This window comes from Streptomyces eurythermus, assembly GCF_014649115.1.
Lineage (GTDB): Bacteria > Actinomycetota > Actinomycetes > Streptomycetales > Streptomycetaceae > Streptomyces > Streptomyces eurythermus.
In genome coordinates this window covers 276,934-334,604 of record NZ_BMSK01000009.1, presented here as the reverse complement: position 1 = coordinate 334,604, position 57,671 = coordinate 276,934, and the positions used below count along the sequence as shown (strand labels likewise).

The 57,671-nt window shown below is 73.1% G+C and carries 42 protein-coding genes and 1 other RNA gene (2 of these 43 only partly in view); 24 read left to right on the top strand and 19 right to left on the bottom strand.

The features are described 5' to 3' along the window. A protein-coding gene (gene secA / locus IE251_RS19720) for a preprotein translocase subunit SecA (RefSeq protein WP_189754288.1) crosses the window boundary here: on the top strand, window positions 1-2,359 show its 3' portion. It extends 455 nt beyond the left edge of the window; only the last 2,359 of its 2,814 coding nucleotides appear in the window; its start codon lies off the left edge, out of view; its stop codon occupies window positions 2,357-2,359. Window positions 2,360-2,513: 154 nt separating this feature from the next. Here secA and IE251_RS19715 read toward each other — a convergent pair whose 3' ends face one another. Continuing rightward, window positions 2,514-3,002: an Rv3235 family protein gene (locus IE251_RS19715; RefSeq protein ID WP_189754287.1), complete on the bottom strand. Its 489-nt coding sequence runs from the start codon at window positions 3,000-3,002 to the stop codon at window positions 2,514-2,516. A gap of 326 nt (window positions 3,003-3,328) precedes the next feature. Between IE251_RS19715 and IE251_RS19710 the strand changes: the two genes are divergently transcribed. Together IE251_RS19710 and IE251_RS19705 are read left to right on the top strand one after the other, a co-directional pair. Beyond that, a complete protein-coding gene (locus IE251_RS19710; RefSeq protein ID WP_030782933.1) occupies window positions 3,329-3,841 on the top strand; it encodes a DUF6912 family protein in 513 nt (170 codons plus the stop codon). A 48-nt stretch (window positions 3,842-3,889) separates the two neighbouring features. Next, entirely contained in the window at window positions 3,890-4,558 is a 669-nt protein-coding gene (locus IE251_RS19705) for an HAD family hydrolase (RefSeq protein ID WP_189754286.1), read from the top strand. A gap of 128 nt (window positions 4,559-4,686) precedes the next feature. Here the strand turns inward: IE251_RS19705 and IE251_RS19700 are convergent, their stop codons facing one another. Then, on the bottom strand, window positions 4,687-5,253 hold the full coding sequence (locus IE251_RS19700; RefSeq protein ID WP_189754285.1) for a DJ-1/PfpI family protein: 567 nt from the start codon (window positions 5,251-5,253) through the stop codon (window positions 4,687-4,689). Window positions 5,254-5,905: 652 nt separating this feature from the next. Here IE251_RS19700 and IE251_RS19695 point away from each other — a divergent pair. Continuing rightward, window positions 5,906-10,852 (top strand): NAD-glutamate dehydrogenase, encoded by a 4,947-nt coding sequence (locus tag IE251_RS19695; protein ID WP_189754284.1) that lies wholly within the window; start codon window positions 5,906-5,908, stop codon window positions 10,850-10,852. A gap of 99 nt (window positions 10,853-10,951) precedes the next feature. Then, a complete protein-coding gene (locus IE251_RS19690) occupies window positions 10,952-12,463 on the top strand; it encodes a hypothetical protein (protein ID WP_229896852.1) in 1,512 nt (503 codons plus the stop codon). A 114-nt stretch (window positions 12,464-12,577) separates the two neighbouring features. Here the strand turns inward: IE251_RS19690 and IE251_RS19685 are convergent, their stop codons facing one another. The 4 genes from IE251_RS19685 to IE251_RS19670 form a co-directional block, all read right to left on the bottom strand. After that, complete coding sequence (locus tag IE251_RS19685; protein ID WP_189754283.1) at window positions 12,578-14,224, bottom strand: glycosyltransferase family 2 protein; 1,647 nt, start codon at window positions 14,222-14,224, stop codon at window positions 12,578-12,580. Further along, window positions 14,221-16,428: a CDP-glycerol glycerophosphotransferase family protein gene (locus IE251_RS19680; protein ID WP_189754282.1), complete on the bottom strand. Its 2,208-nt coding sequence runs from the start codon at window positions 16,426-16,428 to the stop codon at window positions 14,221-14,223. The genes IE251_RS19685 and IE251_RS19680 overlap by 4 nt, the downstream gene beginning before the upstream one ends. A 108-nt stretch (window positions 16,429-16,536) precedes the next feature. Continuing rightward, the gene (locus IE251_RS19675) at window positions 16,537-17,343 is read right to left on the bottom strand and encodes an ABC transporter ATP-binding protein (protein WP_189754281.1); all 807 of its coding nucleotides are present in this window, start codon (window positions 17,341-17,343) and stop codon (window positions 16,537-16,539) included. Beyond that, the gene (locus tag IE251_RS19670) at window positions 17,336-18,250 is read right to left on the bottom strand and encodes an ABC transporter permease (protein ID WP_189754280.1); all 915 of its coding nucleotides are present in this window, start codon (window positions 18,248-18,250) and stop codon (window positions 17,336-17,338) included. The genes IE251_RS19675 and IE251_RS19670 overlap by 8 nt, the downstream gene beginning before the upstream one ends. 199 nt (window positions 18,251-18,449) lie before the next feature. Between IE251_RS19670 and IE251_RS19665 the strand changes: the two genes are divergently transcribed. Next, window positions 18,450-19,085 carry a TetR/AcrR family transcriptional regulator gene (locus IE251_RS19665; protein ID WP_189754279.1) on the top strand — a complete coding sequence of 212 codons (636 nt, stop codon included), beginning with the start codon at window positions 18,450-18,452 and terminating at the stop codon, window positions 19,083-19,085. Window positions 19,086-19,187: 102 nt separating this feature from the next. Here the strand turns inward: IE251_RS19665 and IE251_RS19660 are convergent, their stop codons facing one another. The 3 genes from IE251_RS19660 to IE251_RS19650 form a co-directional block, all read right to left on the bottom strand. Next, the gene (locus tag IE251_RS19660; protein ID WP_189754278.1) at window positions 19,188-19,607 is read right to left on the bottom strand and encodes an SRPBCC family protein; all 420 of its coding nucleotides are present in this window, start codon (window positions 19,605-19,607) and stop codon (window positions 19,188-19,190) included. 47 nt (window positions 19,608-19,654) lie between these two features. Next, window positions 19,655-20,665 carry an aldo/keto reductase gene (locus tag IE251_RS19655; RefSeq protein ID WP_189754277.1) on the bottom strand — a complete coding sequence of 337 codons (1,011 nt, stop codon included), beginning with the start codon at window positions 20,663-20,665 and terminating at the stop codon, window positions 19,655-19,657. 163 nt (window positions 20,666-20,828) lie between these two features. After that, window positions 20,829-22,100, bottom strand: a complete 1,272-nt coding sequence (locus tag IE251_RS19650) for a glycosyltransferase 87 family protein (RefSeq protein ID WP_189754276.1) — start codon at window positions 22,098-22,100, stop codon at window positions 20,829-20,831. A 219-nt stretch (window positions 22,101-22,319) separates the two neighbouring features. On the opposite strand from IE251_RS19650, the gene IE251_RS19645 reads away from it, so the two are divergent. After that, complete coding sequence (locus IE251_RS19645; protein WP_229896851.1) at window positions 22,320-23,819, top strand: glycosyltransferase family 39 protein; 1,500 nt, start codon at window positions 22,320-22,322, stop codon at window positions 23,817-23,819. On the opposite strand, the gene IE251_RS19640 is transcribed toward IE251_RS19645, so the two are convergent. Further along, complete coding sequence (locus IE251_RS19640; protein WP_189754274.1) at window positions 23,773-24,231, bottom strand: MarR family winged helix-turn-helix transcriptional regulator; 459 nt, start codon at window positions 24,229-24,231, stop codon at window positions 23,773-23,775. The genes IE251_RS19645 and IE251_RS19640 overlap by 47 nt on opposite strands. Before the next feature lie 101 nt (window positions 24,232-24,332). Here IE251_RS19640 and IE251_RS19635 point away from each other — a divergent pair, with 101 nt between their 5' ends. Continuing rightward, window positions 24,333-24,746 (top strand): organic hydroperoxide resistance protein, encoded by a 414-nt coding sequence (locus IE251_RS19635; RefSeq protein ID WP_189754273.1) that lies wholly within the window; start codon window positions 24,333-24,335, stop codon window positions 24,744-24,746. A 22-nt stretch (window positions 24,747-24,768) separates the two neighbouring features. Here IE251_RS19635 and IE251_RS19630 read toward each other — a convergent pair whose 3' ends face one another. From IE251_RS19630 to IE251_RS19605, 6 genes are all read right to left on the bottom strand, one after another. Beyond that, window positions 24,769-26,967 (bottom strand): bifunctional glycosyltransferase/CDP-glycerol:glycerophosphate glycerophosphotransferase, encoded by a 2,199-nt coding sequence (locus tag IE251_RS19630; RefSeq protein WP_189754272.1) that lies wholly within the window; start codon window positions 26,965-26,967, stop codon window positions 24,769-24,771. A 6-nt stretch (window positions 26,968-26,973) separates the two neighbouring features. Then, window positions 26,974-29,175, bottom strand: coding sequence for a bifunctional glycosyltransferase/CDP-glycerol:glycerophosphate glycerophosphotransferase (locus IE251_RS19625; RefSeq protein WP_189754271.1), 2,202 nt, complete (start codon window positions 29,173-29,175; stop codon window positions 26,974-26,976). Between the two features lie 347 nt (window positions 29,176-29,522). Continuing rightward, window positions 29,523-30,431, bottom strand: coding sequence for a carbohydrate ABC transporter permease (locus tag IE251_RS19620; protein ID WP_189754270.1), 909 nt, complete (start codon window positions 30,429-30,431; stop codon window positions 29,523-29,525). Next, window positions 30,428-31,771, bottom strand: a complete 1,344-nt coding sequence (locus tag IE251_RS19615; protein ID WP_229896850.1) for a carbohydrate ABC transporter permease — start codon at window positions 31,769-31,771, stop codon at window positions 30,428-30,430. The genes IE251_RS19620 and IE251_RS19615 overlap by 4 nt, the downstream gene beginning before the upstream one ends. Before the next feature lie 7 nt (window positions 31,772-31,778). Continuing rightward, window positions 31,779-33,158, bottom strand: a complete 1,380-nt coding sequence (locus tag IE251_RS19610) for an ABC transporter substrate-binding protein (RefSeq protein WP_189754269.1) — start codon at window positions 33,156-33,158, stop codon at window positions 31,779-31,781. A gap of 179 nt (window positions 33,159-33,337) precedes the next feature. Next, window positions 33,338-37,045: an FtsK/SpoIIIE domain-containing protein gene (locus IE251_RS19605; protein ID WP_189754268.1), complete on the bottom strand. Its 3,708-nt coding sequence runs from the start codon at window positions 37,043-37,045 to the stop codon at window positions 33,338-33,340. 437 nt (window positions 37,046-37,482) lie between these two features. Between IE251_RS19605 and IE251_RS19600 the strand changes: the two genes are divergently transcribed. The 4 genes from IE251_RS19600 (at window position 37,483) to IE251_RS19585 (ending at window position 43,057) form a co-directional block, all read left to right on the top strand. Next, a complete protein-coding gene (locus IE251_RS19600) occupies window positions 37,483-39,210 on the top strand; it encodes a serine/threonine-protein kinase (protein WP_189754267.1) in 1,728 nt (575 codons plus the stop codon). A gap of 137 nt (window positions 39,211-39,347) precedes the next feature. Beyond that, entirely contained in the window at window positions 39,348-40,574 is a 1,227-nt protein-coding gene (locus IE251_RS19595) for a serine/threonine-protein kinase (RefSeq protein WP_189754266.1), read from the top strand. Between the two features lie 108 nt (window positions 40,575-40,682). Continuing rightward, a complete protein-coding gene (gene prfB, locus IE251_RS19590; RefSeq protein ID WP_030782864.1) occupies window positions 40,683-41,789 on the top strand; it encodes a peptide chain release factor 2 in 1,107 nt (368 codons plus the stop codon). A 302-nt stretch (window positions 41,790-42,091) separates the two neighbouring features. Continuing rightward, a complete protein-coding gene (locus tag IE251_RS19585) occupies window positions 42,092-43,057 on the top strand; it encodes a hypothetical protein (protein ID WP_189754265.1) in 966 nt (321 codons plus the stop codon). A gap of 82 nt (window positions 43,058-43,139) precedes the next feature. Here the strand turns inward: IE251_RS19585 and IE251_RS19580 are convergent, their stop codons facing one another. Further along, window positions 43,140-43,340, bottom strand: a complete 201-nt coding sequence (locus tag IE251_RS19580; protein WP_030782860.1) for a hypothetical protein — start codon at window positions 43,338-43,340, stop codon at window positions 43,140-43,142. Window positions 43,341-43,615: 275 nt separating this feature from the next. Between IE251_RS19580 and ftsE the strand changes: the two genes are divergently transcribed. From ftsE to ssrA, 5 genes are all read left to right on the top strand, one after another. Next, window positions 43,616-44,305: a cell division ATP-binding protein FtsE gene (ftsE, locus tag IE251_RS19575; protein ID WP_030610589.1), complete on the top strand. Its 690-nt coding sequence runs from the start codon at window positions 43,616-43,618 to the stop codon at window positions 44,303-44,305. A 36-nt stretch (window positions 44,306-44,341) separates the two neighbouring features. Next, window positions 44,342-45,259 (top strand): permease-like cell division protein FtsX, encoded by a 918-nt coding sequence (ftsX, locus tag IE251_RS19570; protein ID WP_030782857.1) that lies wholly within the window; start codon window positions 44,342-44,344, stop codon window positions 45,257-45,259. Between the two features lie 68 nt (window positions 45,260-45,327). Beyond that, complete coding sequence (locus tag IE251_RS19565; protein ID WP_189754264.1) at window positions 45,328-46,503, top strand: S41 family peptidase; 1,176 nt, start codon at window positions 45,328-45,330, stop codon at window positions 46,501-46,503. Between the two features lie 81 nt (window positions 46,504-46,584). After that, entirely contained in the window at window positions 46,585-47,127 is a 543-nt protein-coding gene (gene smpB, locus IE251_RS19560; RefSeq protein WP_030782854.1) for an SsrA-binding protein SmpB, read from the top strand. A 134-nt stretch (window positions 47,128-47,261) separates the two neighbouring features. Continuing rightward, window positions 47,262-47,631: a transfer-messenger RNA gene (ssrA, locus tag IE251_RS19555) on the top strand. A 40-nt stretch (window positions 47,632-47,671) separates the two neighbouring features. Here the strand turns inward: ssrA and IE251_RS19550 are convergent. After that, a complete protein-coding gene (locus tag IE251_RS19550; protein WP_189754263.1) occupies window positions 47,672-48,922 on the bottom strand; it encodes an MFS transporter in 1,251 nt (416 codons plus the stop codon). A gap of 83 nt (window positions 48,923-49,005) precedes the next feature. On the opposite strand from IE251_RS19550, the gene IE251_RS19545 reads away from it, so the two are divergent. Then, the gene (locus IE251_RS19545; RefSeq protein ID WP_189754262.1) at window positions 49,006-50,061 is read left to right on the top strand and encodes a LysR family transcriptional regulator; all 1,056 of its coding nucleotides are present in this window, start codon (window positions 49,006-49,008) and stop codon (window positions 50,059-50,061) included. On the opposite strand, the gene IE251_RS19540 is transcribed toward IE251_RS19545, so the two are convergent. Then, window positions 49,976-50,311: a hypothetical protein gene (locus tag IE251_RS19540; protein ID WP_189754261.1), complete on the bottom strand. Its 336-nt coding sequence runs from the start codon at window positions 50,309-50,311 to the stop codon at window positions 49,976-49,978. The two genes, IE251_RS19545 and IE251_RS19540, sit on opposite strands and share 86 nt — an antisense overlap. A gap of 218 nt (window positions 50,312-50,529) precedes the next feature. On the opposite strand from IE251_RS19540, the gene IE251_RS19535 reads away from it, so the two are divergent. The 6 genes from IE251_RS19535 to IE251_RS19510 all read left to right on the top strand — a co-directional run. After that, window positions 50,530-51,900 carry a nitrate/nitrite transporter gene (locus IE251_RS19535; protein ID WP_189754260.1) on the top strand — a complete coding sequence of 457 codons (1,371 nt, stop codon included), beginning with the start codon at window positions 50,530-50,532 and terminating at the stop codon, window positions 51,898-51,900. Between the two features lie 87 nt (window positions 51,901-51,987). Beyond that, window positions 51,988-53,139 (top strand): uroporphyrinogen-III synthase, encoded by a 1,152-nt coding sequence (locus tag IE251_RS19530; RefSeq protein ID WP_189754259.1) that lies wholly within the window; start codon window positions 51,988-51,990, stop codon window positions 53,137-53,139. A gap of 221 nt (window positions 53,140-53,360) precedes the next feature. Further along, window positions 53,361-53,954, top strand: coding sequence for a CGNR zinc finger domain-containing protein (locus IE251_RS19525; RefSeq protein ID WP_189754258.1), 594 nt, complete (start codon window positions 53,361-53,363; stop codon window positions 53,952-53,954). A gap of 230 nt (window positions 53,955-54,184) precedes the next feature. Beyond that, the gene (locus IE251_RS19520; RefSeq protein WP_189754257.1) at window positions 54,185-54,796 is read left to right on the top strand and encodes a sigma-70 family RNA polymerase sigma factor; all 612 of its coding nucleotides are present in this window, start codon (window positions 54,185-54,187) and stop codon (window positions 54,794-54,796) included. A 62-nt stretch (window positions 54,797-54,858) separates the two neighbouring features. Next, a complete protein-coding gene (locus IE251_RS19515; protein ID WP_229896849.1) occupies window positions 54,859-55,623 on the top strand; it encodes an anti-sigma factor family protein in 765 nt (254 codons plus the stop codon). A 91-nt stretch (window positions 55,624-55,714) separates the two neighbouring features. Next, on the top strand, window positions 55,715-57,671 hold the 5' portion of the coding sequence (locus IE251_RS19510; protein WP_189754255.1) for a HelD family protein. It continues 395 nt past the right edge of the window; the window shows 1,957 of its 2,352 coding nt (coding positions 1-1,957); its start codon is at window positions 55,715-55,717; its stop codon lies beyond the right edge, outside the window.

Genomic DNA, 57,671 nt, shown 5'->3' with positions numbered 1-57,671 from the left:
CGGCTGCATCCTCGCCAGCATGACCCCGGCCCAGCGCCGCGAGCAGTACGCGTGCGACATCACCTACGGCACGAACAACGAGTTCGGCTTCGACTACCTGCGCGACAACATGGCGTGGTCGAAGGACGAGCTGGTGCAGCGCGGCCACAACTTCGCCATCGTGGACGAGGTCGACTCCATCCTCATCGACGAGGCCCGTACGCCGCTGATCATCTCCGGCCCGGCCGACCAGGCCACCAAGTGGTACGGCGACTTCGCCAAGCTGGTCACCCGCCTCAAGCGCGGCGAGGCCGGCAACCCGCTCAAGGGCGTCGAGGAGACCGGCGACTACGACGTCGACGAGAAGAAGCGCACGGTCGCCATCCACGAGTCCGGTGTCGCCAAGGTCGAGGACTGGCTGGGCATCGACAACCTCTACGAGTCGGTGAACACCCCGCTCGTGGGTTACCTGAACAACGCCATCAAGGCCAAGGAACTGTTCAAGCGCGACAAGGACTACGTCGTCATCGACGGCGAGGTCATGATCGTCGACGAGCACACCGGCCGTATCCTCGCCGGCCGCCGCTACAACGAGGGCATGCACCAGGCGATCGAGGCGAAGGAAGGGGTGGAGATCAAGGACGAGAACCAGACGCTCGCCACGATCACCCTCCAGAACTTCTTCCGCCTCTACAACAAGCTCTCCGGCATGACCGGTACGGCGATGACCGAGGCCGCCGAGTTCCACCAGATCTACAAGCTCGGCGTGGTCCCGATCCCGACCAACCGGCCGATGGTCCGCAAGGACCAGTCGGACCTGATCTACCGCACCGAGGTGGCCAAGTTCGAGGCGGTCGTGGACGACATCGCCGAGAAGCACGAGAAGGGCCAGCCGATCCTCGTCGGCACGACCTCCGTCGAGAAGTCGGAGTACCTCTCGCAGCAGCTCAGCAAGCGCGGCATCCAGCACGAGGTGCTGAACGCCAAGCACCACGAGCGCGAGGCACAGATCGTGGCCCAGGCGGGCCGCAAGGGCGCGGTGACGGTGGCCACCAACATGGCCGGCCGTGGTACCGACATCAAGCTCGGCGGCAACCCCGAGGACCTCGCCGAGGCGGAGCTGCGCCAGCGCGGCCTCGACCCCGAGGAGCACATCGAGGAGTGGGCCGCGGCCCTGCCCGCCGCCCTGGAGAAGGCCGAGCAGGCCGTCAAGGCGGAGAAGGAGGAGGTGGAGGCGCTCGGCGGCCTCTACGTCCTCGGCACCGAGCGGCACGAGTCGCGGCGCATCGACAACCAGCTGCGCGGCCGTTCCGGCCGTCAGGGCGACCCGGGCGAGTCCCGCTTCTACCTCTCGCTGGGCGACGACCTGATGCGCCTGTTCAAGGCCCAGATGGTCGAGCGCGTGATGTCCATGGCCAACGTGCCGGACGACGTGCCGATCGAGAACAAGATGGTCACCCGCGCCATCGCGTCCGCGCAGGCCCAGGTCGAGACGCAGAACTTCGAGACCCGTAAGAACGTCCTGAAGTACGACGAGGTGCTCAACCGGCAGCGCGAGGTCATCTACGGCGAGCGCCGTCGCGTCCTGGAGGGCGAGGACCTGCACGAGCAGATCCGGCACTTCATGGACGACACGATCGAGGCGTACGTCACCGCGGAGACCTCCGAGGGCTTCCCCGAGGACTGGGACCTGGACCGGCTGTGGGGCGCCTTCCGGCAGCTGTACCCGGTGAAGGTCACCATCGAGGAACTGGAGGAGGCGGCCGGCGACCGGGCCGGTCTGACCGCCGAGTTCATCATCGAGTCCATCAAGGAGGACATCCACGAGCAGTACGAGGCCCGCGAGGCGCAGCTCGGCTCCGAGATCATGCGTGAGCTGGAGCGCCGGGTCGTGCTGTCGGTCCTGGACCGCAAGTGGCGCGAGCACCTCTACGAGATGGACTACCTCCAGGAGGGCATCGGCCTGCGCGCGATGGCCCAGAAGGACCCGCTGGTCGAGTACCAGCGCGAGGGCTTCGACATGTTCACCGCGATGATGGACGGCATCAAGGAGGAGTCCGTCGGCTACCTGTTCAACCTGGAGGTCCAGGTCGAGCAGCAGGTCGAGGAGGTCCCGGTCGAGGCGCAGCCCCAGCCGGCCGGCGAGGGCGCGCAGGACACGGTGCCGGCGCAGGCGACCGCCCGTCCCGAGATCCGTGCCAAGGGACTGGACGTTCCGCAGCGCCGGGAGCTGCACTTCTCCGCGCCGACGGTGGACGGCGAGGGCGGCATCGTGGAGCGTGACCTGGAGGACGAGGAGCCGGTGCGGTCCGAGTCCGACGGCCTGACCCGGGCGGAGCGGCGGCGGCAGGCCAAGGGCGGCCGGCGCCGCAAGAAGTAACGCGGGAAGCGACGCCGGCGCCTGAGGGGGCCGGCGGTGAGCAAGGGCCGGGTTCCTACGGGGACCCGGCCCTTGTCCGTCGCTCGGGGCCGCCGACCGGGCCGCGACGGGCGGGGAAGGGCGTCACACGGGCTCACCCGGACTCACCCGGGACTCACACGGGACCCGTTTCCACCGCTGTGCAGCGCCAGCGGAGGTCTTCGCCGCGTTCCAGGCGGAAGGCCATGGCACGCAGGCGGTCGCCGGTGGCGACCCGGGCGAAGACCTCCAGCGCGCCCTCGCCGGCGACGTAGTAGCCGATGTCCTGGACGACCGGGCGGATGCCGCGGGGACCCCGGGTGCGCAGGGGGCCGCGTTCGGCGAGGCGGGCGAGGTCGTCGTAGGCGCGGCCCGCCGTGTGGCGGAGCATCCAGTGGACGGGCCGCTGCCCGCTCAGGACGGCGAGCAGGCGGTCCGCGAAGAGGTCGGTGGGCCGGGGCCGCCCCGCGGCTGCCTGCGGGGCCGTACGGGGGCTCTGGGCGCGGATGCCCGCCGGGCGGCCGGCCGTACGGGGTGGCGCTCCGCCGGGGCGGCGGGTGTCGCGGCGGGTCGGCGGGCGGTGCCGCGGGCGGGGCTGGACGGTTCGGCTCATGACCTTGTTCATGGGGGACCCCGTTCGGCCGGCCCGGGGGTACCGGGCGGTAACAAGTGGTGGGGATCTTGTACGGGGCGCGGAAGGCGCGGGCAAGCAAGGGACGGCCGGGGGCGCGTGCGGGGAAAGCTCACCTATCAGGGTGAGACAAGGGTCCCGGGCCCCGTGGGCAAGCGGCCGGAGAGGGTGAACCGGCGGCCTGAGGCTGACCTCTCGACGGGAGTGGGCAGGGGCCCGAAAGGGGACGGACGCACGTATCCTGAAGGCCCTCCGGGGGACGCGCCAGCCGCCCTCCCCGGGGCCCCAGCGGAGCCTTTGACCAGGAAAGAGCGGCCAGTATGCGCGTCTACGTCCCCCTGACCCTCCCCGCTCTCGCCGAGGCGCACAGGACGGGTGAGCTGGGGAGCGGCCCCTTCGTCGCGTACGCCGTCACGCCCGCCCTGCGCGAGTGGTACCTCTCCGAGGACATCGAGGAGCTGGAGTACGCGGCGCTCGGCCGCGCCGCGCTGGCCTCCCTGCGGCTGCTGGCGGCGGACCCGGACGCGGTACGGCGCCGGGTCGTGGTCGCCGTGGACGTGCCCGACGGCGCGGCGAAGGCCGACCCGGACCGCGGGCTCGAACCCTCCGCCCTCGGCCAGGTGACCGTGACCGTGTCGGTGCCGCTGGCGAAGGCGGCCGCCGTGCACGTCGACGCCGAGGACGCGGAGGCCGACGTGGCCGCGGCGGCGCGGGCGCTCCCGGCCGCCGACGGCGGGGACGACGACGCCCGGTTCGTCGTGGACGGCGCGGACGACCACGAACTGCTGTGGTACGCCACGCAGGAGATCCCCAACCTGGTCGGACGGGCCTGACCTCGGCCGACGCCGTGATTGTCAGTGGCGAAGGGTACGGTCTCGGGCATGGGGACGCACAAAAGCGCGCACATCGTCTGGGACTGGAACGGGACCCTCTTCCACGACAATGAAGCGATCATAGGGGCGACGAACGCCGCCTTCGCCGAGCTGGGACTCGCACCGATCACGCTCGAGCAGTACCGCTCGCTGTACTGCGTACCGGTGCCGAAGTTCTACGAGCGGCTGCTGGGCCGGCTGCCGAGCGACGCCGAGTGGGAGCTGATGGACGGCACCTTCCACCGGCACTACGCCGAGCACCGGGTGCGGTGCGGGCTGACCGAGGGGGTCGAGGAACTGCTCGCCGGGTGGCGGTCGGACGGGCACAGCCAGTCGCTGCTGAGCATGTACGGGCACGAGGAACTGGTGCCGGTGGTGCGGGGCTTCGGCATCGAGCCGCACTTCGTACGGATCGACGGGCGTACCGGGCCGTCCGGCGGCAGCAAGGCCGAGCACATGGTGCGGCATCTGAAGGCGCTGGCGGGGGTGGCCGAGCCGGAACGGACCGTGGTGATCGGGGACGCGGCGGACGACGCGGTCGCGGCCCGGCACGTGGGGGCCCGGGCCGTGCTGTACAGCGGGGGGTCGCACAGCCGGGCGAGCCTGGAGGGGGTCGGGGTGCCGGTGGTGGATTCCCTGGCCGAGGCGGTCGCGGAGGCGCGGAGAATAGCCGCGTGACCGAGGCGCGGGGAAGCGCGGGAAACAGCGGCGTGGCCGGGGCGCGGGGAAGCGCGCGCCCCGGCCACGACGTGCCCGCCGCCCCGGCGAGGCGGCCCAGGCCCTGCGGCGGGACCGGGTACCCGGCCTCAGCTCGCCGGCGCGGCCGCCCGCAGCACCTTCAGGAACTCCCGCATCCACGCCGGGTGGTCCGGCCAGGCGCGGGAGGAGACCAGGGTGCCGTCGACCACCGCCTCGGTGTCCTGGAAGTCCGCGCCGGCCGCCTGCATGTCCGGTTCCAGGGCCGGGTAGGCCGTCACCCGGCGGCCCCGCAGGGAGTCGACCGCGGCGGTGAGCAGCGGGCCGTGGCAGATCTGGGCCACGGGCTTGTCCGCGTCGAAGAACGCCTTGAGGATCTTGCGCAGCTCGGCGTCGTTGCGCAGGTACTCGGGCGCCCGGCCGCCGGGGATCACCAGGGCCGCGTACTCGCCGGGGTCGACCTCGGCGAACGCCAGGTCGGCGGGCCAGGTGTAGCCGGGCTTCTCGGTGTACGTGTCGTAGCCGGGCTCGAAGTCGTGGACGACGAAGCGGAGCGTCTTGCGGGAGGGGGCCGCGATGTGGACCTCGTAGCCTTCCTCGCGCAGCCGCTGGTAGGGGTAGAACACCTCCAGGGACTCCGCCGCGTCGCCGGTGACGATGAGGATCTTGGTGGGCATGTCGGTTCCTCGCAGACTCCGTGCGTGAGGGTGGGACTCGGCGCTCCGCGGCGGGACGCCGGGACCCGTGGCGGACTCAAGGCACCGTGCCCCCCGCCGGGCGCGCCTGCCAAGAGGACCCGGTGGTTTTCAGAGTGCGGCGGCGGACGCGGGGACGCGACCGGATGACCCGGCGGCGGGCCGTGCGCGCCGGTGGCCGGATACGTCACCCTCCCCGCCCCTATCGCTGTGCAGAACGTCAAACTTCACCACTCGGTTTTGTACACATGCGGCTCATGACGCGCCCCGGGGCAAGAGCGATAGCCTTGTGGCGTGATCAGCGCGATATCCCGCGGGGGCGATCCTGCTCCCGCCCTGCGCCCGGGTTGCACGGCTCGTCTCCGTGACCGGGCGGCGGTCGCTGGTCTTCGCGGGCGGGACGGGGGCGCGGACGCCTCCGCGGCGCCGGAAACGGTCGGGTTCACGGCGCTGCCGAGAGCAGCGTCACACTCGTCCGGCGTCATGAAATTGGCCGGATTCTCCCCGCTCATCTCACCTCGCGGCATACCGTCGACAGAGACCGGACACCCCGGGACGTGGCGTTGTGTCGCAAGGGAAGAGACAGAACTTCCTTCTACGTCACGCAACGGCGCGCGACAGGAGCCAGAGGACAATGCAGACCAAGCTGGACGAAGCCAAGGCCGAGCTGCTCGAAAGGGCCGCCCGGGTAGCTGAGAACAGCCCGGTCGGGGGGCACCTACCGACCGGGACGACGAGCGAGGGCACCCCCGGCACCCCGGACAGCGAATCCGTGCTCGCGTTCCTCCAGCGCTACTACCTGCACACCGCCCCCGAAGACCTCGCCGACCGCGACCCGGTCGACGTCTTCGGCGCCGCGGTCTCGCACTACCGGCTCGCCGAGAACCGCCCGCAGGGCACCGCCAACGTGCGGGTGCACACCCCGACGGTGGAAGAGAACGGGTGGACGTGCAGCCACACCGTCGTGGAGGTCGTCACCGACGACATGCCCTTCCTCGTGGACTCGGTCACCAACGAGCTGACGCGGCAGGGGCGTGGCATCCACGTCGTCATCCACCCGCAGTTCGTGGTCCGCCGGGACCTGACCGGCAAGCTGCTCGAGGTGCTGCCGACCCCGCCCGTCGGCGACGACCTCCCGCACGACGCGCACGTCGAGTCCTGGATCCACGTCGAGATCGACCGGGAGACCGACCGCGCCGACCTGAAGCAGATCTCCGCAGACCTGCTCCGCGTGCTGTCCGACGTCCGCGAGGCCGTCGAGGACTGGGAGAAAATGCGGGACTCGGCGATCCGGATCGCCGACGGCCTGGAGAGCGAGCCCGCCCCCGCCGACCTGCCCCGCCCCGAGGTCGCGGAGGCCCGCGAGCTGCTGCACTGGCTGGCCGCGGACCACTTCACCTTCCTCGGCTACCGCGAGTACGAGCTGCGCGAGGACGACACGCTCGCCGCCGTGCCCGGCACCGGTCTCGGCATACTGCGCTCGGACCCGCACCACGCCAAGGAGGACCAGCACCCGGTCAGCCCCTCCTTCGAGCGCCTCCCGGCCGACGCCCGCGCCAAGGCCCGCGAGCACAAGCTGCTGGTGCTGACCAAGGCCAACAGCCGGGCCACCGTGCACCGGCCGTCGTACCTGGACTACATCGGCGTCAAGAAGTTCGACGCGGACGGCAACGTCATCGGTGAGCGCCGCTTCCTCGGCCTGTTCTCCTCCGCCGCCTACACAGAGTCCGTGCGCCGGGTGCCGGTGATCCGCCGCAAGGTGGACGAGGTGCTCGCCCGGGCCGGCTTCTCGCCGCACAGCCACGACGGCCGCGACCTGCTCCAGATCATGGAGACCTACCCGCGCGACGAGCTGTTCCAGACGCCGGTCGCCGAGCTCCAGGCCATCGTCACCAGCGTGCTCTACCTCCAGGAGCGCCGCCGGCTGCGGCTGTACCTGCGCCAGGACGAGTACGGCCGCTACTACTCGGCCCTCGTCTACCTCCCGCGCGACCGCTACACCACCGGCGTGCGCCTGCGGATCATCGACATCCTCAAGGAGGAGCTGGGCGGCACCAGCGTCGACTTCACCGCCTGGAACACCGAGTCGATCCTCTCCCGGCTGCACTTCGTGGTCCGCGTCCCGCAGGGCACCGAGCTGCCCGAGCTGTCGGACGCCGACAAGGAACGCATCGAGGCCCGTCTGGTGGAGGCGGCCCGCTCCTGGGCCGACGCGTTCGCCGAGGCGCTGACCGCCGAGTGCGGCGAGGAGCGCGCGGCCGAGGTGCTGCGCCGCTACAACCACGCCTTCCCGGAGGGCTACAAGGCCGACCACAGCCCGCGCGCGGCCGTCGCCGACCTGGTCCACCTGGAGCAGCTGAGCGAGGACAAGGCCTTCTCGCTGAGCCTGTACGAGCCGGTGGGCGCCGCGCCCGACGAGCGCCGGTTCAAGATCTACCAGAAGGGCGGCACGGTCTCGCTGTCCAAGGTGCTGCCGGTGCTGAGCCGGCTCGGCGTCGAGGTCACCGACGAGCGGCCGTACGAGATGCGCTGCGCCGACCGCACCACCGCCTGGATCTACGACTTCGGCCTGCGCATGCCGAAGTCGCTCGGCGGCGGCAACGGCGACTACCTGGGCGACGACGGCCGCGAGCGGTTCCAGGACGCGTTCGCCGCGACCTGGACCGGCAAGGCCGAGAACGACGGCTTCAACGCCCTCGTGCTCAGCGCCGGGCTGACCTGGCGGCAGGCGATGGTGCTGCGCGCCTACGCCAAGTACCTGCGGCAGGCCGGCTCGACCTTCTCGCAGGACTACATGGAGGACACCCTCCGCAACAACGTCCACACCACCCGGCTCCTGGTCTCCCTGTTCGAGGCCCGGATGTCCCCGGAGCGGCAGCAGGCCGGCGTGGAGATCACCGACGCCCTGCTGGAGGAGCTGGACGCGGCCCTGGAGCAGGTGGCCAGCCTGGACGAGGACCGCATCCTGCGGTCGTTCCTGACCGTCATCAAGGCGACCCTGCGCACCAACTTCTTCCAGGAGGGGCCGGGCGGCGAGCCGCACGACTACGTCTCCATGAAGTTCGACCCGCGGGCCATCCCGGACCTGCCCGCGCCGCGCCCGGCGTTCGAGATCTGGGTGTACTCGCCGCGGGTGGAGGGCGTGCACCTGCGCTTCGGCAAGGTCGCGCGCGGCGGTCTGCGCTGGTCGGACCGGCGCGAGGACTTCCGTACGGAGATCCTCGGCCTGGTCAAGGCGCAGATGGTGAAGAACACCGTGATCGTGCCGGTGGGCGCCAAGGGCGGCTTCGTCGCCAAGCAGCTGCCCGACCCGGGCGTGGACCGCGACGCCTGGCTGGCCGAGGGCATCGCCAGCTACAAGACGTTCATCTCGGCGCTGCTCGACATCACCGACAACATGGTGGCCGGCGAGGTCGTGCCGCCGCGGGACGTGGTCCGGCACGACGGCGACGACACCTACCTGGTGGTCGCCGCCGACAAGGGCACCGCGACCTTCTCCGACATCGCCAACGACGTCGCGAACAGCTACGACTTCTGGCTCGGCGACGCCTTCGCCTCCGGCGGCTCGGCCGGCTACGACCACAAGGGCATGGGCATCACCGCGCGCGGCGCCTGGGAGTCCGTCAAGCGGCACTTCCGCGAGCTGGGCGTGGACACGCAGACCGAGGACTTCACGGTCGTCGGCATCGGTGACATGTCCGGTGACGTGTTCGGCAACGGCATGCTGCTGTCGGAGCACATCCGCCTGGTCGCCGCGTTCGACCACCGGCACATCTTCATCGACCCGAACCCGGACGCGGCCACCTCCTACGCCGAGCGCCGCCGCCTGTTCGAGCTGCCCCGCTCCAGCTGGGCCGACTACGACACGAGCCTGCTGTCGGCGGGCGGCGGGATCTTCCCGCGCACCGCCAAGTCGATCCCGCTCAACAGCCACATCCGCGAGGCCCTCGGCATCGACGGCAAGGTCACCAAGATGACCCCGGCCGACCTGATGCGGACCATCCTCAAGGCGCCGGTGGACCTGCTGTGGAACGGCGGCATCGGCACGTACGTCAAGGCGTCGACGGAGTCCCACGCCGACGTCGGCGACAAGGCCAACGACGCCATCCGCGTGGACGGCCAGGACCTGCGGGCCAGGGTCGTCGGCGAGGGCGGCAACCTGGGCCTGACCCAGCTCGGCCGGATCGAGTTCGCCCGGCACGGCGGAAAGATCAACACCGACGCGATCGACAACAGCGCCGGCGTGGACACCTCCGACCACGAGGTGAACATCAAGATCCTGCTGAACGGCCTGGTCGCGGACGGCGACATGACCGTCAAGCAGCGCAACAAGCTGCTCGCCGAGATGACCGACGAGGTCGGCGCGCTGGTGCTGCGCAACAACTACGCGCAGAACACCGCCCTGGCCAACGCGCTGTCCCAGGCCAAGGACATGCTCCACGCCCAGCAGCGGTTCATCCGCCACCTGGTGCGCGAGGGCCACCTGGACCGGGCGCTGGAGTTCCTGCCGACCGACCGGCAGATCCGCGAGCGCCTCGCCCAGAGCCAGGGGCTGACCGGCCCGGAGACGGCCGTCGTCCTCGCGTACACCAAGATCACGGTGGCCGAGGAGCTGCTGCACACCTCGCTGCCGGACGACCCGTACCTGCGCGGTCTGCTGCACGCCTACTTCCCGACGGCCCTGCGCGAGCGGTTCGCCGACGCCATCGACAACCACCCGCTGCGCCGCGAGATCACCACCACGGTGCTGGTCAACGACACGGTCAACACGGGCGGCACGACGTATCTGCACCGGCTGCGCGAGGAGACCGGCGCCTCCCTGGAGGAGATCGTCCGCGCCCAGACCGCGGCCCGCGTGATCTTCTGCGCGGCTCCGGTGTGGGACGCCGTCGAGGCGCTGGACAACAAGGTCGACGCGGCCGTGCAGACCCGCATCCGGCTGCACTCGCGCCGCCTGGTCGAGCGCGGCACGCGCTGGCTGCTGAACAACCGGCCGCAGCCGGTCCAGCTCGCCGAGACGGTGGAGTTCTTCGCCGACCGGGTCGAGCGGGTCTGGCAGGAGCTGCCGAAGCTGCTGCGCGGCGCGGACCTGGAGTGGTACCAGCACGTGTACGACGAGCTGTCCGCGGCCGGCGTCCCGGACGAGCTGGCGACCCGCGTGGCCGGCTTCTCCTCCGCCTTCCCGGCGCTCGACATCGTGTCGGTGGCCGATCGCATGGGCAAGGAGCCGCTGGACGTCGCCGAGGTGTACTACGACCTCGCCGACCGGCTGGACATCACCCAGCTCATGGACCGCATCATCGAGCTGCCCCGCACCGACCGCTGGCAGTCGATGGCCCGCGCCTCCATCCGCGAGGACCTGTACGCGGCGCACGCGGCCCTCACCGCGGACATCCTCGCGGTGGGCAACGGCACCTCGACGCCGCAGCAGCGGTTCGAGGCGTGGGAGGAGAAGAACGCGGCGCTGCTGGGCCGGGCCCGCACCACGCTGGACGAGATCCGCGGTTCGGACTCGTTCGACCTCGCCAACCTGTCGGTGGCGATGCGCACGATGCGGACGCTGCTGCGCACGCACTCGTAGTCCGCACGGTGTGAAAGGCGCCCGGGGCCCGCGGCGGCCCCGGGCGTCTTTCGTCTGTCCGGGTGACGCGGACACGGACGGCGGTAGGGTCGGTGGATCATGCAGACCACGACATCCGACACCGAACCGGAGCAGCGTACGGCGGCGCCGCGCCACCCGGTGGCCCGCGCCGGACGGATCTCGGCGCAGGGCGCCGCCGCACTGGTCCTGGTGCTGCTGCTCCTGGTCGTCGTCCGGCTGCCGTGGGCGGGCGACCTGGGCATGCACGCGGCCACGGTCGAGCGGCTGCGGCACAGCCTCGTGCATCCCGGCAACCCGCTGATCGACGCCGACACGCCGAGCCCGTACTACTCGCCGTGGACGCTGCTGCTCGGCATCGTCGCCAAGCTGACCGGCCTGTCCGTCTTCGTGGTCCTGCGCCTGGCCGCGCTCGCCGGACTGGCGCTGCTGGTGACGGGCGTCCACCGCTACGTCCGCACCCTCACCGCACACCGCGCCGCCCCCGCCCTGGCCCTGCTGAGCCTGCTGTTCCTGTGGGGCCCGGACCTGTTCGCCTGGAGCGGCTTCCTCGGGCTGAACTCCCTGGCCCTGACGGTGTCGTACCCCAGCGTGTTCGCGCTCGGGCTCACCTTCCACTTCTGGGCCCTGCTGACCCGGGCGGCGCGCGGACCGGCCGGGTGGGGCGCGGGGGCCGCGCTGGGGGTGCTGTGGGCGGGGATCCTGCTGTGCCACCAGTTCACCGGGGTGGTGGCGACGCTGGGCGGACTGGCCATGGTGGCCGGGGCCCGTCCGGCGCGCGCGACGCTGCTCCGCCTCGGGACCGGAGTGCTCACCGGTCTGCTGGTGCTGTGGCTGTGGCCGTACTACGACTTCTTCGCGCTGTTCTCCGCCGGCGGGGACCTGGAGGCGGTCCACCGGTCGCTGTACCGGGACCTGGCCGGGCGGTTCGGGTATGTGCTGCCCGGGGTGGTGGCGCTGGGATTCCGGCTGCGCCGGGACCGCCGGGATCCGCTGGCCCTGTTCTTCGTCCTCGGTGTCCTGATGGTGGCGGCGGGCGGGCTGAGCGGCCACTACTCCTGGGGCCGCGCGCTGCCCGCCGCGCTGGTCCCGGCCCAGCTCGCCGCCGCGCTCCAGGCGGTGTCGGCGGGGCGGTGGGCGGTGCGCCGGGGGTGGGCGTGCGTGCTGCTCGTCGCGCTGGTGGCGGGGGCGTGGACGCAGGCCGGGACGCTCGGGTACGTGGTGCGCCGGGACGCGCTGCCCAAGGCGGTCGCGGAGAAGTACCGGCAGCCGTGGGCGGGGTATGAGTGGATCATGCGGGCCGGGGTGCGGTACGGCGATGTGGTGATGGCCCGCCGGTTCCCGGCCCGGCAGATCCCCGCGTACGGGCCGTACACCGTGGCGCCCGGCTATCCGGACGTGTTCCTGCCGGACGCGGCGCGTCGGGAGGCGGCGATGCAACGGTACTTCTCGGCGGGGGCCGGGGTGGAGGAGCGGCGGGGGATCCTGCGCGAGTACGGGGTGCGCTGGGTGGTCGGGGGCGCCCCGGCCCCGTGGCTCCACGAAACGGCCGTGGGGCCCCGGGGACAGGTGCTGTACCGCGTGGTGCCCTGAACCGGTACCGACCGGCGGCAGCGCCTCCGAAGGGGCGCGGGGAACCGCGCGGCCGGCCACGACGGAGCCGCGGCCGGCCGGGGAGAGACGCCACGACGGCGCCTCGCGCGCCCCTTACTTCAGTACGCTCGCCGCCAGTCGCGCGGCGTTCCGCAGGCGCGGGTTGGTGACCCGGCGGGCCATCGGGCGCAGGACCCGGGCCGTCGTCCCCACCGGCCGCCAGCGGATCTGCAGCCGGCCGGGGTTGCGGGGTTCCGGTTCGACGGTGACGGTGTGGTGCGGGACGCGGGCCGTGCGCGCCGGGAAGTCCAGCGGAGCGAGCAGCACGGACGAGTTGGCGAGGCCCTGCTGTTCCAGGCGGATCACGGGGTGGCGCAGGCCGTCGAAGCCCTGGACGGGGAGGGACGCCGAGGCGAGGTGGAGGCGGACCGTGCCGGTGAAGAGGCCGGGGCGCACCGGGTCCAGGCGGAACGGGACCGTCATCCGGCGCTTGCCGGGGGTGAGCAGGAGCGAGGCGCGCTGGGGGCCGACGGGCAGGCGCAGGCCCGGGTCGTAGGTGCGGACCGTCAGGGTGAGGACCGCGCCGGGGTCGTACGTCAGGTCCGTGATCTCGTGGCGGAACCGCGCCGTCGGGAACGGGCGGCTGTCCAGCTCCAGTTCGGACAGGTCCAGCTCGCGGCGGGCCCGCTCCGTCGCCGGCGGCGTCTCGCCCCAGTACGGGCCACCCGCGCCGTCGGTCGTCACCCGCCGCGGCGCCACCTGGTGCCCCAGGCCGCGCGCCGCGAGCCGTACCTCGGCCGTGCGTTCCTGCCGCAGCAGCTCCAGCACCACCCGTTCGTCCCGCGGCAGCCTGTCGTACGCCTCGGGGGACAGCGTGTCCAGGTACGGGTTCATGATCTCGGCGAAGGAGGCCAGCCACGCGTCGTCCCGGTAGGGCAGGTCGCCGGCGTACATGCGGAAGTCGTGCTTGAGGAACTTGAAGTCCTTGTCCGCCCGCAGCCCCTCGTGCCCGCTGCCGAGCAGGAAGTCGTCGATCAGCCGCTGGACGCCCACCCGGTCGCGGACGTTGGATATCCGGTCCCGCTGGTTGGATATGGACGCGGCGGCCGCGGCGGCGAACGGCTCGATGTACCAGACGTACACCGGGTCCGGGACGATGGTGAACGCCTTCGCCAGGCAGTACGCCTGCGCCGAGAAGAGCTGGTCCTCGTAGTGGATGCCCTCGGGGAAGCGCAGCCGGTGGCGGTCCAGGAAGTCGCGCCGGTACATCTTGCTCGTCGCCAGGTGCTCGAAGAGCAGCCGGGGGTCCTCCTCGATGCCCTCCAGGGTGCGGCGCTCGGCGACCAGGTGGGGCATCCAGGTGGAGCGGCGTCCGTTGTCGACCCGGACCCGGCGCACCGCGCCCATGGCGAAGTCGACCTCGCGCTCCTGGTGCGCGGCGAGCAGCACCTCCACGGCGCGCGGCGGGAGTTCGTCGTCGCTGTCGAGGAACATCAGGTACGGCGCCCGGGAGATCTCGATGGCCCGGTTGCGCGGGGCGCTGCACCCGCCGCTGTTCTCGGGCAGCCGGATGACGCGGATGCGGTCGTCCTCGGCGGCGAGCCGCCGGGCCACCTCGGGGGTGTCGTCGGTGGAGTGGTCGTCGCTGATGACGATCTCGATGCCGGCGTGGGTCTGCGCGCGCACGGAGGCGACCGCGCGGGGCAGCCGGGCCGCGTCGTTGTGGACGATGATCGTGACCGTGACGTCGGGGCTGGTCATGCGGTGGCCTCCTCGGGCGTCGGGGCAGGGGTGCGCCGCTCGACGGGCAGGACCGGGGGCAGCGCCTCCTCCGGCTCGCCGAGGAACACCCGCCGTACGACCCGTTCGGCGGCGCGTCCGTCGTCGTACTCGCAGAACCGCCGGCGGAACGCGGCCCGCGCCTTGGCCGCGCACTCGTCGCGCCAGGCGCCGGAGCGGAAGATCTCCGTCAGCTCCTCCTGGGTGCGCGCGACCTGCCCGGGGTGGTCGGCCATCAGGTCGAAGTAGACACCGCGGGTGGTGCGGTAGGTCTCCCAGTCGTCGGCGTAGACCACGATCGGCCGGTCCAGGTTGGCGTAGTCGAACATGATCGACGAGTAGTCGGTGACCAGGGCGTCGGCGGCCAGGCACAGCTCCTCGACGGGGTCGTAGACGGAGACGTCGATGATCCGGCCGGAGCGGCGCAGCGCGGTCGGCTGGGCGGCGGCGCCGTAGAAGTAGTGGGCGCGGACGAGCAGGACGGTGTTCTCGCCGAGGCGGTCGGCGAGGGCGGCCAGGTCGAGGCGGGGGGTGAAGCCGGCCTCGTAGTCGCGGTGCGTGGGCGCGTACAGCACGGCCGTCTGCCCGGGGGCGATGCCGAGGCGCTCGCGGGCGGCGCGGACGTCGGCGGCGGTGGCCGTGTAGTAGACGTCGTTGCGCGGATAGCCGTAGTCCAGCGAGGTGTAGCGGGACGGGTAGGCGCGCTCCCACATGCGGGTGCTGTGGCTGTTGGCGCTGAGGCTGTAGTCCCAGCGGTCGACGCGGGCCATCAGCGCGGCGAAGTCCAGGCCCTGGGCGGCGGCCGGGTAGTCCCGCTGGTCCATGCCCATCCGCTTGAGCGGGGTGCCGTGGTGGGTCTGGAGGTGGATCGCGTCGGGGCGCTTGACCACCGCGTTGGGGAAGTTGACGTTGTTCGTCAGGTACTTGGCGGTGGCCATGGTCTCCCAGTAGCGGCGGGAGCCGGGGATCACATGGTCGGTGCCGGGCGGCAGCAGGGCCGCGTTCTTCTTGCTCACCGTCCACACGGGGCGTATGTGCGGGGCGAGTTCGCCGAGCTTGGCGGCGATCGCGGCCGGGTTGCAGGCCACCCCGCGGTTCCAGTAGGCGGCGAACACGGCGAGGTCGGGGTTGACCGGGCGGCTCAGCGCGCGCCGGTACTGCTGGTCGCGGACCTTGGTGCCCAGCTGCCGCTTGCGGGTGCGCAGGGTCGCGCGGGCGGCGCGGCGGGTGCGGTTGGCGGCCTGGAGCGCGCGGTACCGGGTGTAGGCGCCCTCTTCCAGCAGCGCGTGCCGTATGCCGTCCAGGCCGGCCGGGCGCTGGTGGTGCTCGGGGCGCCGGCGGACCGCGGCCAGCGAGGCACGGCGGAAGAACTCGCGGGCCACCTGATCGGGCAGGTCCTCGCGGGCGAAGGTGGTGACCAGGTCACGCACCATCAGGTCGTACAGCACCGCGTGGGTGGCGCGGCGGTCCCCGGCGAGCGGGAACAGCGACTCGTACCGGTCGATGAGCGCGAACCGGTCCTCGGGGGCGCGGGGCGGCAGGCTCTGCGGGCGCGGCAGGCGGTGTTCGTACGCGACCTGGGTCAGGCAGGCGACCCGGCCGGCGGCCAGCAGGGCGGCGTGGGCGGCGCGCGGCTCGTCGGCGTCGGTGTGCAGCTCCTCGTGGGCCCGCCAGAAGGCGGTGCGCAGGGCGCGGTTGCCGAGCAGCGGGGTGAGCCGCAGCAGGTCGGCGGCCTCGTCCAGGGGGCGGGGGGCCCGGCCGGCGGCGGCCAGTCGGCGGCCGTCGGCGGAGGGTCTGCCGGCGCCCTGCCAGTCCGTGCTCACGTGGTCGAACAGGAGCACGTCGACGGGGGCCGTGCCGTCCGGGGTGTCCAGTTCGGCGGTGCGCTCGGCGATCAGCCGGGGCCCGCCGGCCGGGAGGCCGTCCTTGGCGTGGACGAAGTGCAGCCAGTGGCCGGAGGCCCGGGCGGCACCGGCGGCGCGCGCCTCCGCGTCACCCGTGCCGTCCGGCAGCGGTACGACGATCACCCCGGGCGCGTGGCCCTCGGCCGTCTCCCGCGCCCAGTCGCCGACGGCGGCGACGACCACCTCGGTGCCGGGCGGCGGATGGGCCGTCAAAGAGTCCAGAAGTTCGGTGAGATGCCCCTGGGCGTTCGACCCATAGACGATCACGCTCAACTGGGGCATCGCGGTGGACTCCTTAGGCTGGGTATGTCCGGCACATCTTTCACAACGTCATATAAAGGTCCTATAAAACGGTTCATGCCGGTGCCGTGTCCGCCGGGAGGCCGCGACCTACGCCTTCGCCGCCGGTTTCCTCTCGCCGGTGAAGGCCTCGTACTCCTTCATGACCTCCTCCGTCGGTCCGTCCATGCGCAGTTCACCGCGCTCCAGCCAGAGGACCCGCTCGCAGGTGTCGCGGATCGACTTGTTGTTGTGGCTGACCAGGAAGACCGTGCCGGCGCGCTTGCGCAGTTCGCGGATCCGCTCCTCCGAACGCCGCTGGAAGGAACGGTCACCGGTGGCCAGCGCCTCGTCGATGAGCAGCACGTCGTGGTCCTTGGCGGCCGCGATGGAGAAGCGCAGCCGTGCGGCCATGCCGGAAGAGTACGTGCGCATGGGCAGGGTGATGAAGTCGCCCTTCTCGTTGATGCCGGAGAAGTCGACGATGTCCTGGTAGCGCTCCTTGATCTGCTCCCGGGACATGCCCATGGCCAGGCCGCCGAGGTACACGTTCCGCTCGCCGGTGAGGTCGTTCATCAGGGCCGCGTTCACGCCCAGCAGGGACGGCTGGCCGTCGGTGTGGATGTGCCCGCTCTCCACCGGGAGCAGGCCCGCGACCGCCTTCAACAGGGTCGATTTCCCGGAGCCGTTGGTGCCGATGAGCCCGATCGCCTCGCCCTTGTAGGCGACGAACGACACCTTCTTCACCGCGTGCACCCGGCGCACGCCGGCCGCCTTCTCGGCCTGCCCCCGGCGCAGGATGCGGTTGAGGGCGGCGGTGGCGGAACCGCGGCCCGCGCCGGTGCCGTTGACCCGGTAGACGATGTCGACGCGGTCGGCGACGACGGTGGGGACCTTCTCGGTGGTGTGCTCAGCCACGGCCGTACGTCTCCTCAGCCTTCCAGAAGTAGATGAAGCCGCCGACGCCGGCGAGCAGGGCCCAGCCGACCGCCGCCGCCCAGACGTGCGGGGGAAGTTGGTGCGCCTGGAAGCTGTCGATCAGCGCGAACCGCATCAGGTCGATGTAGACGGCGGCCGGGTTGATCTGTAGCAGAACCGTGACGAGACGCGGCAGATCGTCGTGCTCGGCGATCTTGTCGATGCTCCACATCACGCCGGACACGTACATCCAGGTGCGCAGCACGAAGGGCATCAGCTGGGCGATGTCCGGGGTCTTGGCGCCCAGCCGCGCCATGATCATGGAGACGCCCGCGTTGAAGGTGAACTGCAGGACGAGCGCGGGGACGGCCAGCAGCCAGGAGGCGGCGACCGGCACGCCGAAGCAGAGCAGGATGACGGCCAGCGCGCACATCGAGAACAGCAGCTGCTGGAGCTGCTGGAGGGCGAAGGAGATCGGCAGGGCGGCGCGCGGGAAGTGCAGGGCCCGCACCAGGCCGAGGTTGCCGGAGATCGCCCGGGTGCCCGCCATGATCGAGCTTTGTGTGAACGTCCACACGAAGATGCCGGTGACCAGGAACGGCACGTAGTCCGCGACGTTCTGCTTGGTGCCGAGCAGCACGCCGAAGATGAAGTAGTAGACCGCCGCGTTCAGCAGCGGGGTCATGACCTGCCAGACCTGGCCGAGCTTCGCCTGGCTGTACTGCGCGGTGAGCTTGGCGGTGGCGAAGGCGCTGATGAAGTGGCGGCGGGCCCACAGCTGGCGGACGTACTGCGGCAGGGAGGGGCGGGCGCCGCTGACCGACAGGCCGTGCCGGGCCGCGAGCGCCGCGAGATCGCCGTCGGCCGGGGCCCGGGTGGGGGGCGGTGTGTCGAGGACCTGACTCACATCCGCTGCTTTCGCTCGGGGGAGGGGATGCCGCGCCCGGCTCGCGCCGGGAGCGCCGCGGTGCCCGTCGGCCGGCGTTTCCTTACGTTTCTCTTCACGTGCTCTTACGTCGGGACGGGACCGTATCGTCGCAACGTGAGCGTAGGGCAGCGCACGTCGGAACGCAACCGTTTCGTCGTCACGGCCTATGCTGTGCGGTATGACGACGAACGCCGCCTCCGCCGACGAGCCGCCGGCGCGTCCGCGCCGCCGCGCGCCCGCCGGGGCCGCCGTGCTCCGGGAGGACGTGACCGAGGCCATCCGGACGGCGGTCTTCGAGGAGCTGGCCGCCGTCGGCTACGCCCGCGTGTCCATCGAGGGCATCGCCCGCCGGGCCGGCGTCGGCAAGACGGCGGTGTACCGGCGCTGGCGTTCCAAGCTCCACCTGGTCCTGGACGTGGTCTCCGCGATGGCGGTGACCGGCTTCCCGGTGCCCGACACCGGCTCCCTGGAGGGCGACCTGCGCCTGCTGTACGAGGTCACGTCCCGCGCCCTGCGCCACCCGGTCGCGTCCCAGGTCATCCCCGACCTCCAGGCCGAGGCGGCCCGCAACCCCGATCTCGCCCAGGCCTTCCAGAAGGCCCTGCGGGACGGTCAGGAGGGCGTGGCCAGCCGGATCGTGGCGGCGGCGGAACAGCGGGGCGAACTGCGCGCCGGGGTGGACCCGGAACTGGCCCTCGACCTGATCTCCGGCCCGCTGTACTGGCGCTCGGTGGTGATCCGCGCCCCGAAGCCGCCGAAGGGCTACCTGGAGAAGCTGGCCCGGGCCACGGCGGCGGCCCTCAGGGCGCTGTGACGGACGGCCGCCGGTGAGCGGGCCGGACCGGCCTCCGGGCCCGGGCACACCGCGGCCCCGGCACGCGGGTGCGCGTCCGGGGCGGTGCGGTCCGGCCTGGGGTCAGGCGGCGAGGGTCTTGTGGAGGGCCTCGAGGCCGTCGCGGTAGATGCCGGTGAAGAGGTCGACGACCTCGTCCTCGGTGGCGCCGTCGGGGTTGAAGCGGCCGGACCACTGGACCTCGGCGGCGTCCTCCTGACCCGGGATCGCGTGGACGCGGAGGGTGGAGACGTAGCCGTTGACGGGGAACGGGGCCTGGAGGATGGCGTAGCTGTAGTGCCGCTCCGCCTCGTTGAAGTCCACGAGGCGCTCGATGATGACCTCGCCCTCGGGGTTCTTCAGCCGGCGTACCCGGCCGCCTTCGAGCGCGGTGCTCTCGGGGATGTAGGGGAGCCAGTCGGGCAGGGCGTCGAAGCCGCCTATGAGGCTCCAGACCTTCTCGGGCGAGGCGGGGACGGTGCGGCTGACGGAAGTCGAAGCCATGGTCTTGCTCCTGGGTCTTGCCGTGTGGGGGGTGGGTGTGTGCGTGATCAGGCGGCGTCGGGCAGCGGCGCGGCGGGGCTGACCAGGCCGGCGGCGCGCAGGTCGTGCCAGAACGCGGCCGGGACGGTCTCGTTCAGGGCGGAGAGGTCCTCGGCGATCCGGCTGGGGCGGGTGGCCCCGGGGATGACCGCGGCGGACACCGGGTGGGCGAGGGAGAACTGCAGGGCGGCGGCCTTGATGCTGACGCCGTGCTTGTCGGCGAGGGCCTTGATGCGGGAGACCTTCTCGATGATCTCCGGCGGGGCCTGCTGGTACTCGAAGTGGCTGCCGCCGGCGAGGATGCCGGAGCTGTAGGGGCCGCCGACGACCATCTCCACGCCCTGCTCCTGGGCCATGGGCAGCAGGCGCTGGAGGGCGTGCTCGTGGTCGAGGAGGGTGTAGCGGCCGGCGAGGAGGAAACCGTCGGGCCGCGGCTCGTCCAGCGCGAGGGTCAGCTCGATGGGCTCGGTCTTGTTGACGCCCAGGCCCCATGCCTTGATGACGCCCTCGTCACGCAGGCGGGACAGGACGCGGAAGGCGCCGGTGCGGGCCTCTTCGAACTTCTGGATCCAGGCGTCGCCGTGGAAGTCCTGGGCGATGTCGTGGACCCAGACGATGTCGAGCCGGTCGACGCCCAGACGCTTGAGGCTGCCCTCGATGGAGCGCTCGGTGGCGTCGGCGGTCCACTCGTGGAGGATCTTGTTGGGGTTGCCGTGCTCGAAGAGGCCGCCCTTCTCGCCGAAGTCGGGGACGTCGGTCTCGATCTCGTCGAGGATGACGCGGCCGACCTTGGTGGACAGGACGTACTCGTCGCGGGGCTTGGTCGACAGGACCTGGCCGAGGCGTTCCTCGGCGAGGCCGGCGCCGTAGAAGGGGGCGGTGTCGTAGTAGCGGATGCCCTGGTCCCAGGCGGCCTCGACGGTGGCGCGGGCCTCGTCGTCGGGGATCGCGCGGAACATGTTGCCCAGCGGGGCGGTGCCGAAGCCGAGACGGCCGGGAAGGAGGTCCTTCAGTGACATGGGGGGTGCCTTTTCGATCGATTTCTCCACGCCCGGGCCGCAACGGCACTCGGGTGGAGTGACGAGCGACCCTTTGATTGCGGGCGCTTTTAACTGTCGTCGACAATAATTGCAGACGCGGGGTAATGCAAGTGAGGTCCCCTGAGGCCCCTTGGGTTCCCCGCTACGACGCGCTCAGTGCCCGGTCCGGGAGGCGGTCGGAGTCGGGCCGGGGCCGCGTCGTGGGCCCGGCCGCGCCGGCCGGCGGGCGCGCGGACCGCCACAGCCGTACGAAGGACAGCACGGCGGCGGCCGTCAGCAGCCCGTTGCGGGCCAGCATCAGCAGACAGCCCGCCCAGGTGCCGTCGATCACCTCGCGGTAGTAGATGGGGAACGCCACCGTGCTCAGCGCGGACGCCGCCAGCACGAGCACCGCCACCGGCCGCTGACCGGTGTGCCGCGAGGTCAGGCAGACGGCGGCCAGCCCGATCAGCCAGATCATGTACTGCGGGCTGATGACCCGGCTGGTGACCGTGAACAGCAGCACCGCGCTCAGCGCCGCGTCGAACGGTGTCGCCTCGCTCCAGTACCGGGCCCGCACCCGCCACAGCACCAGCAGCCCGAAGGAGAGCACCGTCAGCGTGAGGGAGGCGACGGCGACCGCGCGCACATGCGGGCCGACCAGCTCCACCGCGCCGTACTGGTAGCGGGACCGGCCGGACCAGCCGAGACGCCGGGCCAGATTGAGCGCCGTACCGCCGAGCGACTCGATCTGCACGCCCCGGCCGCCCTGCTCCCGCAGGAAGGACAGCGGGTGGGTGAAGAACACCGCGAGCACGGCCAGGCACCCGGCCCCGGTCCAGGCCGCCGACAGCCACGCCCCGCGCGCCGGCCGGCCCCGGGGCGTGCCCAGCAGCACCAGCGCCGGCCACACCTTCACCAGCGCGCCCAGCGCCGCGAGCGCGCCGCCCGCGCGCGGGGAGCGGGCCATGGCCAGCAGGGAGAGCACGGCCAGGGCGGTGACCTGGACGTCGTAGCGGGCCAGCGGCAGGTGCAGCAGCAGCGGCAGGCCGCCGGTCCACAGGGCCGCGCCGCGCAGACTGCGGCCGGGCCGGCTGCCCGCGCGCAGCAGCGCCGCCGCGGTCAGCGCGTCCACGGCCAGGGTGAGCAGCACGAACGCCTGGAAGTAGGTCAGGCCCGGCAGCAGCCCCGGCGCCAGCAGCACCGCGCCCGCGCCCGGCGGGTACTGCCACAGGGTGTCGTGCGCCGGGAAGGAGCCGTGCGCGAGCACGCCGTACCAGTGGTGGTACAGCCGCCACACCTCCCGGGTCACCGCGTTCCCGCCCGGCAGCCAGGCGCCGCTGTACGCGGTCAGCCACAGCATCAGGGCGCGGGTGGCGAGCCACAGGGCGGTGAGGGTGACGATCGGTCCGGGGGTGACACGGAGACGGTTCATCACATGGGAGCCTAAGCGGTGCGGATGGTGTATCCCTGCTGATACGCCGTCAAGCTCCGCAAATATTGGCTAATCGCAAGAGATCGGGCCATGGTGAACGTCGGGCTTCCTGTCACACCGCGATCGCGTCGAGCGGCCGCCGCGCCCACGGGCGCACCGGCCGGTACAACGAGCCGGCCACCCGCCTGGGAACGGCTGCGGCGGGCCGCCGTCCCGGGCGTGCCCGCGCTGGTGATGCTGGTCCTCGGGCTGTGGCGGCTGGACCGGGGCGGCATGTGGCGCGACGAGGCCGTCAGCTTCCAGGTGGGGCGCCGTACGGTGCCGCAGATCTGGCACCTGCTGCACGACGTGGACGCGGTGCACGGCCTGTACTACCTGCTGCTGCACGCCGTCTTGGCCGTCCACCCCGGCGAGGTCGCGCTGCGGCTGCCGTCGGTGTGCGCGGCGGCCGTCACGGCGGCCCTGGTGGCCGAGCTCGGCCGCCGGCTGGTCCGGCCGCGGGCCGGGCTGTGGGCCGGACTGCTCTACGCCGTCACGCCGATGGCCGGGCACTACGCGCAGGAGGGCCGCTCCTACGCCCTGGTCGCGGCCGGCGCCACCGCGGCGACGCTGCTGTTCGTGCGGGCCGTGCGCGGCGGTGCGTGGCGGGCCTACGGCGTGGTCCTCTCCCTCACCTGCTGGCTGCACGAGTTCGCCGTGCTGCTGCTCCTCGCCCACGCGGTGTCGCTGGCGCTGGCCCGGGCCGGGCGGCGGGTGTGGCGGGGCTGGGGGTGCGCGGCGGCGGCGGTCGTGCTCGCGCTGCTGCCGATGGTGCTGGTGTCGCGGGGCCAGTCGGCGCAGCTGGCGTGGCTGCGGCCGCCCACGGCGGAGACGGCCGGGGGGCTGCTGCGCAGGTTCCTGGGGCCGGCCGACTCGGTGTACTGGGTGTGTCTCGCGCTGGGCTGCCTGGGGCTGCTGCGACTGGTCGGACGGCGGGGGGAGCCGACATGCGCGGGGGTGGGGCTGCCGGTGACGGTGGTGCCGCCGCTGGTGCTGATGCTGGTGTCCCAGGCGTCACCGTTGTACGTCGACCGGTACGTGCTCTACGCCCTGTCGGGGGCGCCGTTGCTGGTGGCGTGCGGGGCGGAGCGGGTGGCGGAGTCGGTGGAGCGGCTGTGGCGGCGCGGCCGGCCGGCCTGGCGCCGTCCGGCGAGTTCCCCGGCCCTCGCCCTCCTCGGTGTCGCCGCCGTCGGGCTCTCGGTGGTCCACCAGTTCCCCCTGCTCCGCGACGACCGCGCGCCCGGGGCCCGGGCGGACGACCTGGGGGCCGTCTCCCGGGCCGCCGGGCGGGAGCTGGCGGACGGGGACGCCGTGCTGTTCGTGCCGGCGGCCCTGCGGAACGTGGCGCTCACCTATCCCCGGCCGTTCCGCGGCACCCGGGACGTGCTGCGGGTGGCGGGGGCGGCGGAGTCCGGGACGCTGTACGGGCGCGAGGCCGGCGTGGCCGAGCTGCGCCGCAGGCTGGCGGGGCTGGACCGGGTGTGGGTGGTCGGGGACCGCCGGCTGCTCGGCGCCCGCTGGGTGCCGCGCAACCCGGTGGAACGGGCGAAGGTGACCACGCTCTGGCAGCAGTTCACCGGCCGGGAGGAAGCGGTGCGGGGCGTGGTCACCGTACGGCTCTACGTCCGCCCGGTCAGCGCGCGGCCTCCGTCCGCGCCGCCTCGTCCAGGGCCGCGGTGAGCCGGTCGAGGCGCTCACGCAGCTCGCCGATCTCCGACAGGTCGAAGCCGGTCGCCGACATGATCCGGCGCGGCACCTCCAGCGCCCGCTCGCGCAGCGCCGCGCCCTCCCCGGTGAGCCGCACGAGGACCGACCGCTCGTCCTCGGCGCTGCGCTCGCGCCGTACCAGACCGGCCGCCTCCAGCCGCTTGACCAGCGGGGACAGCGTGCCGGAGTCCAGCCGCAGCTGCTCGCCGAGCTTCTTGACGGGCAGCTCGCCCTGTTCCCACAGCACCAGCATCACCAGGTATTGGGGGTAGGTGAGCCCGAGGTCCCTGAGGAGGACGCGGTAGACGCCGTTGAAGGCGCGGGACGCGGCGTGCAGGGAGAAGCAGATCTGGCGGTCCAGGCGGAGCCACTCCGGTTCGGTCATGGCTCCAGGGTAGCCCTGCCCGGCATTTAGTTGTGCACAACTTAGTTGTGTGCTCTACTTGCGGTCGTAACGAACCCCGCACCCCGAGAGGGATGGTCTCCATGGACGCGCTCTACACCGCCGTCGCCACCGCGACCCACGGCCGCGAGGGCCGCGCCGTCTCCTCCGACGGCCGGATCGACCTCGCCCTGGCCATGCCGGTCGAGCTGGGCGGCGACGGCCAGGGCAGCAACCCCGAGCAGCTCTTCGCCGCCGGGTACGCCGCCTGCTTCGGCAGCGCCCTCGGCCTGGTCGGCCGCCAGGCGAAGGTCGACGTCAGCGACGCCGCCGTGACCGCCGAGGTGGGCATAGGCAAGCAGGGCGAGGGCTTCGGCCTGAAGGTCACCCTGCGCGTCGAACTGCCCGACACGGTGGACCGGGCCACCGGCCGCAAGCTGGTCGAGACCGCCCACCAGGTCTGCCCGTACTCCAACGCCACCCGCGGCAACATCGACGTCGACCTCGTCATCGAGTAACCGACGAGCGGACGGACGGCCCCTACGCCGGCGACAGCGCGTCCCGGGACCCGGACTGGCCCGGGATCCGGGACGCCGGGCCGGACAGCGGCTCGCCCAGCAGCAGGGTCCGCACCACCCGCTCGGCGGCCCGCCCGTCCTCGAACTCGCAGAACCGGGCGCGGAACGCGGCCCGCAGCCGCGCCGACTCCCCGTCCCGCCAGCCGCCCGAGCCGAACAGCCCGGACAGCTCCCCGAAGCTGCGGGTGACATGGCCCGGCGGCTCGGCGGTGATGTCGAGATAGGCGCCCCGGCTCGCGGTGAACGCGGGCCAGTCGTCGGCGTGGACCACGATCGGCCGGTCCAGGACGGCGTAGTCGAACATCACGGACGAGTAGTCGGTGACCAGGACGTCCGCCGCGAGCAGCACGTCCGACAGGTGCGGCTCACCGGTCGCGTCCACCACGATCCGGCGCCGGGCCAGCTCCGCCAGGCCCATGCCCCGCGCCGGGCCGTCCGCCAGCGACGGGTGCAGCCGGACCACGAGCGTGTGCCCCTCGCCGAGACCGGCCGCGAACCCGGCCAGGTCGATCCGCTCCACGTACCCGCCGCGGCGGTAGTCCCGGCGGGTCGGCGCGTACAGCACCACCGTGTGGTCCGCCGGGATGCCGTGCCGCTCCCGGAAACCGCCGGGCCCGCCGCGCACCAGCACGTCGTTGCGCGGGCTGCCGGTGCGCACCGAGGTGAAGTGACAGGGGTAGGCCCGCTCCCACACCAGCTCCGCGTGACGGCTCGCGACCAGGCTGTAGTCCCAGCGATCGGCCCGGCGCAGCATCTGCGGCACGTCGAAGCCGAGCCGCGCGCCGGGCTTGTCCCGCAGATCGGCGCCCAGGTACTTCAGCGGGGTGCCCTGGTGGGTGTGGATGTGCACGCTGCCGGGGCGCTTGGCCAGGGTGCCGGGCCAGTTGACGTCGTTGACGAAGAACTTCGCGCGCGCGGTGACCTCCAGATAGCGCCGCGAGCCGACGGTCACGTGCTCCACGCCGTCCGGCAGCCCCGCCGCCGTCTCCTCGTCCCGCACCACCCACACCCCGCGCAGCTCCGGCGCGATCTCGCGGGCCGCGTGGTAGATCGCCGCCGGGTCGCCGAGCACGCCCCGGTGCGAGGACGCCGAGTACACCACCAGGCTCTCGTCCAGCGGGCGGCGGGCGTGCAGCGCGGCCCAGCCGGCGCCGGCCCGCGCGACGGCGGCCCGGCGCGCCCGGCCCGCCCGCCGGGCCGCCTCCCGCCCGGCCCGCGCCGACTGCCGCCGCAGCCGGTACCCGGTCCAGGAGCCGGTCAGCACGGCGACCTCGCCGTCCACCCGGACGCCCTCGGGCCGGTGGGCGCGGAACATCCGGGCCGTGCGCCGGAAGAACTCGGCCTTGTCGGCGGGCGGCAGCCGGTCCGGCTTGGCCAGGATGTCCAGGCAGTGCTCGCCCATCTTGCGGTGCAGATACGGCCGCCAGGACGCCAGCTCCGGCCGCCCGGCCAGGAACGCGAAGACCCGCTCGTACTGGTCGTGGATGTCGAAGTGCTTGCGGCTGGTGGTGGACAGGATGTTGCCCTGCCGGCGCTGCCGGTAGTACAGGCAGATCCGGTCCAGGGCGGCGATCCGGCGGGCGCTGAGCATGACCGGGAACGTCCAGGGGGTGTCCTCGTAGTAGCCCGGCGGGAAGGCGAAGCCGTTCTCCGTGACGAAGTCCCGGCGGTAGGCCTTGTTCCAGACCACCATCAGCAGGTCCAGGATCCCCGGGTACTCCTCGGCGGTGAACACCTCCTCCTTGGCGAGGAGGTGCGCGAGGACGTTGCGCCGGGTGCCGCCCCACCAGTAGGTGCGCGCGTAGTCGAAGACCAGCACGTCCGGGTCGGCGGTCTCGGCGAGCCGGTCGGCCACGGCCCGCAGCGCGCCCGGGGTGAGGGTGTCGTCGCTGTCCAGGAAGAGCAGGTAGTCGCCGGTGGCGTGCGGGAGCCCGGCGTTGCGGGCCATGCCGAGGCCCACGTTCTCCGGCAGGTGCAGCACCTTCACCCGCGCATCGCGCCGGGCGTACTCGTCCAGGATCGCGCCGCAGTCGTCCGGGGAGCGGTCGTCCACGGCGATCAGCTCGAAGTCCCCGAAGGACTGCCCGAGCACCGAGTCCAGGCACTCGGGCAGAAAGCCCTGCACCCGGTAACAGGGCACGATCACACTGAAGCGGGGCACGGCGGATCAGCTCCTCACGAGGGTCGCGGCGGCGGGGGCGGGGACGCGCTCGGCGAGCGGGAGCACGGGCGGCAGCGCCTGGGGCGGCTCGCCGAGCAGCACCCGGCGCACCACCCGCTCGGCGGCCCGCCCGTCGTCGAACTCGCAGAACCGCTCCCGGAACGCGGCCCGCAGCGCCCGGGCCCGGGGACCGGCGTAGGAGCCGTCGCGGAACGCGGCGGCCAGCTCCCCGGGGGTCCGGGCGACCAGGCCCGGCGGCTCGGCCATCAGGTCGAAGCAGACGCCCCGGGTCTCCCGGTACACCTCCCAGTCGTCGGCGTAGATCACGATCGGCCGGTCCAGGTTGGCGTAGTCGAACATGATGGACGAGTAGTCGGTGATCAGCGCGTCCGCCGCCAGGCACACGTCCTCCGCCGAGCGGTGCGCGGTGACGTCGATGATCCGGCCAGAGCCGCGCGGGCCGCCCCGGTCGTAGAAGTAGTGGGCGCGCAGCAGCACGACGACGTTCTCCCCGGCCGCCCGGCAGAACGCCTCCAGGTCCAGGCCGGGCTCGAAGCCGGAGTGGTGGTCGCGGTGGGTCGGCGCGTACAGCACGGCCGTCCGGCCCTCCGGGACGCCCAGCTCACGGCGGATCCGGGCCACGTCACGGGCGGTCGCCGTGTAGTAGACGTCGTTGCGCGGATAGCCGTACTCCAGCTGTTCGTAGGAGCCCGGGAAGGCGCGTTCCCACATCCGGGTGGAGTGGCGGTTGGAGGACAGGTTGAAGTCCCAGCGGTCGACCCGGCCCAGCAGCTTGGTGAAGCTGCCGGACCGGGCCGCCACCACCGGGTACACCGACTGGTCCACGCCCATCGTCTTCAGCGGGGTGCCGTGCTGGGTCTGCAGGTGCACGCTGCCCGGCCGCTTGACCACGCCCTCGGCGAAGTTGGCGTTGTTGATCAGGTACGCGGCCCGGGCCAGCACCTCCCAGGCGCGGCGCGACCCGAGCACCGCGTACTCGACGCCGTCCGGCATGGTGTGTTCCTGGCCGGCCTCGACCAGGAACACCGACCGGATGTGCGGGGCCAGCTCCCGGGCCTTGGCGTGGATCGCCGCCGGGTTGCAGGCGTACCCCCGGCCCCAGTACGCGCAGTACACGGCGAGGTCCGTTTCGAGCGGGCGGCGCAGGTCGCGGGCGTAGCGCAGCCGGGTGCGGGCCAGGCGCGGGCGCGGCAGCCGGGCGACGGCGCCGCCGGCCGCCCGGTTGGCGCCGCGCAGGGCGCGGAACGCGCCGTACGCGCCCGCCGCCAGCAACCGGTGCTGCACCCCGAGGCTGCCGTCCGGCACCCGGTGGCCGGCCGGCCGGTGCAGCCGGTAGAGCCGGGCCGCGCGGCGGAAGAACGCCCGGTGCCCCGAGGGCAGCCGCTCCGGCCGGGCCGCCGTCTTCAGCACCATCGCGAACGCCTGGTCGAACAGCGGCCCGGTCCGCTCGGGAGGCAGCCCCGCCTCGGCCGCCCGGGCCAGCACCCGCTCCACCTGGTCCAGCAGGGTGTGCTGGTGCGGGCCGGGCAGATTCAGCCGGCTGCCCTGGCGGCGGGACCGGTGGCGTACGACGGCCCGGCGCAGCACCGCGATCCGCCCGGCCGCGACGGTCACCAGCCCGCCCCAGCCCAGGTCGGTGAAGTGCCCCTCGGGGAAGGAGAGTTCCCGCTCGGTGAGGAAGGCCCTGCGGTACACGGCGCTCCACGCGGGCAGCTGGACGCCGGTCAGCCCGGGCAGCTCGGCGGGGGCGAAGGCGCCGCGCGGGGCCTTCGCCGGCAGCGGCCCGGCCGGGAGCGCCGGCTCGCCCTCCCACCAGGGGGCACGCTCGTGCTCGCAGTACAGCACGTCCACCCCGGCGACCTCGGACAGCCGGGCGTCCACCACCGCCAGCGCCCCCGGCAGCAGCAGGTCGTCCCCGTCCAGGAACAGCACATAGGCGCCGGTCGCCGCCCGCAGCCCGGCGTTGCGCGCCCCGCTCAGCCCCGCGGACGGCGGGGAGTGGACGACGGTCACCCGGGAGTCCCGCTCCGCGTACCCGGCGGCGACCTCGGCCGCCGGGGCGTCGGGGGCGTCGCAGACCGGGATCAGCTGGAGGTCGCCGAAGGACTGGCCGAGGACCGAGTCCAGCGCCTGGGACAGCCGTCCGGCGACCCCATGGGACGGGACGATGATGCTGAAGCGGGGCATTCTGTTCTCTCTGTCGTCGTGCGGACGCGGCCGGGCCGTCCCGCCGGACGCCAGGTGGACGGCCGGCTCGGAGCGGGCCGCGTCGAGCCGAGGGGCATGGGAACTCCCGGGAGGAACAACGGCGTTCAGCGGCTCCCGGTGACGGGGAAGGAACCGGGAGGTTGCGGCACGGTGACACTGAACCGGGGCACGGGACATCCCTGGGTCGCTCGGCGCGGGTGTGGTGGTCCGGGAACGGCCGATGGAGTGAATTGGTTACGGCGGGTACGGCATTCGGGCGACACCGGCCCGACGCGAAGGGGGCGGGCCGCGACCGGCCCGCCCCCTGAAGTGACCTTCTCGTGCGGTTACTTGACCGCGCCCGCCATCACGCCGGACACGAACTGCCGCTGGAACGCGAAGAACACGGCCAGCGGGATCACCATGGAGAGGAACGCGCCGGGCGCCAGGACGTCGATGTTGTTGCCGAACTGCCGTACCTGTGTCTGCAGGGCGACCGTGATCGGCTGGGTGCCCGACTTGGTGAACACCAGCGCGACCAGCATGTCGTTCCACACCCACAGGAACTGGAAGATGCCGAGGCTGGCGATCGCCGGTCCGCCCAGCGGCATCACCACCCGCGCGAACAGCCTCAGTTCACCGGCGCCGTCCAGGCGGGCCGCCTCCAGCAGCTCGCGCGGGATCTCCGCGAAGAAGTTCCGCAGCAGGAACACCGCGAACGGCAGCCCGTACCCGGTGTGGAACAGGATCACCCCGAGGATCGACCCGAACAGCCCGATCTCGCCGAAGAGTTCGGCGATCGGGATCAGCGCCACCTGCACGGGCACCACCAGCAGGCTCACCACGCCCAGGAACCACCAGTCCCGGCCCGGGAACTCCATCCACGCGAACGCGTAGCCGGCCAGCGCCCCGATCACCACGACCAGGACCGTCGCCGGGACCGTGATCAGCACGGTGTTCAGCAGCGAGTTCGTGATGTCGGAGTTCTCCAGCAGCTTCTGGTAGCTGTCCACGGTGAGCCGGGACGGCTCGGAGAACACCGTCCACCAGCCGCTCCCGCTCATGTCCTGCGGCGAGCGCAGCGAGGACACCAGCAGGCCGATGGTCGGCACCAGCCAGAACAGGCCCACCACGATCAGCACCACGCGGACCAGTCCGCCGCCCAGCTTCTCCACGATCCGGGCACCGACCGGCCGCCGGGCGGGAGCCGCCCGGACCGCGTCGGTCTTCCGGACGCCTTCGGCGGTCACCGTCATCGCCGCACCTCCCGCCTGAGCCGACGGATGTTGAACAGCATCACCGGGACCACCAGCAGCAGCAGGAACACCGAGATCGCGCTCGCGACGCCCGGCTGCCCCTCCGAGAAGCCCTTGCGGTACAGCTCCAGCGCCAGCACGTTCGCGTCGTCCTGGGAGGAGCCGGGCGCGATGATGAACACCAGGTCGAACACCTTCAGCACGTTGATCATCAGCGTGACGACGACGACCGCCAGCACCGGCGCCAGCAGCGGCACGGTGACCTTGCGGAACACCTGCCACTCGGAGGCGCCGTCCACCCGGGCCGCCTCCAGCAGCTCCCGGGGCACGCCCGCGAGCCCGGCCGCGATCAGCACCATCGCGAAGCCCGCCCACATCCACACGTACGCCCCGATGATCGCCGGGGTGACCAGCGCCGGGCCGAGCCAGGAGACGCCGTTGTACGGCTCCCGGAAGTTGTCCGCCGGCAGCCGCAGCCGGGCCCCGTCCGCGGCGGCGGGCAGGGTGAACGTGCCGTCGCCGGACGCCTCGGCGGAGGCCACCACCTCGCCGTCCTTCACCGCCTCGATGCGCATTCCGGCGTACCCCACCTCGGACGGGTCCGGGGCGCCGAGCCTGCCGACGCCCTTGCCGCGGGTGAAGTCCTGCCAGGTGGTGCCGGTGACCTTGCCCGGCTCCGGCTTCGCCGCGACGGCCCGTCGCACACCGTCCGGGAGCTGGTCGGGGGCCACGCCCACCAGCGGCAGGGCGACCGGCCGGCCGGCGCGCACGGTGTCCCTGGTGACGAAGCCCCCGCCGTCCGCCACGAGCGGCGACTTGCGGCCCGGATGCGCCTTGGGGAACGCCGAGGACTGCGCGAACGTGTCGTGCACGCCCGTCCAGACCGCGTTGGCGACCCCCTTGTCCGGGTCCTGGTCGTACACCAGCCGGAAGATGATCCCGGCCGCCAGCATCGAGATCGCCATCGGCATGAAGACGACCAGCTTGAACGCCGTTCCCCAGCGCACCCGTTCGGTCAGCACCGCGAAGACCAGGCCGAGCGCGGTGGCGACCGTCGGCGCGAACACCACCCAGATGACGTTGTTCTTCAGCGCGGTCCGGATGCCGTCGTCGGTGAACAGCGTCTTGTAGTTGTCGAAGCCGGCGAAGCCGTCGCCGGAGGCGTTCGAGAAACTCCGGACGACCGAGTACCCGATCGGGTAGACCACGAGCGCGCCGAGCAGCACCAGCGCGGGCAGCAGGAACAGCGCTGCCACGGTCTTGCGGGTGCCGGTCACGCTCTTGCGACCGCGGGGCGCGGCGGGGCCCGGTGCGGCCCCGGCCGCCGCTGCCGACGCCATGGCCGGATCAGCCCCCGTTCCCGTACGCCGCCGCCGCGTCCCGCTCCAGCTTCGCCTGGGCGCCCGCGACGTCCTTCGGGTTCCTCAGGAAGTCCTGGAGGTCCTTCCACTCGCCCTTGCCGGGCGTGCCGCCGAAGGCCTGCGGGGCCTGGTCGGACATGTCGAAGCGGAAGTCGTCACCGGCCTCGACCAGCGCCTTGGCGATCTTGCGCTGCACCTCGTTCGGGTACGCCGTCAGGGGCACGTTCTTGTTAGGGGAGAGGTAACCGCCCAGCCCGGCCTGGATGCCGGCCGCGTCCGGGGAGGCGAGGAAGGTGACCAGGGCCTGTGCCGCCTTGGAGTCCTTCAGGATCACCGCCGCGTCACCGCCGGAGACCACCGGCGCGCTGTCGCCGACCGCCGGGAAGGGGAACACCTTCGCGTCCGTGCCCACCTTCGACTTGGTCTCGCCGATGTTCACCTGCACGAAGTCGCCCTCGTAGACCATGGCCGACTTCGGCTGGTCGCCGCCGGTGAAGGTCTGGGTGACCGACTGCGGGAACTCCGTCTGCAGCGCGCCCTTCTGGCCGCCCGCGAGATAGTCCTTCTTCCCCCACAGCTCGGCGAGGGTGGTCAGCGCCCGCTTGACCGAGGGATCGGTCCACTTGATCTTGTGCTGGGCCAGCTGGTCGTACTTCTCCGGGCCCGCCTGGGACAGATAGATGTTCTCGAACCAGTCGGTCAGCGGCCAGCCGTCCGCGCCGGCCACCGAGAACGGCGTGACCCCGGAGTCGTACACGGCCTGCGAGGCGGTCAGCAGCTCCTGCCAGGTCTTCGGCTCCTTCGCGCCCGCGTTCTCGAAGACCTGGGCGTTGTACCAGATCAGCGACTTGTTGGCGGCCTTGTAGTAGGCGCCGTACTGCTTGCCGTCGACCTTGCCGATGTCCTGCCAGCCCTGGGAGTAGTTCTCGGCCAGCTCCTTGAGGGCCTCCGCCTTGAGCGGCTTGGCCCAGCCTTTCTGCACGGCCTGCTTGATGGCACCGGGCTGCGGGAGCAGCGCGACGTCCGGCGGCTGGCCGCCCGCGATCTTCGAACCGAGGAAGTTGATGATCGGGTCCTGCGCGGGCACGAAGGTGACCGACGCGCCGGTGCGCTTCTCGAACTCGGCGAGGACCTTCTTGAAGTTGGCCTGCTCGCCACCGGTCCAGACGGCGGCCACCTCCAGCCTGGCGCCGTCCAGCTTCGGCAGGGTGACGGTGGAACCCGTGGTCGCGCCGGGCTTCTCCCCGGTGCCCTCCTTGTCGTCGTCACCGCTGGAGCAGGCGGAGAGCGCGAGGGCCCCCGCGAGCAGGGCGGCGACCGCGGTGACGGCCCGATGGGGCCGGAACGTGCTGCTCTTGCTGTGCATCACTTCCCCGTTCGTTCGTTCTTCGTTGAACGCGCGTTGAACGTAAGAACTCTGTCCCGTGCGGTCCGGTGTACGCCGGGCCGCTCCACCCGGGCAAGAGCACCCGGGGGCCGCACCGGCGGATCGTGATCGGCTCGTAACCGGGCACGTATGCAGGGGAGTTCGCGGGGAAGGAGGGCCTAGAGCAGGGACGGGACCACGGTCGCCGCGACCTCGCGGGCCGCTCGCTCCACCGCGCTCGCCAGCAGGGCCAGGTCGGTCGGGCCGTTGCCCAGCTCCCGCACCGGCCGGCGGGCCGGCGGGTCGCCCACGCGCGCCCAGTCCAGCGGGACCACCGTGGGCCGCTGGGTCGCGGTGCGCGGGATGCGCCCGGTCACCCGGCCGCCCTGGAAGCCCACGGCCGGCCCGTCCGCGTACGTCAGCCGTCCCCGCCCCGGCGCCGGCTGGTCCGGCCCCGGCTGCGGCGCGTCCAGGACGACCCGCAGGGCCGCCCGGCGGGCCGGCTCGGACTGGGCCGTACGGCCGTCGGACCCGGCCGCCGCGACCAGGTGCACCCCGAGCCGGTCGCCGTCCCGGGCCACCGCCTCCAGCGCCCTGATCACCGAGCCCGCGGCGGGCCGGCCCGGCGAGCCGAGCGCCGGGGAGACCAGGGCGTCCAGGTCGTCCACGACCACCACCAGCCGGGGCAGCGGCGGCGCGGCAGCCGCGCGCTGCCGGGCCGCCGCGCCCGGCCGCAGCCGCAGCGTGGAGCTGGGCGGCGCCTCTATGTCACCGGAGGCCGATCCCACGGCGGAGCCCCGCTGGGCCACCATCCGGCCGGACACCTCCCGCCCCGCGTGCCACCGGGCGAAGTCCGTCCGGCCCAGCAGCTCCGCCCGGCGCTTCAGCTCGGCGCTCAGCGACTGCGCGAACTCCCGCATCCGAACCGGGTCGTTGGCGATCAGGTGGGTGGTCACATGCGGGATGTCCGTGCACACGCGCAGGCCCTCGCCCCGCCCGGCGCCCGTGCCGACGCCGTCCCGGCCGTCGAGCAGCGCCACGGCCAGCCGGTCCGGCCGCTCGGCGGCGGCCAGCGAGGCGACCACGGTCCGCAGCAGCTCGGTACGGCCGCTGCCGGCCGGACCCTCGACGAGCAGATGCGGGCCGTCCGCCACCAGGTCGACGGTGACCGGGCCGCGCGGCCCGGCGCCGAGCACGGCCCGGGCCCGGCCGCCCGGGGACTCGGTGTCGTCCGCCGCGTCCGCCCAGCGCGCCATCAGCGACGCCGGGGTGGCGCGGGCCAGTCCCAGCTCGTCCAGCAGCCGGGCCGACCGGGGCAGCGGCACGGCCACCCGTGCGTGCGGCTCGCCGTCCGGGCCGTCCGGGCGCAGCGGCGCCAGGGCCCGCGCGAACCGGTCCGCCCAGGCGGCGGAGACGGCGTCCACGGTGCCGTGCGTACCCGGACCGACCGGGCCGCCCGGCCCGACCCGCAGCAGTTGCAGCGCGGTGGCGACGTCCCCGCTGAGCAGCGCGACGGCACCGCAGTGCCGGAAGGCGGGCGTCACCGCGCAGGCGGCCTCGTAGGTCCGCGCCACGGGGGAGACGGGCGAGGCGGGCTCGGTCTCGGCGAGACACAACAGGTGGATCCCGGCCCGCGGCCCGGCCACGGCCAGCCGGGCGAGGGCGTCCCGCAGGGCGGAACCGCCGGGGTCCCCGTCCACGACGACGACGGTGAACGGCCCCGGGGAGCCGCCGCCCGCGAGAGGGGCGGCGGTACCGGGGGTGCCGAAGGGATCGGGGTCGGGGAGGCCGGAGATCCGGGCGGGCGTGCCCTGCGCGGGTGCGGATATCCCCGCCGGGCCGGCGATCGTCCCGGCGGGTACGGCCATTGCCGCGGCGGTTCCGGTCACCGTTCCCGTCGGTCCGCCCGGCGTCCCGGCGTGGTCCTCCACCCGGCGCAGCAGTTCCTCGATGCGGGCCGCGGCCTGCTCCCGGTCGTACGCCAGCAGCAGCCGGCAGTCCTGGCCGCGGCCCGGCCGGACGTGCGGGAGCCAGCCCAGCCAGGCCCACTCCTCCGTACGGTCCGCCACCGGCCGGGAGTGGTCCGCGCTGATCAGCACGATCTCCAGCAGGTCGGGGGAGTGCAGCGCGGCGAGCTGGGCCAGCACCGCGCGGGCCAGCCCGGACAGCCGGGGGCGCGGACCGGCCAGGCCCAGCGCGCCGGCCTCGCGCAGCGCGGCGGTCACCGGTACGGCGGGCAGGAGCCCCGAGCCGTCCGGCGCGCTCCGGTCGGCCGTGCCGAGCCGCACGGTCAGCGCCTCCGGGTGGCCCGGCCCGCGCTCCCACAGCCGGGGCCCCGGACCGAGCGCCGTCAGCAGCAGCGCGGCCGGGTCCGGCCAGGTGTCCGGTCGCGGTACGGCACCGGCGGCCGGGCCCCCGTCGGCGGCGGGCCCGGGGACGGCGTCGTACGGCACCGCACCGCCCGCCTGCTCCCCACGGCCACCGGTCAGTCGGCGGGCCCAGGCCCCGAACCCACGCCGCCGGGCCCCTTGCGGGACGGCGGCCGGGCGGGAGGGGGCGCCATATTCACCTTCACCGGCATCGCCGGGCACCGGGTGGGTTCCCTGGGGCACGTCGATCCGCCCGGGGTGGTCGCCGTACGGCGCGTCGGCGTGCCCGGGGTGGTCGCCGTACTGCGTGTACGTCGCGCCGGCGGGGCTGGGGAACCCACCCGGCGGCACGTCCGTGCCCCTGACCGGGGTGCTCTTGCGCCCGCCCGGGCGCGGCTCCTCGCCGCCGGGCGCCCCGGCGTACGCCCCTCCAGGCGCCCCGGCGTACGCCGCTCCGGACGTCCCGCCCGGCCCGCCGGCGACCCCGAAGCGGCCCGCGTGGGTGGCGGCACCGCCGGACACCGCGCCCGGCACACCGAGGCCCGCGCTCCTGCTCTCCACGCTCGGCGCCCCGGCCTGCCCCGGCACCACCGGGGACTGCCCGCGCCGGCGGTCCCGGGCCGCCTCGTCGGCAGCCCGGCCGACGGGGGTGTAGGAGCCGTAGGCGTGATGCGTCTCCCCGGAGGGGAAGGAACGCCGGCCGATACCGTCCTGCGCCGGTGCCTCCGGGCGCCCGGCCGTGCCCGGGCCGGAGACCGGTCCCGAACCCCAGCCCGAGACCGGACCCACGCCCGAAGCCGAAGCCGTGGCCGACGTCGGCCCCGCTCCCGGCCCCGGCCCGTCACCGCCCACGGCAACCCGTACGCGGCCCTCCCCGTCCGGCACCGCCCGCACGCGTGTCCCCGCACCGCCCGACGCGGTCACCCGCAGGGCCGACTCCCCGATCCGCAGCAGGCCCCCGGCGGGAACCCGGACCGGACGGTCCGTCACCCGGGTGCCGTCCAGGGACGTGCCGTTCGTGGAACCGAGGTCGACGACCGAGACCCGGCCGTCCGCGCCGACGGTGACCGCGCAGTGCAGCCGGGAGACGTCGGGATCGTCCAGCGGCACGTCCGCGTCGGCGGAGCGGCCCACGGTGATCCGCCCGCCGTGCAGCAGATGGACCCCGCCCGCGTCCGGCCCCGCCACCACGTGCAGCTGCGTCGGCGCGGCGTCCAGCTCGGGATGCGGCTCGGGCGCCGCCGGCGCGCCCAGGGACAGCACGGCGCCGTCGACCAGCGGGGGCTCGCCGAGCGTGCTCCGGCGCGGATCGAGCCGCTCCGCGCCCGCGTACAGCACCACGGACGCGCCGGCCTCCCGCCCCGCGCCCCCCTCGCCCGCGACCGCCCCGGCCAGCGCCGAGGCCACCGCGCCCAGCTCCGTGCCCACGGGCGCCGTGACCAGCACGTCGCGGCTCACGGCGTGGCCCCGCTGCGGGGGCGGACCGAGCGGGTCTACGACGGTCAGCCGGATCTGCATCGGCGTCAGCGGTCCCTTCTGCGCGGGTCTGCGCGGGCGCGGACTTCCCCCCACCCCACACGAGCACGTCGGCCAGCGGCCGCCGGAACCGTCCCGGCGGACTGCTGGAGGCATCCTCGCACCTGCCGTCGGCAACGCGCCCGGAACCCGATGGCAAGTGATCTTGATTGGTCGGCTCTGCCCCCAAAAGTGCCGGACCCGGACCCCGTCGGCGATCAGTTGAGATCGGTCACGTCCGGTCCCGGGCAACCGGAGGACCGCGACCGGCGTCTTCCGGTCGGACCCGCTCCGAACGCCCCGGGGATGCCCGGGAACGCGTGGGTGGTGCCCCGTAGCACGGCACTACAGTGGGGCGGAACACCGGGACACCGGGCCCCGGGACACCGGGACCGGACGCACCGGGAGCAAGCGACAGCAACCAGCAGGGAGCGCGTGACGTGCGGCCAGTCGGCAGCAAGTACCTGCTTGAGGAGCCGCTCGGACGCGGCGCCACAGGCACTGTCTGGCGTGCCCGCCAGCGCGAGACGGCGGGCGCCGAGGCCGCCGTGCCCGGACAGCCGGGGGAAACGGTCGCGATCAAGGTCCTGAAGGAGGAGCTGGCGAGCGACCCGGACATCGTGATGCGCTTCCTGCGGGAGCGCTCCGTGCTGCTCCGGCTCACCCACCCGAACATCGTCCGGGTCCGGGACCTGGTCGTGGAGGGCGATCTGCTGGCCCTGGTCATGGACCTGGTCGACGGCCCGGACCTGCACCGCTACCTGCGCGAGAACGGCCCCCTCACCCCGGTCGGCGCGGCCCTGCTGACCGCGCAGATCGCCGACGCCCTCGCCGCGAGCCACGCCGACGGCGTCGTCCACCGCGACCTGAAGCCCGCCAACGTGCTGCTCATGCAGCAGGGCGGCGAGATGCACCCGATGCTGACCGACTTCGGCATCGCCCGCCTCGCCGACTCCCCGGGCCTGACCCGTACCCACGAGTTCGTCGGCACCCCCGCCTACGTCGCCCCGGAGTCCGCCGAGGGCCGCCCGCAGACCTCCGCCGTGGACGTCTACGGCGCCGGCATCCTGCTGTACGAGCTGGTCACCGGCCGTCCGCCGTTCGCCGGGTCCACCGCCCTGGAGGTGCTGCACCAGCACCTGAGCGCCGAGCCGCGCCGCCCCTCCACCGTCCCGGACCCGCTGTGGACGGTCATCGAGCGCTGCCTGCGCAAGAACCCGGACGAGCGGCCCAGCGCCGAGAACCTCGCGCGGGCCCTGCGGGTCGTCGCCGAGGGCGTCGGCGTGCACGCGACCGCCGCGCGGATCGCCGCCGCCGACGGTGTCGGCGCGCTCCTCGCCCCCGACCCGGCCCCGACCGCCGTCCCGGACGCGCCCGGCGCCGCCGACCCCACCCAGGTGCTGCCGGCGAACGCGCCGGCGGGGGCGTACGACCCGAACGCCGCGACCAGCGTGCTGCCGCACACCGACGGCCCGGCCGGCGCCGCCGACCCCACCGCCGTGCTGCCGAACACGGGCGCCGCCGATCCCACGGCCGTCCTGCCGCCGGTCCCGCCGAACCAGCAGGGGCAGCAGGGGCAGTACGGCCCGCAGGGGCAGCAGCCCGAGCAGCCGCACCCCTGGCAGAACCAGCTGCGCGCCGCCCGCGACCGCAACGAGCAGACGCAGATCCAGTACCTGGACCCGGACGAGGACCCGCTGCGCCGCCGCCCCCAGCGGCAGGTCGCCCCCCGGCCCCAGCAGCAGCCGCGCCCGGCACCCCAGCCCCGCCCGCAGCAGCCCCAGCCGCGCGGCCGGCAGCGCCCGCAGCAGGCACCGGGCCCCGGCTACCCGCCCCAGCAGCCCCGGTACTCCACGCCCCAGCCGTCGCAGCCCCAGCAGCCGCAGCGGTACGCGCCGCCCGCCCCGCCCGAGCCGCAGCGCCCCGCGCGCGAGCCCCGGGCGCCGCGGCAGCGCGGCGCCAACCCGATGAAGATCCCCGGGCTCGGCTGCCTGAAGGGCTGTCTGTTCACGATCGTCATCCTGATCGTCGTCAGCTGGCTGATCTGGGAGCTGACCCCGCTGCAGGACTGGATCGGCACCGGCAAGGGCTACTGGGACCAGCTGAGCGACTGGGTCGGCAAGGTGGGCGGCTGGATCGACGACCTGGGCGGCTCCTCCGGGAACTGACCGTCAGGCCGTCCCCCGGGAACCGGCCGTCAGGTTGGAGATTTGTCGACACCTGGCGGGTGATTTCCGCCTCCACGGAGAAGGTTGGCTCCCCGGACGCGTAGTTTTAACGACAACACGCGTCTGTAGGAGCAGTCTTGGCACGGAAGATCGGCAGCCGGTACACCGCGAACCAGATCCTGGGGCGGGGAAGCGCCGGGACGGTGTGGCTGGGCGAGGGACCGGAGGGCCCCGTCGCCATCAAGCTGCTGCGTGAGGACCTCGCCTCCGACCAGGAGCTCGTCGGACGCTTCGTGCAGGAGCGCACCGCGCTGCTCGGCCTGGAGCACCCGCGCATCGTCACCGTGCGGGACCTGGTGGTCGACGGCAACGACCTGGCCCTGGTCATGGACCTGGTCCGCGGCACCGACCTGCGCACCCGGCTGGAGCGGGAGCGGCGGCTCGCCCCCGAGGCGGCCGTCGCGATCGTCGCCGACGTCGCCGACGCGCTGGCCGCGGCCCACGCGGCCGGGGTCGTCCACCGGGACGTCAAGCCCGAGAACGTCCTGCTGGACATGCAGGGCCCGCTCGGACCGGGCGGCGCCCACCCCGCGCTGCTCACCGACTTCGGCGTGGCCAAGCTGATCGACTCGCCCAAGCGGACCCGCGCCACGAAGATCATCGGCACCCCGGACTACCTGGCCCCCGAGATCGTGGAGGGCCTGCCGCCGCGCGCCGCCGTGGACATCTACGCCCTGGCGACGGTCCTGTACGAGCTGCTGGCCGGCTTCACCCCGTTCGGCGGCGGGCACCCCGGCGCGGTGCTGCGCCGGCACGTCACCGAGACCGTCGTACCGCTGCCCGGCATCCCCGAGGAGCTGTGGCAGCTGCTCGTGCAGTGCCTGGCCAAGGCCCCCGCCTCCCGGCTGCGCGCCTCGGAGCTCGCGGCGCGGCTGCGTGAGCAGCTGCCCACGCTGGCCGGGCTGCCGCCGCTGGAGGTGGACGAGCCCGGGCCCGCCGAGGACGAGGCCGAGGAGCCCGCGCCGGCCGCCGCCCCGGAGGGCGAGCCGGTACGGCGGCGCGGCGCGGTGTCCCTGGTCCCCGGAGCCCGGCCGGACTCCAACCGGGACACCCACACCTCGATGCGGGTGCCCGCGCCGGACGAGCTGGCCGGCGGCGCCCACGGGACCGCCCGCGTGCCCCGGGCCGCCGGCGCGCCCCGTCCGGGCTCGGCCCGCCACCGGGCCGCGGTGCGGCGCCGCCGGGTGACGCTGGGCGTGGCCGGGGTGCTGGTGGCGGCCGCCGTGGGCGTCGGCGCGTGGTTCGCCTCCGCCGACGGCGAGGACCAGGCGCCCCAGGACACGCACAGCACGTCGGCGCCCTGAGCCCCGGGGCGGACGCGGCCGGCCGGGCACGGGCACGCCGGGCCCCTGGGACCCGGGGCGGACGCGGCCCGGCCGAGGACGCTTGCCACAGCCGTTACGCTGGAAGGCGTGGCAGTCGTCGATGTATCCGAAGAGCTGAAGTCCCTCTCCTCGACCATGGAGTCGATCGAGGCCGTCCTGGACCTCGACAAGCTGAGGGCAGATATCGCCGTGCTTGAGGAGCAGGCGGCGGCCCCGTCCCTGTGGGACAACCCGGACGAGGCGCAGAAGATCACCAGCAAGCTCTCCCACCTCCAGGCCGAGGTCAGGAAGGCGGAGGCGCTGCGCGGCCGGATCGACGACCTCGCGGTCCTCTTCGAGATGGCCGAGGAGGAGGACGACCCGGACACCCGCGCCGAGGCCGAGTCCGAGCTGGCCTCGGTGAAGAAGGCGCTGGACGAGATGGAGGTCCGTACCCTCCTGTCCGGTGAGTACGACTCCCGCGAGGCGCTCGTCAACATCCGCGCCGAGGCCGGCGGCGTCGACGCGGCCGACTTCGCCGAGAAGCTCCAGCGCATGTACCTGCGCTGGGCCGAGCAGCGCGGCTACAAGACGGAGCTGATCGAGACGTCGTACGCCGAAGAGGCCGGCATCAAGTCGACCACCTTCGCCGTGCAGGCGCCGTACGCCTACGGCACCCTCTCCGTCGAGCAGGGCACGCACCGCCTGGTGCGCATCTCGCCGTTCGACAACCAGGGCCGCCGCCAGACGTCCTTCGCGGGCGTCGAGGTGCTGCCGGTCGTCGAGCAGTCCGACCACGTCGAGATCGACGAGTCGGACCTGCGGATCGACGTCTACCGCTCCTCCGGCCCCGGCGGCCAGGGCGTCAACACGACCGACTCCGCCGTCCGCATCACCCACCTGCCCACCGGCATCGTGGTCTCCTGCCAGAACGAGCGGTCGCAGATCCAGAACAAGGCCACCGCGATGAACGTCCTCCAGGCCAAGCTGCTGGAGCGGCGCCGCCAGGAGGAGCAGGCCAAGATGGACGCCCTCAAGGGCGACGGCGGCAACTCCTGGGGCAACCAGATGCGTTCGTACGTGCTGCACCCCTACCAGATGGTCAAGGACCTGCGCACCGAGCACGAGGTGGGCAACCCGGAGGCCGTGTTCAACGGCGAGATCGACGGGTTCCTGGAGGCCGGTATTCGCTGGCGCAAGCAGCAGGAGAAGTAACTTTGTCGACATGACAACTGCCGTCCGATGGGCGGCAGTTGTTCTTTTGTCCGGGTTTTACATCACACTCACAGGCTTCAATTCCCCGTAAACGCCACCCCTTCGGACAATGCGCCCGCAACGCCCTTGACGTTGCTTTGAAAAATCGGAAGGGTGGGGCGGCGGCATGCGTACTCGCGGGGCGCATGTGAACCGGGGGATCGAGTTGACGCACTCTTCGTCACCAGCTGCCTCCGTCGATCACGGCACGCCCGCCCCATGCGCCGCCTCATTGACGAACAGCTACTGGGGGTAGCAACCATATGACGAAGAAGACGCGGATCCGGGTCGCGCGGATAGCCGCCGGCGCCGTGATCGCGGCGGGTGCCTCGCTGACCGCGGCGGGCGCGGCTTCCGCCCTGGACCTCGATGTCCAGGCGGGTCCGATCAGCCTCGGCGTGAGCGGTGTGGGCGCCGACGGCGGGAACACCGACGGGGGCGGGGGCGACTGCCCGATCGGCATCTGCACCGACGGCGGTCCGACCACCGGTGATCCCACCACGACGACCGGCGGTCCGACCACGACGACCGGCGGTCCGACCACGACCACCGGTGACCCCACCACGACGACCGGCGGCCCGACCACGACCACCGGTGACCCCACCACGACCACCGGCGGTCCGACCACGACCACCGGCGGCCCGACCACCGGTGACCCGACCACGACGACCGGCGGTCCGACCACGACCACCGGCGGTCCGACCACGACCACCGGCGGCCCCACCACCACGGGCGGCGGCCCGACCACCGGTGGCCCCACCGACGGCGGCAACGGCAACTCCGGTGGCAACGGCAACTCGGGCACCAACGGCAATGGCAACTCCGGCGGCAACGGGAACTCCGGCGGCAACGGGAACGGCAACTCGGGCGGCAACGGCAACGCCGGCAACAGCGGCACCGACGGCGGCAACGGGAACTCCGGCGGCGACAGCGGCACCGGCTCCACGGGTTCCACCGGCTCCACGGGTTCCACCGACGGCGGCACCGGCGGCAACAACACCACGCCCAACGGCGGCGGCAACAACACCGTCCCGCAGGACGCCGGCTCCTCGGCGCTGACGGACACCGGCTCCGACACCGTGGCCCAGGGCGGTGACAAGCAGCTCGCCGAGACCGGTGCCGGTCAGACCGCGTTCCTGCTCGTCGGCGCCGCGACCATGATCGCCGGCGGTATCGGCTTCCGCGTGCTGCCGCGCCTGGTCAACGGCCGGGGCGGCGTCGCGGCCTGAGCGTAGCCCTGCGCTCACGCACCGCACGCACCACGCACACGTAAGGGCCTGGAGCCTCGCGCTCCGGGCCCTTACGGCGTTCTCACGCCGTCTGGTGCGCCAGCAGCGCCACCGCGGCGATCAGCACCGCCAGCAGCGCGATCAGCGCCATCGGGTTCAGCCCGTTCAGGCCCCCGAAGAAGCCCTCCTGCTGCAGTCGCTCGCGGTTGGCACGGCACACCGGGCACCGGCCCTCGCTCACGGGCGCCGCGCAGTTCGCGCACACCAACCGGTCGTACGTCATGCGCTCGCCCTCCTTGCACCGGCCATCACATGTACAACGCTCACGGAAGCGGGAACGTTCCCCGGCGCTCCCGTCGTCCTTCGCCTTCCTTCTTCCACTGTGCCAGGTTCCCGCGGAGCGTGCGCGGGGCCCGCACGCGGGGGGAGGAGGGGGGTACGGACACCGGGAGGTACAAAAACGTACAAGTCTTGCCCAACCTCAACCTGCGCCTGCGCTTGCACACCCGGTTCGCGTATGGTCACGCTCATCTACCCCCGGCGACCCGTGGTGCATCCGTGATCCGATTCGACAACGTCTCCAAGGTCTACCCCAAGCAGACCCGCCCCGCACTCAGGGATGTCTCCCTGGAGGTGGAGAAGGGCGAGTTCGTCTTCCTCGTGGGGTCCTCCGGCTCCGGAAAGTCCACCTTCCTGCGGCTCATCCTCCGCGAGGAGCGGTGCAGCCACGGCCAGGTGCACGTGCTCGGCAAGGACCTCGCGCGCCTGTCCAACTGGAAGGTGCCGCAGATGCGCCGCCAGCTGGGCACCGTCTTCCAGGACTTCCGGCTGCTGCCGAACAAGACGGTCGCGGAGAACGTGGCCTTCGCCCAGGAGGTGATCGGCAAGTCCCGCGGCGAGATCCGCAAGTCCGTGCCGCAGGTGCTCGACCTCGTCGGGCTCGGCGGCAAGGAGGACCGCAGGCCCGGCGAGCTGTCCGGCGGTGAACAGCAGCGCGTCGCCATCGCGCGCGCGTTCGTCAACCGGCCCAAGCTGCTCATCGCCGACGAGCCCACCGGCAACCTCGACCCGCAGACCTCCGTCGGCATCATGAAGCTGCTCGACCGGATCAACCGGACGGGCACCACCGTCATCATGGCGACGCACGACCAGAACATCGTGGACCAGATGCGCAAGCGCGTCATCGAGCTGGAGAAGGGCCGCCTCGTCCGCGACCAGGCCCGCGGCGTCTACGGCTACCAGCACTGACCGCACCCAGTTCCCGAAAGGCCTGAAGAAGTAGCCATGCGCGCCCAGTTCGTCCTGTCGGAGATCGGTGTCGGTCTCCGCCGCAACCTGACGATGACCTTCGCCGTCATCGTCTCCGTCGCCCTGTCCCTGGCCCTGTTCGGCGGTTCGCTGCTGATGAGCGACCAGGTCAGCACCATGAAGGGCTACTGGTACGACAAGGTCAACGTCTCGATCTTCCTGTGCAACAAGCACGACGCGGAGAACGACGTGAACTGCGCCAAGGGCGCGGTCACCGAGGACCAGAGGAAGCAGATCCTCGCGGACCTCAAGCAGATGCCGGTCGTCGAGAAGGTGACCTACGAGTCCCAGGACGAGGCGTACAAGCACTACAAGGAGCAGTTCGGCAACTCCCCGCTGGCCGGCTCGCTGACGCCGGACCAGATGCAGGAGTCGTACCGGATCAAGCTCAAGGACCCGCAGAAGTACCAGGTGATCGCGAGCGCGTTCAACGGGCGGGACGGCGTGCAGTCGGTGCAGGACCAGAAGGGCATCCTGGACAACCTCTTCCAGCTGCTGAACCTGATGAACCGGGGCGCGCTCGGCGTGATGGCGATGATGCTGATCGTCGCCCTGCTGCTGATCGTCAACACCGTGCGCGTCTCGGCGTTCAGCCGCCGGCGCGAGACCGGCATCATGCGCCTGGTCGGCGCCTCGGGCTTCTACATCCAGGCGCCGTTCATCGCCGAGGCCGCGGTCGCCGGACTCATCGGCGGCGGCCTGGCCTGCGTGGCCCTGGTGCTCGGCCGGTACTTCACCATCGACCACGGCATGGACCTCTCCCACAAGCTGACCCTCATCAACTTCGTGGGCTGGGACGCGGTGTTGACCAAGCTGCCGCTGATCCTGGCGACCAGCGTGCTGATGCCGTCCCTTGCGGCGTTCTTCGCGCTGCGCAAGTACTTGAAGGTGTGACGCACACCAAGAAGGGCCGCACGGGCAACCGCCCGTGCGGCCCTTCGCGTTGTCCTAGACTCACCGCCATGTCAGGCCGCGATCCCCTCTGTAGTCCCCGCCGCGTCCGCCGCGGCGCCGCCCTGACACTGGTCTTCGCCGGGGTGCTGGGGGCCGGCGCCGCCACCGGCGCCTTCCCGGGGCCCGGCGCCCCCCAGCGCAGGGCCGTCGCCGCACCGGCGGACCCGGCCGGCCGGCCCGAGGCCGTGCGGGAGGCCGCCGCCGAGGCGATGGCCGCCGGCAAGTCCCCGACGGAGGCCGCCGAACGGGCCGTCAGTCGCAGCGGCGACCGCTGGGCCGCGGTCTACTCCGAGGGCGAGTACGAGGAGTTCCAGGACGCGCTCGACGGCCGCTACACCGGCGTCGGCCTGTGGGCGCGGCAGGAGCCGGACGGCCGGATCGAGGTCACCCGCGTGCGGCCCGGCTCGCCCGCCGCCGGCGCCGGGATCCGGGCCGGCGACCGGCTGCGCAGCGTCGACGGCCACCGCACCGACGGCCGGCCGGTCACCGAGGTGATCGCCCTGCTGCGCGGCGACGGCACGGCGGGCGCCGCGGCCGGTACGACGGTCACGCTCGGCCTGGAGCGGGGCACGCGCGCGTGGACGAGGACCCTGCGCCGGGCCAGGCTGTCCACCGACCCCGTGACCGTGCGCCGGCTGCCCGGCGCGGTCACCGCCGTGAAGGTCTCCGCGTTCACCAAGGGCTCCGCCGACGCGGTCCGCGCGGCCCTGCGCACCGCCCCCGCCGACGGCCGCACCATCCTCGACCTGCGCGGCAACTCCGGCGGCCTGGTCACCGAGGCCGTGGCCACCGCCTCCGCCTTCCTGGACGGCGGCCTGGTCGCCACCTACGACGTCGACGGCGCCCAGCGCGCCCTGCACGCCGACCCGGGCGGCGACACCGCCCGGCCCCTGGTCGTCCTCGTGGACGGCGGCACCATGAGCGCGGCCGAGCTGCTCACCGGCGCCCTCCAGGACCGGGGGCGCGCGGTGGTGATCGGGTCGCGCACCTTCGGCAAGGGCTCCGTCCAGATGCCGGTGAAGCTGCCCGACGGCTCGGTGGCCGAGCTGACCGTCGGCCACTACCGCACCCCGTCCGGGCACACCGTCGACGGCCGGGGCATCACCCCCGACCTGGAGGCGGGCCCGGAGCAGGCCCTGTCACGGGCCCGTACGGTGCTCACCGGGCTGGGCGACCCGTCGTAGCCGCGCCGCGCACCCCCTCGAAATCGGCTGTACTCACCACCCCTGTGTGGTGCGAAAATGGGCGGCACTATGAGCAAGGGAATGTACGTACCGAAGGAGTCCCAGCCCAAGCAGGGCGGCGGGGCCGCCAAGGCCAGGGACGGCGAGAAGGGCGGCAAGCGCAAGATCGTCGCCCAGAACAAGAAGGCCCGGCACGACTACGCGATCATCGACACCTTCGAGGCCGGGCTCGTGCTCATGGGCACGGAGGTCAAGTCGCTGCGCGAGGGACGGACCTCGCTGACCGACGGCTTCGTCCAGATCGACCGGGGCGAGGCGTGGCTGCACAACGCCCACATCCCCGAGTATCACCAGGGCAGCTGGACCAACCACTCCGCGCGCCGCAAGCGCAAGCTGCTCCTGCACCGCGCGGAGATCGACAAGCTGGAGTCGAAGTCCCAGGAGACGGGACACACCATCGTGCCCCTCGCCATCTACTTCAAGGACGGCCGGGCGAAGGCGGAGATCGCTCTCGCGCGGGGCAAGAAGGAGTACGACAAGCGGCAGACGCTGCGCGAGCAGCAGGACCGGCGTGAGGCGGCCCGGGCGATCGCGGCGGCGAAGCGCCGGCAGCGCGGCGCCTAGCCGGCCGGCCCACGGGAACCGGCAGACCGACGAGAACCGGCAGGCCGACGGGAATAGGCTGGCATCGGCCCGCGTTGTTCCCGTACGATGGCACCTGCACCTCACAGTGGGTGCGCACCTTGAGAAATCAACATGGGGATGATCGGTTTCGACAGCGGCTGTCGAAGCAGGGGAAGCGTGTCGAGGAAGCGGCAATGATCTCGTAAACCATATGTCGCAAAAAATAATCGCCAACACCAAGCGCGATTCCTTCGCCCTCGCTGCCTAAGTAGCGACTCGCGAAGTGTCAGCCCGGGGCTGTTCCCGACCCGGATCCTGGCATCAGCTAGGGAACTAAACCTCTAGACCCGGTCACGGGGTGTAGAGGGAAATCAAACAGTGACTGAGCCCGTCGGAGACTTGTCCGCGTGATCTCCGGGGCCGAGAAAATCGCAGCGGACTGCACACGGAGAAGCCCTGATTCCGCACCGTTGGACGCGGGTTCGATTCCCGCCATCTCCACGAGGCCCCCAAGGGGGCCGACCCCATGTGGGCCAAGGCCCCGTCACCCCTGGTGGCGGGGCCTTCGCCATGCCTCCTCCCGTCCGCCCGCCCCGCCGACGAGCAGGGCCAGGACGGCCGCCGCGGCCGGTACGGCGAAGGCGCTGACGGGGGAGAGGTGCTCGGCCGCCCAGCCGCCCGTCGCCGAGCCGCAGGCGATCCCGGCGAGCAGCCCGGTCACCATCAGGCTCATGCCCTCGTTCAGCCGGTCGGCAGGGGTGCGCCGCTGCACCAGCGCCATCGCCGTGACCATGGTCGGCGCGGTCGCCATGCCCGCGACCAGCAGCGCCCCGGCGAGCACCACGAGCGAGCCGGTGCCGGCCGCCGCCCAGGGCAGCGTCATCAAGGCGGCCATCGCCGCCAGGCACCGGACGAGCCGGGGCCCGGCCGGTCCGGACGTCCCGTACGCCCCGTAGGCCAGCCCCGCCGCGCACGAGCCCGCCGCCTGGAGCGCGAGCACCGCCCCCGCCGCCGCGCGGTGTCCGTGCGCGTCGGCGTAGGCGATCGTGACGACCTCCATGGAACCGAACACGGCTCCGGTCGCGGTGAAACAGACCAGCAGCGCCGGGATGCCCGGGCTGCGCAGCGGCGACGGCGCCCGGGACCGGGCCGTCGCCGGCGGCTCGGTCGCCCGCTGGGCGGTGAACAGCAGCATCCCGGCGAGCAGCAGTACCGCCCCTGTGAGCGTGCCCGCCTCCGGGAAGAACGTCCCGGTCAGGAAGGAGGCGAGGACCGGCCCGAGCATGAAGCACAGCTCGTCCGCGGCCTGCTCGAACGCGTTCGCCGTGTGCAGCGCGCCGGGATCGTCCCGCAGCAGATGGGCCCAGCGGGCGCGGGAGAGGCCGCCGGTGTTCGGGGTGGTCGCGGTGGCGGCGTAGGCCGCGAAGAGGGTCCAGTCGGGGGCGCCCGAGCGGACGCACAGCAGCAGCGCGAGGCTGCCGAGCACGGAGACGACCGTGGCCGGCAGGGCGATCCGGGCCTGCCCGTGCCGGTCCACCAGCCGGGCGACGAAGGGCCCGGCCACCGCGGTCGCCGCGAGCCCGGTCGCGGTGACGGCGCCGGCGAGGGCGTACGAGCCCCGGGAACCGGCGATCATCACGACCGCGCTCACGCTGAACATACCCATGGGAAGGCGGGCGAGGAGATTGCCGGCGGTGAAGGCACGGGCGCCGGGGAGCGCGAACAGCCGCCGGTACCCGGCCAGTCGGGTCGTACTCTTGCGTATCCGGCGGTCCTGGGAGGTCGGTTGAGGCATGCCCCCACGGTCACCCGGGGCGGATCACCGGGTCCAACACCTGTACGACGCCGATTGACGCACCCGCGTTGTAAATTCGCTCCGTGCCCGCATCCCTGGACCCGCGCCTGCTGCGCGCCTTCGTCGCCGTGGCGGAGGACCTGCACTTCACCCGGGCCGCGGCCCGCCTCTACGTCGCCCAGCAGGCGCTCAGCCGTGATGTACGGCGCCTGGAGCGGGAGTTGGGCGCGGAGCTGTTCGTCCGCACCACCCGGCAGGTCACCCTCACCCCCGACGGCGAGCGCCTGCTGCCGCACGCGCGCCGGGTCCTCGCCGCCCAGGACGACCTGCTCGCCGCGTTCGCGGCCGGCCAGGCCCGCCCCCTGCTGGTCGACCTGAACTCGCCGGGCCTGGCCACCGGCCGCCGGGTGCTGTACCGGGCCCGCGAACTCGCCCCCGACTGCGAGCTGATGGCCCGCTACGAGAGCGGGCTCACCAAAGCCGCCGCCGATCTGCTGGCCGGCCGCCTGGACGTCTCCTTCGGCCGCTTCGCCGGACTCGACCCGGCGCTCCGCTCCGGCCTCGCGCAGCAGCCGGTGCGGTACGAGCCGATGGCCGTCGTCCTGCCCGAGGACCATCCGCTGGCATCCCTGCCCGAGGTCCCGGTGTCCGCGCTGGCCGGGGAGACGGTGTACGCCGGCGCGGGCAACCCGCACACCCGGGAGTGGACCGACCTGGCCCTGCGCCTGTTCGAGGGCCGGGGCATCCGGCTCGCGCCGCCGCTGCCGATGGCCGTCGGCGACGAGGAGTTCGCCCGCGTCATGGCGAAGACCGGCAACCCGGTCCTGGCGGTGGTGGACTTCCCGCCCATGCCCGGCGCGGTCCGCCGGCCCCTCGTGGCCCCCGTCCCGCTGTCCCCCGTCTCCCTGGTCTGGCGCAAGGGCCTGGTCCACCCCGGCCTGACGGCCCTGAGAGACGCGGCGCGGCGGACCGCCCGGTCGGAGGGCTGGCTGCGCCGCCCGCCCGACGCGTGGCTCCCGGCGGAGGACGAGGAAACCATGAAGACGTCTGGCATCACGCCGGATGGGCGACCGCGTCCCGCTGCAACTGGACGGCGGCGAGCAGGCTCAGGTCCGGCTCGGCCTGGCGCAGCGCCTTGATCGCGGCGACGGAGTCGATGTCCCCGGCGAACCCGACCCCGGCGAGCCGCTCGCGCACCCACGCGGCCCGCAACGGCCCCTCGTCCGCCCCGGCGACACCCCCGACCACGGCGAGGGCCCGCTCCAGCCCGGCCCGCTCCCGCTCCGGGGCCCCGTCCAGCGCCTCCCGCAACGCCTCCAGCACGACGTCCGAGTCCCGGATGACGAGCACACAGTCCTGCTTCTTGCCGAATCCCACGAGTCCCTTCATGCGGTTCATGGTGAATCGGCCGGACCGCCCCCTCCAAACCACTTGAGCAGATCCAGAGGGTCAGGCCCCCTCACCGGGCACCCCCCGCCCGAGTGAGAGCAACGTTCCCTTCCGGTCACCCGCTGCCACAGTGCGGAAACGCGCCCTTTCTACCTTCGGACCGAGTCAACCGAGTCAGTGGTCGGCAGACCGAGCAGCCGGAGCATCGTGGAGGCGTGATGACAGCCCCAGCCCCAACCCGTCGTGGCCGCTGGATCGATCGCTGGGATCCGGAGGACGAGGCGTTCTGGAACGCGACCGGGGAGCGGATCGCCCGCCGGAACCTGTGGTTCTCCGTGCTGTCGGAGCACATCGGGTTCTCGGTGTGGACCCTGTGGTCCGTGCTGGTGCTGTTCATGGGCCCCGAGTACGGGCTGACCCCCGCCGACAAGTTCCTGCTGACCTCGATGGTGACGCTGGTCGGCGCGGTCGTCCGGGTGCCGTACACCTTCGCCGTGGCCGTCTTCGGCGGCCGGAACTGGACGGTCGTCTCGGCGAGTCTGCTGCTCGTCCCGACCATCGCCGCGTTCACGGTGATGAAGCCGGGCACGTCCTTCTCCACCTTCCTCCTGGTGGGCCTGCTGGCCGGTATCGGCGGCGGCAACTTCGCCTCCTCCATGACCAACATCAACGCCTTCTTCCCCCTGCGGAAGAAGGGGTGGGCGCTCGGGCTCAACGCGGGCGGCGGCAACATCGGCGTCCCCGTCATCCAGCTCGTCGCGCTCGCCATCATCGGTGCGAGCGGCGGCCCGCGCGTGCTGCTCGGCATCTACATCCCGCTGATCGTCGTGGCCGCCGTGCTCGCCGCGCTGTTCATGGACAACCTGGCCTCGGTGAAGAACGACACCGGCGCGGCCAAGGACGCGGCCCGGGACGGCCACACCTGGATCATGGCCTTCCTCTACGTCGGCACCTTCGGCTCCTTCATCGGCTACAGCTTCGCCTTCGGCCAGGTGCTGACGAACCAGTTCGGCCGGACCCCGCTCCAGGCGGCCTACCTCACCTTCATCGGCCCGCTGCTCGGCTCCCTGATCCGCCCCGTCGGCGGCTGGCTCGCCGACCGCTACGGCGGCGCCCGCATCACCCTGTGGAACTACGTCGGCATGGCCGCCGCCACCGCCGTACTGATCGTTGCCGGCATGCAGAAGTCGCTGCCGCTGTTCGTGTCCGTCTTCGTCGTGCTGTTCGTGCTCAGCGGCCTCGGCAACGGATCGACGTACAAGATGATCCCCGGCATCTTCCAGGCCAAGGCCCTGGCCCGGGGGCTCGAGGGCGAGGCGGCCGTCGCCCACGGCCGGCGGCTGTCCGGCGCGGCCATGGGACTGATCGGCGCGGTCGGCGCGCTCGGCGGGGTCGGCATCAACCTGGCCTTCCGCCAGTCCTTCCTTTCCTACGGCTCCGGGACCGGCGCCTTCGTCGCGTTCCTCGGCTTCTACGCTGTCTGCTTCGTGGTCACCTGGGCCGTATACCTTCGCCGTCCGATCGGGCGGGTTCCGGCCACGGTGTCCGCATCCGAGGAGAAGAGCCGGCTCAGCTATGCCGAGGTGTGACGTAACACCGGCGACATCGGGCCGTACCGAGCCTGTCACGCAGTGTTGACAGGCTCGTCCGGCGCGCCGGTCAGCTAGGAGAGCCCTATGTACGACGAAGAGCAGCAACCCGAGCACGGACCCCTCGCCGGGTTCACCGTGGGCGTCACCGCCGCGCGCCGGGCCGAGGAACTGGGCGCCCTGCTCCAGCGGCGCGGCGCCACCGTCCTGCACGCTCCCGCGCTGCGGATCGTGCCGCTCGCCGACGACAGCGAACTGCTCGCCGCCACCCAGCAGATCATCGACCGGGGTCCGGACGTCGTCGTGGCCACGACCGCCATCGGCTTCCGGGGCTGGGTCGAGGCCGCGGACGGCTGGGGCCTCGGCGAACAGCTGCTGGGCGAGCTGCGCGGGGTACGGCTGCTGGCCCGCGGCCCCAAGGTCAAGGGCGCGATCCGGGCGGCGGGCCTCACCGAGGAGTGGTCGCCCTCCTCGGAGTCCCTGGCCGAGGTCCTCGACCGGCTCCTGGAGGAGGGCGTCGACGGCAGCCGCGTCGCCGTACAGCTGCACGGCGAGCCCCTTCCCGGCTTCGTGGAGTCGCTGCGGGCCGCCGGCGCGGAGGTGCTCCCGGTGCCCGTGTACCGCTGGATGCCCCCGGAGGACACCGGCCCGCTGGACCGCCTGCTGGACACGGCCGTCGGCCGCGGCCTGGACGCCCTCACCTTCACCAGCGCCCCCGCCGCCGCCTCCCTGCTCTCCCGCGCGGAGGAGCGCGGCCTGCTGGGCGAGCTGCTGTCGGCGCTGTCCCACGACGTCCTGCCCGCCTGCGTCGGCCCGGTCACCGCGCTGCCCCTCCAGGCCCACGGGGTGGACACGGTCCAGCCGGAGCGCTTCCGCCTCGGTCCGCTGGTGCAGCTGCTCTGCCAGGAACTCCCGGCCCGCGCCCGGGTGCTGCCCGTCGCCGGGCACCGGGTGGAGATCCGCGGCCACGCGGTCCTGGTCGACGGCGCGCTCAAGCCGGTCCCGCCGGCCGGCATGTCCCTGCTGCGCGCCCTGGCCCGCCGCCCCGGCTGGGTGGTCCCCCGCGCGGACCTCCTCAAGGCCCTGCCCGGCGCGGGCCGCGACGAACACGCTGTGGAAACGGCCATGGCCCGCCTGCGCACGGCCCTCGGCGCGCCGAAGCTGATCCAGACGGTGGTGAAGCGGGGCTACCGGCTGGCCCTCGACCCGGCGGCGGACACCAAGTACGCGGACTCGTAGGGCGGCCGGCCGCACGCCACCGCCTTCGGGACCCGGCGCGGGGTTCCGTCATGGCGTGCGGAACCCCGGACCGTGGCGGGCGCCCCGTTCCCCGCGCGAGGGCTTCCGGCCCCACCCCCCGCCAGGCACTGTGGAGAAGGCGGGACGCGATGGTCCCGTATGCCGTCCGCGCGCGGGGGCGTACGCCTGTGCGCGGTTTCTGCCTAGGCGGTGACTGGCACATGGCACTCGGTGGAGGCACGCCCGCGTACCCGCTGCGGTTCGATGCCGGACGGGTGTGTCTGGACCTGCTCGCCACCCGGCATCCGGGCGAACGCCTGGACGGGGTGGGCGCGTTGCGCGCGTGGATCACCGGTGCCGGGCTGGTGCCGGACGGCACCCCGCTCGGGCACGCGGACGTCTCCTGGCCGGTCGCCTTCCGGGAACTGCGGGCCGACATCGGGTCCTTGGTGCGCGCGCTGCTGCGTGGTGAGGCGGCCGCGTACGGGGGCGCGCTCGCCCGGGTCAACGCCGCCGCCCGGGCCGTGCCGCCCGCGCCCGTCGCCGTACCCGGGGAAGACGGTTGTCTGGTACGGGAGTTGGCGGGGCCGCCCGGATGTGCCGGGCTGCTCGCCGTCGTCGCCCGGGACGTCGTGGAGCTGCTCACCGACCCCGTCGCGCGGGCCTCGCTGCGGCAGTGCGCGGGGGAGGACTGTCCCCTCGTGTACCTCGACACCTCCCGGGGGCGGCGCCGGCGCTGGTGTTCCAGCGAGGTGTGCGGCAACCGGGAACGGGTCGCCCGCCACCGGCGGCGGACCGCGCCCGCCCGCGCCTGACGCACGGACACCGGGCCGGTTTCCCGCGCAGGACCACCCGACGCCGGGACATGCGCGGCCGCCCCGCCCGGCCGTGTCCCCCGGGTGAAGATCCCGAGGTGGAAATGTGCGGGCATGTCCCGGTCGGCGGCCCGACACCGGGAAATCCGCGCCTCCGGTTTGAACGCCCCGCCGCCCCGCTGCGTACGGGTGGGCGAGCGACCGACTGGGGGAACCCCCGGACACCGGAGGTGGGCGTGCGCAAGGATGCGGCCGTGGCCAAGGACCGTGGAACGAGGGCCCGACATCGCATGTCCGCACACCCCGCGGAGCCCCGCGTGCCCGCGCCGTCCGCGGAGCCGGACGAGGATCTGGTGCGCGCGCTGTACCGGGAGCACGCCGGTCCGCTGCTCGCCTACGTCCTGCGGCTGGTCGCCGGTGACCGGCAGCGCGCCGAGGACGTCGTACAGGAAACGCTTATCCGTGCCTGGAAGAACGCCGGTCAGCTCAATCGGGCGACCGGTTCGGTACGCCCCTGGCTGGTGACGGTCGCGCGCCGCATCGTCATCGACGGCCACCGCAGCCGGCAGGCCCGGCCGCAGGAGGTCGATCCGTCGCCGCTGGAGGTCATCCCCGCGGAGGACGAGATCGACAAGGCGCTGTGGCTGATGACGCTGTCGGACGCGCTCGACGACCTGACCCCGGCCCACCGGGAGGTCCTCGTCGAGACGTACTTCAAGGGGCGTACCGTCAATGAGGCGGCCCAGACCCTGGGCATACCCAGCGGAACCGTCCGTTCCCGGGTGTTCTACGCCCTGCGGTCGATGAAGCTGGCACTGGAGGAGCGGGGGGTGACGGCGTGATGAGCAGCGGGTACGGGGGAGAGCGGGGATTCGGACCGGGTGGTCCGGGTATGTCTGGGCCCATGAACCCCAGCCAGGGATCTTCGCCGCCGAGCGAACACGAGACCGTGGGCGCCTACGCCCTCGGGATCCTCGACGACGCCGAGGCAACCGCTTTCGAGGCGCACCTCGCCGGCTGCGAGTGGTGCGCCCGGCAACTGGACGAGCTGGCCGGGATGGAGCCGATGCTCGCCGCGCTGGCCGACCTGCCGGGCTCCGGCGGCACGCCCGCTATCGGCGAGTCGCTGGCCGCCCGGCCCAGCCCCCGGCTGGTGGAGAAGCTGGTGGACGAGGTCGCCGAGCAGCGCGCCCGCAAGCGCCGCCGCGGCTTCTACATGATCGCCGCCGCGGCGGCCCTGGTCGTCGCGGGCCCGCTGGCCGCGGTCGCGGCCGGCGGCGGCTCGGACGGCGGGCAGGTCGCCGCGCCGCCGGCCCAGTCCGCGTTCCGCACCATGTCCGACCGGAAGTCCGCCACGGACGCCTCGACGCACGTCAGCGCGACCGTCGCCATGACCGGCAAGGACTGGGGCACCCAGGCGGTGCTGGAGCTGAAGAACGTCAAGGGGCCGCTGAAGTGCTCCCTGGTGCTCGTCGCCAAGAACGGCCAGCGCGTGACCATGTCGTCGTGGACGGTGCCCGACCGGGGGTACGGCCTCCCGGACGCCGAGAGCGAGAACGCGCGGAAACCGCTCTACATCGGCGGGGCGGCGGCCTTCCGGCCCGACGAGATCGACCACTTCGAGGTGGTGACGTTCGAGGGGAGGAAGCTGGTGGAGGTCGACGCGTAGCCCGGGCGCGCCCCGGGTGACCGCCCCGTAGCTTTGACCGGCCCCCTTCGCGTACGGTTGACGGCTGCCCAGCACGTCAGAAGGGGGCCAGGTGGCCGCTCAGGTTCAGCAGTCCGCGGTCGGCTCGGTACACGAGGCACACGATTCCGTCCGTGACCGGGAGATCAGCGTCGAACAGGAACACCTGGACCGGGTGTACCGGCGGCTAGAGGAGAAGATCCACGAGGCCGAGTTCCTGATGCGCGACGCGGCCCAGCGCGGCCAGGTCGGCACCCCGGGCGCGCTCGCCGAACGGGACGCCCAGGTCTTCCGGGCCGGTGTCCATCTCAACCGGCTGAACAACGAGTTCGAGGACTTCCTGTTCGGACGGATCGACCTGCTGCTCGGCAAGGACGGCAAGAAGGGGCCCGACGGCGCCTACACGGCCGTCGACCCCGCCGAGGGCGCCGTGCGCGAGGACAACACCGCCGACATCGCCGAAACGCTGCACATCGGCCGTATCGGCGTCCTCGACCAGGACTACTCCCCGCTGGTCATCGACTGGCGGGCGCCGGCCGCCGCGCCCTTCTACCGGGCCACGCCGGTGGAGCCGGGACGGGTGGTGCGGCGCCGGGTCATCCGCTCCAAGGGGCGGCGGGTGCTCGGTGTCGAGGACGACCTGATGCGGCCGGAGCTGACCGCCTACCTGGACGGCCGGGAGCTGCCCGTCATCGGCGACGGCGCCCTGATGGCCGCCCTCGGCCAGGCCCGCGGCCACACCATGCGGGACATCGTCTCCTCCATCCAGGCCGAGCAGGACCTGGTCATCCGGGCCCCCGCCGCCTCCATCACCTACGTGGAGGGCGGACCGGGCACCGGGAAGACCGCCGTCGCCCTGCACCGCGCCGCCTACCTGCTCTACCAGGACCGCAGGCGCTACGCGGGCGGCATCCTGATCGTCTCCCCGACCCCGCTGCTGGTCGCCTACACCGAGGGCGTGCTGCCCTCGCTCGGCGAGGAGGGCCAGGTCGCCATCCGCGCCATCGGCTCCCTGGTCGACGGCGCGGAGGCCACCGTCTACGACTCCCCGTCCGTGGCCCGCGCCAAGGGCTCCTCCCGGATGCTGAAGGTGCTGCGCAAGGCAGCCCGGGGCGCCCTGGAGCTGGGCCCCGCCGCGCCGGCCGACGCCGAGGACGACGAGGGCCGGCCCGGTGACGGCCCGCCCTCCAGACTGCGCGTCGTGGCCTTCGGGCGCCGGCTCGAACTGGAGGCCGACGAGCTGGAACGTATCCGCCGTACCGCGCTCACCGGCACCGCCCCGGTCAACCTGCTCCGCCCGCGCGCCCGCAAGCTGTTGCTGGACGCCCTGTGGGCCCGCTCCGGCGCCGCCGGCCGGCACACCGACCCGGAGCTGGCCGCCGAGCTGCGCTCCTCCTTCGACGAGGACGTCACGAGCGAGGACTCCTTCCTGGCGTTCCTCGACGCCTGGTGGCCCGAGCTGACCCCGAAGGCCGTGCTCGCCGCGATGGCCGACGAGAAGCGGCTCGGCCGCTGGGCCCGCCGCGTGCTCAACCCCGGCGAGGTCCGCAAGGTCGCCCGCTCGCTCAAGCGGGACGGCCTCTCCGTGCACGACATCGCCCTGCTCGACGAGCTCCAGGCGATCCTCGGCGCCCCGGCCCGCCCCCGGAAGAAGCGCGAACTGGACCCGCTGGACCAGCTCACCGGCCTGGAGGAGCTGATGCCGGTGCGCGAGGAGACCCAGCGCGAGCGGGCCGAGCGGCTGGCGCAGGAGCGCACCGAGTACGCGCACGTCATCGTGGACGAGGCGCAGGACCTCACCCCGATGCAGTGGCGCATGGTCGGCCGTCGCGGCCGGCAGGCCACCTGGACGGTCGTCGGGGACCCGGCACAGTCCTCCTGGTCCGACCCGGACGAGGCGGCCGAGGCCCGCGACGAGGCGCTGGGCACCCGGCCCAGACGCCGCTTCCAGCTCACCGTGAACTACCGCAACCCGGCCGAGATCGCCGAGCTGGCCGCGAAGGTGCTCGCGCTCGCCATGCCCGGCGCCG

Coding starts and splice junctions, on each gene's coding strand:
- IE251_RS19715 (WP_189754287.1), bottom strand. CDS start 3,002: ATGAACAAGGTCATGAGCCGAACCGTCCAGCCCCGCCCGCGGCACCGC.
- IE251_RS19710 (WP_030782933.1), top strand. CDS start 3,329: ATGCGCGTCTACGTCCCCCTGACCCTCCCCGCTCTCGCCGAGGCGCAC.
- IE251_RS19705 (WP_189754286.1), top strand. CDS start 3,890: ATGGGGACGCACAAAAGCGCGCACATCGTCTGGGACTGGAACGGGACC.
- IE251_RS19700 (WP_189754285.1), bottom strand. CDS start 5,253: ATGCCCACCAAGATCCTCATCGTCACCGGCGACGCGGCGGAGTCCCTG.
- IE251_RS19695 (WP_189754284.1), top strand. CDS start 5,906: ATGCAGACCAAGCTGGACGAAGCCAAGGCCGAGCTGCTCGAAAGGGCC.
- IE251_RS19690 (WP_229896852.1), top strand. CDS start 10,952: ATGCAGACCACGACATCCGACACCGAACCGGAGCAGCGTACGGCGGCG.
- IE251_RS19685 (WP_189754283.1), bottom strand. CDS start 14,224: ATGACCAGCCCCGACGTCACGGTCACGATCATCGTCCACAACGACGCG.
- IE251_RS19680 (WP_189754282.1), bottom strand. CDS start 16,428: ATGCCCCAGTTGAGCGTGATCGTCTATGGGTCGAACGCCCAGGGGCAT.
- IE251_RS19665 (WP_189754279.1), top strand. CDS start 18,450: ATGACGACGAACGCCGCCTCCGCCGACGAGCCGCCGGCGCGTCCGCGC.
- IE251_RS19660 (WP_189754278.1), bottom strand. CDS start 19,607: ATGGCTTCGACTTCCGTCAGCCGCACCGTCCCCGCCTCGCCCGAGAAG.
- IE251_RS19655 (WP_189754277.1), bottom strand. CDS start 20,665: ATGTCACTGAAGGACCTCCTTCCCGGCCGTCTCGGCTTCGGCACCGCC.
- IE251_RS19650 (WP_189754276.1), bottom strand. CDS start 22,100: ATGAACCGTCTCCGTGTCACCCCCGGACCGATCGTCACCCTCACCGCC.
- IE251_RS19640 (WP_189754274.1), bottom strand. CDS start 24,231: ATGACCGAACCGGAGTGGCTCCGCCTGGACCGCCAGATCTGCTTCTCC.
- IE251_RS19635 (WP_189754273.1), top strand. CDS start 24,333: ATGGACGCGCTCTACACCGCCGTCGCCACCGCGACCCACGGCCGCGAG.
- IE251_RS19625 (WP_189754271.1), bottom strand. CDS start 29,175: ATGCCCCGCTTCAGCATCATCGTCCCGTCCCATGGGGTCGCCGGACGG.
- IE251_RS19620 (WP_189754270.1), bottom strand. CDS start 30,431: ATGACGGTGACCGCCGAAGGCGTCCGGAAGACCGACGCGGTCCGGGCG.
- IE251_RS19615 (WP_229896850.1), bottom strand. CDS start 31,771: ATGGCGTCGGCAGCGGCGGCCGGGGCCGCACCGGGCCCCGCCGCGCCC.
- IE251_RS19610 (WP_189754269.1), bottom strand. CDS start 33,158: ATGCACAGCAAGAGCAGCACGTTCCGGCCCCATCGGGCCGTCACCGCG.
- IE251_RS19605 (WP_189754268.1), bottom strand. CDS start 37,045: ATGCAGATCCGGCTGACCGTCGTAGACCCGCTCGGTCCGCCCCCGCAG.
- IE251_RS19585 (WP_189754265.1), top strand. CDS start 42,092: ATGACGAAGAAGACGCGGATCCGGGTCGCGCGGATAGCCGCCGGCGCC.
- IE251_RS19580 (WP_030782860.1), bottom strand. CDS start 43,340: ATGACGTACGACCGGTTGGTGTGCGCGAACTGCGCGGCGCCCGTGAGC.
- ftsX (WP_030782857.1), top strand. CDS start 44,342: ATGCGCGCCCAGTTCGTCCTGTCGGAGATCGGTGTCGGTCTCCGCCGC.
- IE251_RS19565 (WP_189754264.1), top strand. CDS start 45,328: ATGTCAGGCCGCGATCCCCTCTGTAGTCCCCGCCGCGTCCGCCGCGGC.
- smpB (WP_030782854.1), top strand. CDS start 46,585: ATGTACGTACCGAAGGAGTCCCAGCCCAAGCAGGGCGGCGGGGCCGCC.
- IE251_RS19550 (WP_189754263.1), bottom strand. CDS start 48,922: ATGCCTCAACCGACCTCCCAGGACCGCCGGATACGCAAGAGTACGACC.
- IE251_RS19540 (WP_189754261.1), bottom strand. CDS start 50,311: ATGAAGGGACTCGTGGGATTCGGCAAGAAGCAGGACTGTGTGCTCGTC.
- IE251_RS19535 (WP_189754260.1), top strand. CDS start 50,530: ATGACAGCCCCAGCCCCAACCCGTCGTGGCCGCTGGATCGATCGCTGG.
- IE251_RS19530 (WP_189754259.1), top strand. CDS start 51,988: ATGTACGACGAAGAGCAGCAACCCGAGCACGGACCCCTCGCCGGGTTC.
- IE251_RS19525 (WP_189754258.1), top strand. CDS start 53,361: ATGGCACTCGGTGGAGGCACGCCCGCGTACCCGCTGCGGTTCGATGCC.
- IE251_RS19515 (WP_229896849.1), top strand. CDS start 54,859: ATGAACCCCAGCCAGGGATCTTCGCCGCCGAGCGAACACGAGACCGTG.